Source organism: Curtobacterium sp. RIT-PI-V (assembly GCF_025642935.1).
In the GTDB taxonomy this organism is placed as follows: Bacteria; Actinomycetota; Actinomycetes; order Actinomycetales; family Microbacteriaceae; genus Curtobacterium.
This window is the reverse complement of record NZ_JANZKM010000003.1, coordinates 114,139-171,553: the sequence shown is the minus strand read 5'-3', so window position 1 is coordinate 171,553 and position 57,415 is coordinate 114,139. Positions and strand designations below refer to the sequence as shown.

Below are 57,415 nucleotides of genomic sequence, written 5' to 3'. Positions count from 1 at the left end.
GGCGAACGTCGCGACGTCGCGGGCGAGCGCGACGGGGTCGCAGGCGACGTAGACGACCTGCGACGGGTGCAGGGCCGCGATCTGCTCGACCACCTGACGACCGGCGCCGGCGCGCGGCGGGTCGAGGACGATCGTGCCGGCGCTGAACCGGTCCTTCTCGGCGCGCGAGGCGTTCGCCACGGTGTTCGCGAGCCAGCGGTCGACCCGTCCGGTCTCGGCGCGCGCACCGAGCCACTCGGAGAGGTTCTCCTGCGCGTGCTCGGTCGCGCGCGCGGCGCTCTCGACGCTCGTGAGGCGCGCCTTCGGGCCGACGAGGTCGCCGAGCGCGGCGGCGAGCAGGCCGACACCGCCGTACAGGTCCAGGTGGGTGCCCTCGGGGTCGAGTCGCTCGCGGTCGACCAGGTCCTGCACGGCCTCGGTGAGCACCGACGCCGCGGCACGGTGCACCTGCCAGAACCCGTTGTCGTCCACCTCGAAGGTGCGCTCCCCCACGACCTCGGTCACCACGGTGGGCTTCTGCTCGTCGATGACCAGGCGCGCGCCCTCGGAGCCACTGGGTGCCAGCACGTCGATGACCGACGACCCGGGCATCACGCCACGGCCCAGCGGCGCACTCTGCTGCACGGCGTCGTTCGCGAGCGGCAGGCTGGTGACGGGGATGACCGAGTGCGAGCGTGCGGCGAACGGACCGGCGGTACCGTGCTCGTCGACGTGCAGCCGGACTCGGGTGCGCCAGCCGAGGCCGTTCGCGGCGTCGTCGCCGGGTGCGGCCTCGACGACCACGTCCGAGCCGAGCACCGACGTCAGGTCCGTGTGCGCGAACCGCGAGAACGAGTCGACGAGCACGTCGTGCTTCAGCGTGCGCTGGTGGGCGAGGGCGATGTGGCCGAACTCGGCACCGCCCGGGCGCGTCTCGGGGTCGCGGTCGAGTGCGGCCTCGGCCCAGACGTGGTCGACGCGGTGCTCGCTCGGGGTGACGACGCTGACGGTGTCGGCACGCCAGAACGACTTCTTCCGGTCCTCGGTCACCCGGGCGACGACGCGCTCCCCAGGGATCGCGTCGGAGACGAAGACCACCCGGCCTTCGTGCCGTGCCACCGAGATGCCGCCGTGGGCGATCCCGGTGACGTCGAGTTCGAGCAGCGTTCCGACGGATTCACCCATGGTTCGATGGTCCCATGCGTCTGTACCTCGCGAGTACATCCCCCGCCCGCCGAGCGCTCCTCGCCCAGTCCGGGATCGAGCCCGTGCTCGTGTCACCGGGGGTCGACGAGGACGCCGCGGCGTCCGCGGCCGCCACCGCGCTCGGCCGCGACCTGACCGGCCCGGAGCTCGTGTCGCTGCTCGCCGTCGCGAAGGCGTCGGCCGTCGCGGACGCCGACGTCGCCGGGTCGCCGGTCGACGGCTTCGTGTTCGGAGGCGACTCCGCCTTCGAGGTCGACGGGCGCCTGTACGGCAAGCCGCACGACCCGTCGGTGGCCCGGGAACGCTGGCGGCAGATGCTCGCCGCCGGCGGCGGGACGCTGTGGAGTGGGCACTGCGTCATCGACCGGCGCCGCGACCTGGACCCGGCCACGGGACGGACGGGAGGCCCGGATGCGGCCCGCCCCGTGCCTCCCGTCCGCAGCCTGGTGACGTCTCCTGCCGTCGTGCCGGAGCTGGGTGACGTCGCTCCAGGCGGGTCGGCCCTGGCCGCCGGTGGCGACCGCATGGTCGCCGTGGACAGCGCCGTGCTGACGTTCGCCGACGACCTGTCCGCCGAGGAGATCGACGCGTACGTGGCGACTGGCGAGCCGCTCGAGGTCGCGGGGGCGTTCACCATCGACGGGCGGGCGGGGGCGTACATCTCGCGCATCGACGGGGCTCCTTCGGCGGTGGTCGGACTCTCGTTGCCGGTACTGCGGTCGATGCTGCTCCGCGGCTTCGGCGTCCCCTGGCACGAGTTCTGGTCACTGTAGACATCCGCACTTGTTCGGCACGGTTCTTTGTGGGTGCCAGTCAAAACGCGCTCCCCGTGCACGAATACGCTGATGTCTCATGCCCCGTATCAGCAAGGTCCTCATCGCGAACCGCGGCGAGATCGCCGTCCGCATCATCCGCGCGGCCCGCGACGCAGGCAAGGCATCGGTCGCCGTCTACGCCGACCAGGACCGTGACGCCCTGCACGCCCGCCTCGCCGACGAGGCCTACGCGCTGAACGGCACCACGAGCGCCGACACCTACCTCGTCATCGACAAGATCATCTCGGTCGCCCGACGCTCCGGCGCGGACGCCGTGCACCCGGGCTACGGGTTCCTGGCTGAGAACGCCGACTTCGCCCGTGCCGTCATCGACGCCGGACTGACCTGGATCGGCCCGTCGCCCGACTCGATCGAGCGCCTCGGTGACAAGGTCTCCGCGCGACACGTCGCCGAGAAGGTCGGCGCGCCGCTCGCCCCCGGCACCATCGAGCCCGTCAAGGACGCCTCCGAGGTCATCGCGTTCGCCGACGAGGTCGGCCTGCCGGTCGCCATCAAGGCGGCCTTCGGCGGCGGTGGCCGTGGTCTGAAGGTCGCACGGACGCGCGACGAGGTCGCCTCGCAGTTCGAGTCGGCGACGCGTGAAGCCATCGCCGCGTTCGGCCGGGGCGAGTGCTTCGTCGAGAAGTACCTCGACAAGCCGCGCCACGTCGAGACCCAGTGCCTCGCCGACCAGCACGGCAACGTCGTCGTCGTGTCGACGCGTGACTGCTCGCTGCAGCGCCGGCACCAGAAGCTCGTCGAGGAAGCGCCCGCGCCGTACCTGACGGACGCGCAGCAGGAGCGACTGTACGAGTCGTCGAAGGCGATCCTGCGCGAGGTCGGCTACGTCGGCGCCGGCACCTGCGAGTTCCTCATCGGGGCCGACGGCACCGTGTCGTTCCTCGAGGTCAACACCCGTCTGCAGGTCGAGCACTGCGTGTCCGAAGAGGTCACCGGCATCGACCTGGTGCGCGAGCAGTTCCGCATCGCCGAGGGCGGCGTGCTCGACTACTCCGACCCTGTGGCGCGCGGTCACTCGTTCGAGTTCCGCATCAACGGCGAGGACCCGGGGCGCAACTTCTTCCCCGCGCCCGGCCCCGTGCACGCCTTCAACGCGCCGTCCGGCCCCGGTGTCCGCGTCGACTCGGGCGTCGTGAGCGGCGACGTCGTGTCCGGTTCGTTCGACTCGATGCTCGCGAAGCTCATCGTCACCGGCGCCACCCGTGCCGAGGCGCTGGAGCGCTCGCGTCGTGCACTGGCCGAGTTCGAGGTCACCGGTCTGCCGACCGTGCTCCCCTTCCACCGTGCGGTCGTGTCGGACCCGGCGTTCGCGACGGACGACTCCTCGCCGTTCTCCGTGTACACGCAGTGGATCGAGACCGACTTCGTCAACGAGATTCCGGCGTGGAGCGGCTCCCCCGAAGAGCTCCCGGTACCGGCTCCGCGCGACTCCGTCGTCGTCGAGGTACAGGGCAAGCGCATCGAGGTCACCATGCCGTCGATCGTCGGTGGCGGTGCCGCTGCCGGTGTCGCCGGTCGTCGTCCGGCCGGTCCCTCCGCTCCCCCGAAGCGCCGCTCGTCGGCGGTCAAGGGCGGCATCGCGAAGTCCGGCGGGTCCGTCGCCTCGCCGATGCAGGCGACCGTCGTGAAGCTCGCGGTCGCCGAGGGTGACACCGTGGTGAAGGGCGATCTGCTCGTCGTGCTCGAGGCCATGAAGATGGAGCAGCCCGTGCAGGCCCACAAGGACGGCGTCGTCACCGGGCTGAACGCCCCGGTCGGCCAGACGGTCTCGTCCGGTCACGTGCTGCTCGAGCTGGCGTAGGCCGCGCGGCGGGGTTTCTCCTTCCCCGGTCCGTCGCGGGCCGTCAGCTCGGGTTGCGCCCCGCTGTGGTCATCGCGCCCCGACTCTTCGGGGCGCGATGACCTTCAGAGGGCGCGGTTCGCAGCATGACGCCAGGCAGTACTCCAGTTCGGACCGAGCGGCACCCCGGCATCGTGCAGGATCCGCGGGAGCTGCCCCGCGGGCATCGCGTCCGACCACATCACCCGTGCGAATCCGTTGACCCCCCGACGACGGCGGAGACGGTCTTCCCGACGCTTCTCGTCGACCAGGGCGTCTGCCGCGGTGTGCCCTCGCCGCGGGTCGTCGTACTTCACCCGGCCGTCGAACTCGACGATCACCCCGGCTTCCGCGAACCACAGGTCCACCCGGTCGCGGAGCAGGCCGTCGTGCCGGAACTCCTGCTGCAGGACCGGGTCCGGAGCGCCGAGCACGTGCGCACCCCACCGTGTGATGCTCTCCCCCGGCGACTCGGCGAGCGGATCCGCGCACTCGACCAGTTCCCGCGCGCGTCGATGCCCGCGAGCACGGCGACTCCCGAGCGCTTCGAGGATCGTCGCCCGCTCGACGCCGCGCCGCAGCACCGCGTCGAGCACGACGATGGCACGCCACGGGTGTTCGCGAAGGGCGACGTCGACCGCGGTCTCGGTCAACGTCGTGACGGGCACACCGTCGACCTCGACGGAAGACGGTCGCCGGCCGGCGCTGCCGATGCGCTGGACGCTCCGCTTGACCTGGCCCCGGTCCCGGGACGGGTCGGTCACCGTGACACGCTCGCCGAACGCCCCGATCCACGGCAGTCCGAGCATGGCCACCGCTGACCGGTGCGACACCACGACGGAGCCCCTCCCGCCGGCGAGCACACTCCGCACGAGCATGCGATGTCGTTCACGTCCTGTCATCGACGCCCACTCGTCCGACCCGACGTACGTGCCACGGTGCACCCGGACGAGGGCGCCGGCATCCGCTGCGCGACGGATCGCCGACGCACGACCGGGGTCCTGCGCGAGGCCGATGGTCGAGATGGGTTCGTGTTCCATGGTCCGATGATCGCGACGCACGGTCCATCGCGAGCGGGGTCCGCGCGATCTGTGGACAGGCCACGGGGCTTCGCACCCCGTTGCGTGCATCGCGCCCTGAAGAGTCGGGGCGCGATGCACGCAGCGGGGCGCAACACGAACGAGCCGGGCGCGAACGAGCCGGGCGCGAACGAGCCGAGCGCGAACGGGCCGAGCGGCGCCGCTACGAGACCAAGGGGCGCACGGCGGCGGCCAGGGTGTCGACGAGGCGCTGGGCCTCGGCGGGGGTCTCGGCGACGGTGTCGATGTAGACCTTGACCTTGGGCTCGGTGCCGCTCGGTCGGACGATCACCCGCGCGTCACCGGTCAGGTCGTAGCGCAGGATGTCCGACGGCGGGAAGCCCTCCACCCCCTCGACGTAGTCCGTCACGGTGCGGACGTCCAGCCCGCCGAGCGACGACGGCGGAGCGGACCGGAGCGACGCCATGATCTGCCCGATACGGGACAGGTCGTCGACGCGGGTCGCGACCTGCCCCGACGCGAACGCCCCGAACTCGGCGGCGAAGGCGTCGAGCTGCCCGGCGATCGACGATCCGGCTGCGGCGAGGTCCGACGCCAACGACAGCAGCGACAGTGCCGCCGAGATGCCGTCCTTGTCGCGGACGACCGACGGGTCCACCAGGTAGCCGAGTGCCTCTTCGTACCCGAAGAGCAGCCCGGGGACCCGCGAGACCCACTTGAAGCCGGTCAGGGTGTCGCGGTACTCCAGACCGTGGCGGGCGGCGACACGGGCCAGCGCCGGCGACGAGACGATCGACGCCGCGAGGGTACCCGTGGCGCCGGTCTCCGACGCTCGGACGGCAGCCTGCCACCCGAGCAGCCACCCGACCTCGTTGCCGGACAGGCGACGGTAGGTCGGGTCCCCGGAGTCGGAGACCGCCGGGATCGCGAGCGCCAGCCGGTCGGCGTCGGGGTCGTTCGCGATGACGAGGTCTGCGCCGACCGCGAGCCCGCGGGCGATCGCCAGGTCCATCGCGCCGGGTTCCTCGGGGTTCGGGAACGACACGGTCGGGAACGCTCCGTCCGGCTCGATCTGCTCCGGCACGACCGCGGGCGACGCGAACCCGGCTGCGGCGAACACCGCGCGTGCGGTCTCCCACCCGACACCGTGCATCGCCGTGTACACGACCGTGGGCTGCTCCTGCGGCGCCAGGGTCGGCGTCGCCACGGTGGCGGCCGTCGCGGCCACGTAGGCGTCGAGCAGCGCGGACGACGCGACGGTGTAGTCGGTGCCCCGAGGAAGGTCCGTGATCGACCCCGCCGCGATGGCGTCGATGGCGTCCGCGATGCGACCGTCGACCGGCGGCACGATCTGCGACCCGTCGTCGTCCTGGCCGAGGTACACCTTGTACCCGTTGTCGCGGGGCGGGTTGTGGCTCGCGGTGACCATCACCCCGGCGCCGACGTCGAGGTGCCGCACGGCGAACGCGAGCACCGGCGTGGGCAGGGCGACCGGCAGCAGCGTGACCTCGAGCCCGAGGCCGCGCATGACCTCGGCGGAGTCGCGCGCGAAGACGTCGGAGTTCACCCGGCCGTCGTACCCGATGACGACGCTGCGCGACCGGCCCGTGTCGATCAGGAAGCGTGCGAGACCGGCAGCGGCCTGCGACACGACGACCCGGTTCATCCGGAGCGGCCCGTAGCCGAGCTCGGCGCGGAGGCCGGCGGTGCCGAACTGCAGCCGGCCACCGAACCGTGCGGCGAGTGCCCGGACGGCCGGACCGGAGCCGTCGGACGCGGCGTCGATCGCGGCGGTCAGCTCGTCGCGGGTCTGTGCGTCCGGGTCCTGCGCGAGCCAGGACCGAGCCGTGCCGAGCACGTGGTCCAGATCGATCTTCACGACGCCGGCTGCCCGAGGGCGGTCACCACGCGGGCGAGCAGGTCCGCGATCACGGGCTCGGCCTGCTTGCCGGCCTCGAGCACCTCGGTGTGCGACAGCGGCGTCTTCTGGATGCCGGCGGCGAGGTTCGTGATGAGGGAGAACCCGAGGACCTCCATGCCGGCCTGTCGCGCGGCGATGGCCTCGAGCGCGGTGGACATGCCGACGATGTGTCCGCCGATGGCCTTGGCCATCTGGACCTCAGCCGGGGTCTCGTAGTGCGGGCCGCGGAACTGCGTGTAGACGCCTTCGTCGAGGGACGGGTCGACCGAGCGCGCCACGTCTCGCAGCCGGGCCGAGTACAGGTCGGTGAGGTCGATGAACGTCGCGCCCTCGAGCGGGCTGTCGGCGGTCAGGTTGATGTGGTCGCTGATGAGCACGGGCGTACCGGGCGTCCAGTGCTCCTTGATGCCACCGGCACCGTTCGTCAGCACCATCACCGTGGCCCCCGTGGCCGCGGCGGTGCGGACGCTGTGCACGACCCGACGGACACCGTGGCCCTCGTAGTAGTGCGTGCGTGCGCCGATGACGAGCGCGTGGCGGCCGTCGGCGAGGCGGATCGACCGGATGGTGCCGGAGTGTCCGGGCACGGCCGAGGCACTGAACCCGGGCACCTGGTCCGCCGGGATCTCGGACACGGTCTCCCCGATGATGTCGGCGGCCTTGCCCCAGCCCGAGCCGAGGGTCAGGGCGATGTCGTGCCGCTCGATGCCGGACTTCGCGGCGATGACGGCGGCGGCGTCGCGCGCGACCTCGAACGGGTCGGCAGCGGGGTCGTTCAGCGGGTTCTCGGTGCTCATACCCCAACTCTAAAGGGCAGACACCCGCCGCAGCGGCCGCCGCCGCACCCGCCGCAGCGGCCGCCGCCGCACCCGCCGCAGCGGCCGCCACCGCACCCGCCTCAGTGCTCGCCGAGCGCCCGGTCCACCGCCGCCGTGATCTCGCCCTGGTCGAAGTGGTTCCGGATCACGATGACCTCGGCGTAGGTGTCGCCGATCGCCTCGACGAACTCCTGGCTGGTGAGGATCACGTTGGCGTCGTCGGACACGTCGCGCACCGAGGCGACGTCGGCCGCGACGACCGATGCCTGCAGGCCGAGGGCGGACAAGGCCTTCTCGGCGTTCACCTTGAGGATCCCGCTCGAACCGATGCCCGCACCGCAGATGGTCACGATCTTCACGCGGACACCCCCATGATCGTGCGGACCTCGTCCGCCGTCGTCGCGTCGGCGATCCGCCCCGTGACGGCCTGGTCGTTGAACAGGTTCGCGATCTCGCCGATGGACTCGAGGTGCGTGCCGACCCCGGCGACCGCGAGTCCCAGGACCACGCGGACCGGGTCGTTGTGCGGGTGGCCGAACGCGACCGGCGCGTCGAGGGTCACGACGGCGAGCCCGTCGCCGAGGACCGCGCCACCCGGTCGGGCGTGGGCGAACGCCAGGCCCGGGGAGATCACGATGTACGGCCCGTGTTCCTCGACCATGCCGATCATGGCGTCCGTGTACTCGTCGGTCGTGGCTCCGGACGCGACGAGCGCGCCGCCGGCCAGGCGCATCGCGTCACGCCAGGTGGGCGCGGTGGCCCCGAGGAGCACGGCGGCGTCCGGCAGCGGCGGCAGTCCCATGCGTCAGGCCTCCGAGTACCCGGAGGTGATGGTCGCGATGATCTCCTCGCGGTCCTCGAGCGGCAGGAACGAGCCGAGCGCCGCGTTGATCTGGAACGCCGCCAGGTCGTCGAGGTCGTAGCCGAACGTGCCGGCGAGCAGTGCGAGCTCCTTCGACAGCGACGTCCCGCTCATCAGGCGGTTGTCGGTGTTCACCGTCACCCGGAAGCCCAGCTGGTAGAGCACGTCGAAGGGGTGGTCGGCGAGGTCGTCGCCCCAGGCCGCGATCGCACCGGTCTGCAGGTTCGACGATGGCGAGACCTCGAGCGGGATCTCCCGGTCGCGGACCCACGACGCGACCTCGCCGAGGGAGGCGAGCGTCGAGCCGTCACCGGCGTCGGAGAGCGTGACGTCCTCGAAGATCCGGACGCCGTGCCCGAGCCGCAGCGCGCGGCCGTCGACGAGCGCGGACCGGATCGAGGCGAGCCCGTCGGCTTCGCCCGCGTGGACGGTGACGGGGAACAGCTCGGACGCCAGGTAGTCGAACGCGGCACGGTGGTTCGAGGCGGGGAACCCGGCTTCGGCACCGGCGATGTCGAAGCCGACGACCCCGTTGTCGCGGTGCCGGACGGCGAGCTCGGCGATCTCGAGCGAGCGGTCGGCGTGGCGCATCGCGGTGACGAGCTGGCCGACCCGGATGCTGCCGCCGGCGGCGTCGACCGCTTCCTCGATGCCGGCCTGCACGGCCTCGACCGTCTCGTCGAGCGTCAGCCCGCCCTGCAGGTGCTGTTCCGGCGCCCACCGGACCTCGCCGTACACGACGCCGTCGGCGACCAGGTCCTCGACGAACTCACGGGCGATGCGCGTCAGCTGCGGTGCCGTCTGCATGACCGAGGTGGTGACGTCGAACGTCTTCAGGTACTCGACGAGCGAGCCCGAGTTCGACTGGTCGGCGAACCACTGCCCGAGCTCGGACGGGTCGGTGGTCGGCAGCGTCACACCCGAAGCAGCAGCCAGCTCGACGATCGTCGCGGGTCGCAGGCCGCCGTCGAGGTGGTCGTGCAGCGAGACCTTCGGCAGGTCGTTGATGACCGCTCCGGCGTCGGGCAGGCGGTAGGTCGGGGCGTCGGCGCTCATGCGACCAGGCTATCGGTGGTCACCACCGACGCGCAGGCACCTGTGCACAACAGACGCCGGAACGCACTGGAGGCTCTCCACAGCCGGGCAGGCGGCTGCAGCCCGGCCGATGGCCGGCCCGACGGCCCACGTTCAGCCCGCGATGCGCTCCCGCACGATCGGCCCGCGGGCCGCCACGGCAGCGTCGGACGAGCCGATCGACCACGCACCCTCGAGCGACTGGAGCGCCCGCGGGATCCGCGAGGCGTCGTCGGTGTGCAGCGTCCAGAGCGGCTGCCCCTCGGTCACGGTGTCACCGGGCTTGACGTGCAGCTCGATGCCCGCCCCGGCCTGCACCGGGTCCTGCGCGCGGGCACGACCGGCACCGAGGCGCCAGGCCGAGACGCCGAACGGCAGGGCGTCCTGCTGCGCCAGCACACCGGACGACGGCGCCGTGACGACGTGCCGCTCGCGGGCGACCGGCAGCGCGGCGGAGGGATCCCCACCCTGCGCGGAGATCATCCGCCGCCAGGTGTCCATCGCGCGACCATCGGCCAGCGCCGCGGCGGGATCGGCGTCCGGCATCCCGGCGAGCGTCAGCATCTCCGAGGCCAGTGCCACGGTCAGCTCCACGACGTCGGCCGGCCCGCCGCCCTCCAGCACCTCGACCGATTCCCGCACCTCGAGCGCGTTGCCGATCGTCAGGCCGAGCGGGACCTCCATGTCGGTGAGCAGCGCCGAGGTCTTCACCCCGGCGTCGTTCCCGAGGTCGACCATCGTCTGCGCGAGCTCGCGCGACGCCTCGTAGGTCGGCATGAACGCACCGGAACCGAACTTCACGTCGAGCACGAGCGCACCGGTGCCCTCGGCGATCTTCTTCGACATGATGCTCGACGCGATGAGCGGGATGCACTCGACGGTGCCGGTGATGTCGCGCAGGGCGTACAGCTTCTTGTCGGCGGGTGCGAGGCCGGAGCCGGCGGCGCAGATGACCGCACCGACGTCGGACAGGATCTCCATCATCCGGTCGTTCGACAGCGCCGCCTGCCACCCGGGGATCGACTCGAGCTTGTCGAGCGTCCCGCCGGTGTGACCGAGGCCACGGCCGGACAGCTGCGGCACCGCGACGCCGAACGACGCCACCAGCGGTGCGAGCGGCAGCGTGATCTTGTCGCCGACCCCTCCGGTGGAGTGCTTGTCGACGGTCGTCTTGCCGAGCGACCCGAACGACATCCGCTCCCCCGACGCGATCATCGCGAGCGTGAGGTCCTTGACCTCGCGCCGCTCCATCCCGTTCAGGAAGATCGCCATCGCCATCGCGGCCATCTGCGGGTCCTCGACGTAGCCGCGCGTGTACGCGTCGACGAGCCAGTCGACCTCGGCGGTGCTCAGGGCGCTGCCGGATCGCTTCGTGCGGATGAGGTCGACGGTGTCGAACGGCTCGACGGCCATGGGGATCAGTGCTCCTGCTGGTAGGTGGCGAGGGTGCGTGGCCCGAACGCGTCGGGCAGGACCTCGTCGATGGTGCGGATGCCGGAGACCGTCTCGAGGAGCATGCCCTCGGTCGAGTGCTCGAACAGCAGCTGGCGGCAGCGGCCGCACGGCATGAGGGTCGCCCCGTCGCCGTCGACGCAGGTGAACGCGACGAGCTTGCCGCCGCCGGTCATGTGCAGCTGCGACACGAGCGAGCACTCCGCGCAGAGCGTCACCCCGTAGCTCGCGTTCTCGACGTTGCAGCCGGAGACGATCCGGCCGTCGTCGGTGAGCGCCGCGGCGCCCACCGGGAACGACGAGTACGGCGCGTAGGCGCACCGCATCGCGGCCGTGGCGGCGTCGCGGAGGGCGCCCCAGTCCACGTCGTCGACCGGGAGGCCCGTGGCTGCGTCCGCCCCGTCGGCGGCGGTGGCGCCGCCTCCCGCGCGCAGGGCCGTGGCCGGGTCCGTCCAGGCGATCGCGTCGGTGGACGCGGCCGTGCCGTCGTCCGCAGCGTGCGTGTCGGTCATGTGCCGTGCCTCCTGGCCGTCAGCTCTTGATGTAGGGCTTGCCGGACGCGGCGGGACCACGCGACTGCCCGACCAGGCCGGCCACCGCGAAGATCGTCACCACGTACGGCAGCATCAGCAGGAACTCGCTCGGCACGGGCGAGTCGATCGCCCCGAGCGTGTTCTGCAGGTTCGACGCGAAGCCGAACAGCAGCGCCGCCAGCGTGGCCTTGATCGGGTCCCAGCGACCGAAGATGACAGCGGCCAGGGCGATGTAGCCGGCGCCCGCGGTCATGTCCTTCGTGAACGGTCCGACCGCGTCGAGCGTGAAGTACGCGCCGCCGAGGCCGGCGATCGCGCCGGCGAGCGACACGTTCCAGAACCGGGTGCTCGTGACGTTGATGCCCACCGTGTCGGCCGCCTGCGGGTGCTCGCCGACCGCGCGGAGGCGCAGGCCCCAGCGGGTCTTGAACAGGCCGAAGGTGACGACCGCGACGGCCACGTACGCCAGGTAGACGATGACGCTCTGCTCGAAGAACACCGGACCGATGACCGGGATCTGGTGGAGCAGCGGGATCTCGAACTTCGGGAACCGGACGCCGACGTTCAGCGTGGTCTCGTTCGGGGACAGCACCTGCGAGTACAGGAAGCCGGTCAGCCCCGAGATCAGGGCGTTGATGACGACACCGACGATGACCTGGTCGACGAGGTACTTGATGCTGAACGCAGCAAGGATGAACGAGACGAGCACACCCGCGATGAGGGCGCCGACGAGGCCGACCCACGCGGAGCCGGTGAGCGACGCGATGAGCGCCGAGGTGAACGCCCCCGCGAGGAACTGGCCCTCGATGGCGATGTTCACCACCCCGACGCGCTCGGAGATGACGCCGCCGAGGGCACCGAACACGAGGGGGACGCTCAGCCCGAGTGCTCCGACCAGCAGGCCGGGCAGCGGGATGGTGGCGCCGGCCGCTGCCCACGTCAGGAACCCGATGACGAAGACGATCGCGAAGACCGACGTGACCCAGAGCGGGACGCGGCGGTACGCGCGGACCTCGACGACGGCGTAGACCGTGGCGATCGCCAGGAGCACGACCACGACGTAGCCGGTCGGTGCCGCCGACAGCGGGACGTTCGGCAGCGCGACGAGGTCGCCGGCGTTCGCGAGCCGGAAGGTGGTCGTGCCGGCACGGCTGAGCAGGACGAAGAACACGACCGCGAGCAGCGTGAACACGGCGTACCCGATCGGGAGCTTCCAGCTGCGGGTCGTCTCGACCGGACGGTCGGACAGGGGCGACGCGGGCGCCGCGGTGGGGCTGAGGGTGCTCACGCGGCGACCGCCTTCTTGCTGTTCTTGCTCGTCTTCGTGCGCTGGCGGGCTCCCGGCTGCGGGATCCGGAAGATCGCGCGGACGAGCGGCGGCGCCGCGATGAACAGGACGATGAGGGCCTGGATGACACCGACGATGTCGATCGGGATGCCGTTGGCGGCCTGCATGGCGTAGCCACCGTTCTTCAGCACGCCGAACAGGATCGCGGCCCAGAACACGCCCCACGGCTTCGAGCGGCCGAGCAGCGCGACGGTGATCGCGTCGAAGCCGATGCCGGCGTCGATGCCCGAGGTGAAGCCCGTCGTGACCGCACCCTGCACCTGGTAGGCGCCGGCGATGCCGACGAGGGCACCGGAGATGACCATCACCCAGATCGTCAGCGACGGCACGCTCATGCCGGCGACGCGGGCGGCACGGGGGTTCTCACCGATGGTGCGGAACCGGAAGCCGAGCGACGACTTGTTGACGAGCCACCAGACGACGACGACCGCGATGATCGCGACGATGAACCCGAGGTCCACGCCGTACCGCTCGCCGAAGAGCTGCGGCAGGAGCGCGCTGTCCTTCGTGGCCGGGGAGATCGGGTTGCTGCTGCCCGGAGCCTGGAGCAGACCCGGGGTCCGGAGCAGGTAGCTGACCAGGTAGAGCGCGACGTAGTTGAGCATGATCGTGACGACCACCTCGTTCGCACCCGTGCGCGCCTTGAGGACACCGACGATCCCGCCCCAGACCGCACCGCCGACGATGCCGGCGACGATCGTGAGCGGGATGTGGATCGCGGCAGGGCCGTCGAACGAGAACCCGACCCAGCCGGCGGCCGCGGCCCCCATCAGGATCTGGCCCTGGCCACCGATGTTGAACAGCCCGGCGCGGAAGGACAGCGCGATCCCGAGACCGGCGACGACGAGCGGCACCGCGTAGTCGATCGACCGGGTGAGCGGGGCGATCGCCTGCTGGAAGCTCGCGGCGCCGAAGTTGACCACCGAGCCCTGGAACAGCGAGGCGTAGGCGCCGCCGACCGCGGTGCCGATGGCCTGGAGCATGTCGGCGGGACGGGCGAAGAAGTAGCCTGCCGTGGCGCGGACGTTCTCGTCGGTCAGGGCGATGAGGATGCCGCACGCGACGAGGGCGAGCACGACCGCGAGGACCGTCACGAGCACGGAGCCGTTCAGGATGCTCTGCAGCGCGGCGTGCCAGCGGTCGGTGCCGGGGGCTCCGTTCCGTCGCTCGGTGTCCTCGGCGGAGTCCGTCATCAGGTGCGGGGTCTCCGGCGCCTCCTGCAGACGGTCGTCGGTGAGCGGGGCGTCGGCCCCTGGCTGCTGCGTGTGGTCTGGCGTGGGGGTGCTCACGCTGCCAACTCCGTTCCTTCTGGGATCTCGCCGGCCATCATGAGGCCGAGGACGTCTCGCGGGGTGCTCGCCGGCACGATCCCGACGATGCCGCCGCGGTACATGACGGCGATGCGGTCGGCCAGTGCCACGACCTCGTCGAGCTCGGTGGAGACGACGATGACGGGCACTCCGGTGTCGCGGGTGGCGACGATGCGCTTGTGCACGAACTCGATCGAGCCGACGTCGATGCCGCGTGTGGGCTGCGCGGCGACGAACAGCCGGAGCTCGCGGCTGAGCTCGCGGGCGAGGACGATCTTCTGCTGGTTGCCGCCGGACAGCCGACCGGCAGCGGTCGCACGACCCGGCGTGCGGATGTCGAACTCGGCGATCTTCTCGTCGGCGAAGGCGTCGCGCTCGGCGGACCGGATGGTGCCGGCGCGGACGAAGGCGTCGTGGTCGGACCGGTCGAGCATGAGGTTCTCCGCGATGGTGAACTCGCCGACCAGGCCGTCCTCCTTGCGGTCCTCGGGGACGAAGCCGACGCCGGCGTCGAGCACCTGCTTGACGCTGCGGCCGGTCAGCTCCTTGCCGTCGAGCGTGATGCGGCCGGCGTGCACGGGCTCGAGCCCGAGGATCGCCTCGGTGAGCTCGGTCTGGCCGTTGCCCTGCACGCCGGCGATCGCCAGGACCTCGCCGCGACGGACCGAGAACGACACGTCGTCGACGAGCACGATCCCGGACGGGTCGGTGACGGTGAGGCCCTCGACGACCAGGGCGTCCTCGCCACCGGTCGACGGCGCCTTCTCGACGACGAGCGACACGGCGCGACCGACCATCAGGGCCGCGAGCTCGTTGTTCGTCGCGGTGGGCGATGCCTCGCCGACGACCTTGCCGAGCCGGATCACCGTGATGCGGTCGGCGACCTCGCGGACCTCGCGGAGCTTGTGGGTGATGAAGACGATCGCGGTGCCGGCTTCACGGAGCTGGCGCATGATGCCCATCAGCTCGTCGGTCTCCTGCGGGGTGAGGACGGCCGTCGGCTCGTCGAACACCAGCACGGAGGCGTCGCGGGAGAGCGCCTTGATGATCTCGACGCGCTGCTGGACGCCGACGGGCAGGTCCTCGATCTTGGCGTCGGGGTCGACGTCGAACCCGAAGCGGTCGGAGATCTCCTTGACCCGCTTGCGGGCACCGGCCAGGTCGAGCCGGCCGCCGAAGGTGGTCTGCTCCTGCCCGAGCATGACGTTCTCGGCCACGGTGAAGACGGGCACGAGCATGAAGTGCTGGTGCACCATGCCGATGCCGGCGCGCATGGCGTCACCGGGGCCGTCGAAGTCCTGGACCACGTCGTCGAGCAGGATCTCGCCCTCGTCGGCGTCGTACAGGCCGTAGAGGACGTTCATCAGGGTGGACTTGCCGGCGCCGTTCTCACCCAGGAGGCAGTGGACCTCACCCGGCTCGACGGTGAGCGAGATGTGGTCGTTGGCGACCAGGGCGCCGAACCGCTTGGTGATGCCGCGGAGTTCGAGCTTCATGTTCGGGAGTCTATTTCTGTCTCGCGCGCGCCACGCGGGCGCACGGTCTCGAGTGCGCCACGCGGGCGCACGGTCTCGCGTGCGCCACGCGGGCGCACGGTCTCGCGTGCACCGCTCGGGCGCACGAGAACGCGGGCGAGGGAAGCCCCTCGCCCGCGTTCGTCGGGTCAGGACTGGGTCTTGACCTTGATCGAGCCGTCGATGATGCCGGCCTTGATGTCGTCCAGTTCGCCCTGCAGGCCCTTGTCGACCTTGGACTCGTAGTCGTGGAACGGCGCGATGCCGACGCCCTCGTTCTCGAGCGTGCCCACGTACGGGGTCTTCGAGAACTTCTTGTCGGCCGCCTGCTCGACGACGTCCTTCACGGCCGGCCGCATGCCCTTCTCGACCGAGGTGAACGCGATGTCCTTGTAGCGCGGGTCGGCCTCGTAGAGGTCGCTGTCCGCACCGATGAGGACGGAGCCGTTGTCGGCGTCCTTGATCGCCTCGGCCGCCGACTGGTAGATCGGGCCACCGACGGGCAGGATCACGTCGGCGTCCTGGTCGAGGAGCGTCTGCGCGACCGACTTGGCCTGCGTGCCGGCCTCGAAGCCACCGGTGAAGGAGCCCTTGCCGGTGTCGACGTTCCAGCCGACGACCTTGACGTCCTTGTCCTTCTGCTCGTTGTAGTACTTCACGCCGTCCGCGAAGCCGTCCATGAAGATGGTGACGGTCGGGATCTGCATGCCACCGAAGGTGCCGACGACGCCGGTCTTCGAGTAGGACGCCGCTGCGTAGCCGGCGAGGAACGCGGCCTGCGAGGTGTCGAACGTGATCGGCTTGACGTTCTTCGCGTCGATCGAGCTGTCGTCGATGATCGCGAATTCGGTGTCGGGGTTCGCCGCGGCCTGCTTCTTCGTGGCGTCGGCGAGGTTGAAGCCGACGGTCACGACGAGGTTGCAGTTCTGGCCGATGAGCTGCTGGATGTTCGAGTCGTAGACGGTGGCGTCCTTCGACTCGGCTTCCTTGTAGGTGGCACCGAGGTCCTTGGCGGCGTCCTTCATGCCCTCGTAGCCGAGCTGGTTGAACGACTTGTCGTCGAAGCCACCGGCGTCGGAGACCATGCAGGGGCGGAAGTCGGTCTTCTTGGCGGTCGTCGTGTCGGACGGCGCCGAGGCGCAGCCTGCGAGGACGGCGGCGGTGCCGAGGAGCGCGAAGCCGCTGAGGACGACGCGTCGGGTACGAGATGTCACGGGTGGGTTCCTCCGGGGAGCGTGCCCGGACCACGTGCGTTCCGGGCGATCGTGGCGACAGTACACGACCGCCCGGCCGGTACAGGACCCGTTCTGAGCACCGGAAGGATCAGTTACGGGATCGCGACCGCGCCGAAACGCGCCCGTAACGCGGGGTCACGTTCGGACCCCCAGTTCGAGGGGTTTGTCGGTGGAGCGCTACAGGACGTCGCCGCGGCCGCTGATCTTGAGCGCATCCACGACACCCTTGACCCGCTGCGCGTTCGCGCTGGTGGTCACGAGGAGCGCGTCGGGGGTGTCCACGACGACGATGTCCTCGACCCCGATGAGCGAGATGAGCCGCTGGCTGTGCGAGATCACGATGCCGCTCGACGAGTCGGCCAGGATCCGGGCGCCGTCACCGAGCACGGCGAGGTTGTTCGGGCGACCGCCGGACTGCAGCTTGGCGAGCGAGGCGAAGTCGCCGACGTCGTCCCAGTCGAAGTCGCCGGGGACGACGGCCATGCGTCCGGCAGCAGCAGCGGGCTCGGCGACGGTGTAGTCGATCGCGATCTTCTCGAGCGTGGGCCACACCGCGTCGACGACCGCGCCGCGGGCCGAGGTGTCCCAGGCGTCCGCGAGTTCGTTGATGCCGGCGAGCAGCGTCGGGTTGTTCCGGCCGATCTCCTCGAGCAGGACGTCGGCGCGGGCGATGAACATGCCCGCGTTCCACAGGTACGTGCCCTGTTCGACGTACGAGCGTGCGGTGTCCAGATCGGGCTTCTCGACGAACGACCGGACGGCGTGCGCGGTCGGTGCGCCCTCGATGTCCAGGGTGTCGCCGTGCGCGTGGATGTACCCGAAGCCGATAGCGGGCTCGGTCGGCGTGATGCCGATGGTGGTGACGTACCCGGCACGGGCGACGGCGACAGCCTCGCGCACGGAACGGCGGAAGCCGCGGGCGTCGCCGATGACGTGGTCGGCGGCGAAGGAGCCGATGACGACGTCGGGTTCGCGGCGCACGAGGATCGCTGCGGCGAGGCCGATGGCCGCCGTGGAGTCCTTCGGCTCGCTCTCGAGCACCACGTTGTGGTCCTCGACCCCCGGCAGTTGCGACTCGACGGCGACGCGGTGCGCCCGTCCGGTCACGACCATGATCCGCTGCTCGCCCGCGAGCGGGGCGAGCCGGTCCCAGGTCTGCCGGAGCAGCGAGGCACCGGAGCCCGTCAGGTCGTGCAGGAACTTGGGTGCGTCCGCGCGCGACAGCGGCCACAGGCGCGATCCGATGCCCCCTGCGGGGATGATCGCGTAGAAGTCTTCGAGAGCGTCAGCCACGCGCTCACCGTACCGGTCCTGCCGCGCGGATCCTGGGTGGTCTCCGCACGATTTCCCGCATGCGGGCTCCCGCACGTCGTTGTTCACCCGTCGCCTCCGCCCCGTTCACGTCGTCAGCCCCGCGGGGTCACGTGGCGCCCGGAGCATGGGCAACACCATGAGCGCACGCAGCGTGGAGCGCGGCACGTCCCCCCGGACCGTCGCCGTCGTGACCGAGAGCTTCCTGCCCACCCTCAACGGCGTGACCACCAGCGTCCTGGCGGTCCTCGACCACCTGGAACGACGTGGTCACCGCGCGGTCGTGATCGCACCGGACACCCCGGGGCTCGCGCAGTTCCGGTCGCGCAGCAGTGTCGAGCGCTACCGCTCCTTCGACGTGCACCGGATCCCCGCCGTCGCGTACCGGCAGTTCCCGGTCGCGCTCCCCCACCCCGTCCTCGACACGATCCTCGCCGCCTCCGGCGCCGACGTGCTCCACGCCGCGAGTCCGTTCCTGTTGGGTGGGCGCGCGATCACGGCAGCCGGGAGGCTCGGCATCCCCTCCGCCGCCGTCTTCCAGACCGACGTGGCCGGTTTCGCCCGCCGCAACGGCTTGACGGCGACCGTCCCGTTGGTCCGCAGGATCCTCGGCCGCATCCACGCCGGCGCCTCGCTGACGCTCGCGCCGTCGAGCGCCACGGCCGCGATGCTCGCCGAGGACGGGGTCCCCCGCGTCGCACGCTGGGGACGCGGGGTCGACACCCAGCTCTTCCACCCGGCCCGGCGGGAGTCCGCCCACGTCCGGGCGCTCCGACGCCGGATCGCACCGCACGGCGAGACGATCGTCGGCTACGTCGGGCGGCTGGCCCCGGAGAAGGAGGTCGAACGGCTCGCCGAGCTCGGCGGGATCCCCGGCATCCGCGTCGTCGTCGCCGGCGGCGGGCCGTCCCGGGCGCTGCTCGAGCGACGACTGCGGCACCTCGACGTCACCTTCACCGGACCGCTCCGCGGCGACGCCCTCGCCGACGCGTACGCCTCGCTCGACCTCTTCGTGCACACCGGTCCGGCCGAGACCTTCGGGCAGACCCTCCAGGAAGCGCACGCCTCGGGGCTCCCGGTGATCGCACCGGCGTCGGGTGGTCCGCTCGACCTCGTCGCTCCCGGACTCGACGGCGAGCTCTACGACACCGACGCACCGCAGGCCCTGCGACAGGCGGTCCTGCGGCTCCACCACGACCGTGCACTCGCGGAACGGATGGGATCGGCGGGCCGTCTCCGGGTCGAGGGCACCACGTGGGAAGCCGTCGGCGACCAGCTCCTCGAGCACCACGACACGGCCAGGAACATCGGCGCGCCGCCCGTGAGTCGGGGCCTGCGGGCCGGTCGGGACGAGAAGGTCAGCGCCCGCGCATAGGATGGGTCGTGTTCCACACGAACACGAACGGCAAGGGCTCGCCGATCGGGCGAGCCCGTCCTATGGAAGGACGAGCTCATGGCTGAGCCCACCGGCGGCGGTACGGCGACCGCCGTCCCCGAAGTCACGATCGAGGCGCCCCGCGCCTCTCGGAAACTCGAGGGCACGCTGTACCGCGGATCGACCGGCATGTGGTCGTGGGTCCTGCACCGGATCACCGGTGTCGCGATCTACTTCTTCCTGCTCGTGCACATCCTCGACACGGCACTGGTGCGCCTCTCACCCGAGGCGTACAACGCGGTCATCGGCACGTACAAGACCCCGATCATGAACCTCGGCGAGATCGCCCTGGTGATGGCCATCGTGTTCCACGCGTTCAACGGGCTCCGGATCATCCTCGTCGACTTCTGGTCCAAGGGACCGAAGTACCAGCGGGCCATGTTCTGGGTCGTCATCGTCCTGTGGGCGATCGCGATCGCGGGCTTCCTGCCCCGCCAGCTCATGAACCTCTTCGCGGACTTCAACTAGAGGGGCACCTGATGACCACGCAGATCGTCGAACCTCCCCGTTCCGCCTCGGCCGCCCGCCGCTCCACCAACTGGGAGAAGTGGGGCTGGATCTACATGCGCGGCTCGGGCGTCCTGCTCGTCGTGCTGATCTTCGGCCACCTCTTCGTCAACATGGTGGCGGGCGAGGGCGTCAAGCAGATCGACTTCGCCTTCGTCGCCGGCAAGTGGGCCAACCCGTTCTGGCAGGTGTGGGACTCCCTCATGCTCGTCCTCGCGCTGATCCACGGCTCGAACGGCATGCGCACGATCGTCAACGACTACGTGTCGAAGCCGGGCATCCGGAAGACGCTCCTCGCCGCGATCCTCATCGCGTGCGTCGTGCTGATCGTCCTCGGCCTGCTCGTCTGCTGGACGTTCGACCCGTGCCCCGCCGGCGCAGCCGCCGCGGACCTGCCCTCTTTCTGCCCGGCGCAGTAGCACCATCCCCGCTGCCGACCGCCTTCCCACCGTCTACGGAAAGACCCCTGTGACCGAGACCACCGTGCACCACCACCAGTTCGACATCGTCATCATCGGCGCAGGAGGCGCGGGCATGCGTGCCGCGATCGAGGCCGGCCCGAAGGCGAAGACGGCCGTCATCTCGAAGCTCTACCCGACCCGCTCGCACACCGGTGCGGCGCAGGGCGGGATGGCCGCGGCCCTCGCGAACGTCGAAGAGGACTCGTGGGAGTGGCACACCTTCGACACGATCAAGGGCGGCGACTACCTGGTCGACCAGGACGCCGCCGAGATCCTGGCGAAGGAGGCCATCGACGCCGTCATCGACCTCGAGAACATGGGCCTGCCGTTCAACCGCACGCCCGAGGGCAAGATCGACCAGCGTCGCTTCGGCGGCCACACCCGCGATCACGGCAAGTCGCCGGTCCGCCGAGCCTGCTACGCGGCCGACCGCACCGGCCACATGATCCTGCAGACGCTGTTCCAGAACTGCGTCAAGCTCGGCGTCGAGTTCTACAACGAGTTCTACGCGCTCGACCTCATCATGGTCGACGTCATGGGCGAGGACGGCGTCACGCGCAAGCAGCCGGCCGGCGTCGTCGCGTTCGAGCTGGCCACGGGTGAGCTGCACGTCTTCCACGCCAAGGCGATGATCTTCGCGACCGGCGGCTTCGGCAAGATGTACAAGACCACGTCGAACGCGCACACCCTGACCGGCGACGGCGTCGGCATCGTGTGGCGCACGGGCCTGCCGCTCGAGGACATGGAGTTCTTCCAGTTCCACCCGACCGGGCTCGCCGGCCTCGGCATCCTGCTGACCGAGGGTGCTCGCGGCGAGGGTGCGATCCTGCGCAACGCGTCGGGTGAGCGCTTCATGGAGCGCTACGCCCCCACCATCAAGGACCTCGCCCCGCGCGACATCGTCGCCCGGTGCATGGTGCAAGAGGTGGCAGAGGGCCGCGGCGCCGGCCCGAACAAGGACTACGTCCTGCTCGACTGCACGCACCTCGGTGCCGAGGTCCTCGAGACCAAGCTCCCGGACATCACGGAGTTCGCCCGCACCTACCTCGGCGTCGACCCCGTCGTCGAGCCGGTGCCGGTGATGCCGACCGCGCACTACGCGATGGGTGGCATCCCGACGAACACCGACGCAGAGGTGCTCTACGACAACACCACCGTCGTGCCCGGCCTCTACGCCGCCGGCGAGTGCGCGTGCGTCTCGGTGCACGGCTCGAACCGTCTCGGCACGAACTCGCTCCTCGACATCAACGTCTTCGGCAAGCGCTCGGGCAACAACGCTGCCGAGTGGGTCAAGACCGCCGAGTTCCTCCCGCTGCCCGAAGACCCTGCCGCCGGCGTCCGGGCCATGCTCGACCAGCTGCGCGCCTCGACCGGCACCGAGCGCATCGCCGTCCTGCGCAAGGAGCTGCAGGACGAGATGGACAAGAACGCCCAGGTGTTCCGCACCGACGAGTCCCTCGCCCGCGTCACCGAGACCATCCACACGCTCCGGAACCGCTTCATGCAGGTCTCGGTGCAGGACAAGGGCAAGCGGTTCAACACCGACCTGCTCGAGGCCGTGGAGCTCGGGTTCCTGCTCGACCTGGCCGAGGTGGTCGTCTACTCGGCCCGCAACCGCAAGGAGAGCCGCGGCGGCCACATGCGCGACGACTACCCGAAGCGCGACGACGAGAACTACATGCAGCACACGATGGCGTACCTGACGGGCGACCCGCACTCGTCACTCGCCGACGACCACATCACGCTGGACTGGAAGCCGGTCGTCGTGACCCGGTACCAGCCGATGGAGAGGAAGTACTGAGATGACCGACACCCTGGTCTCCGACGCACCCCGCACCGACACCACCGACGCGCCTCCCGGGTCCTTCTCCGTCACGCTCATCATCCGGCGCTTCGACCCGGACCTCGACGACGAGCCGCGCTGGCAGGACTTCGACGTCATGATGCTGCCGACCGACCGCATCCTCGACGCCCTGCACAAGATCAAGTGGGACCAGGACGGCTCCCTGACGTTCCGACGCTCCTGCGCACACGGTGTCTGCGGCTCGGACGCGATGCGCATCAACGGCCGGAACCGCCTGGCGTGCAAGACCCTGATCAAGGACCTCGACGTCTCGAAGCCGATCTACGTCGAGGCGATCAAGGGCCTGCCGCTCGAGAAGGACCTCGTCGTCGACATGGAACCCTTCTTCAAGTCCTTCCGCGAGGTCCAGCCGTTCCTGCAGCCGAAGACGGCACCCACCCCGGGCAAGGAGCGCATCCAGTCCGTGGCCGACCGCGCACGCTTCGACGACACCACGAAGTGCATCCTCTGCGCCGCGTGCACCTCGTCGTGCCCGGTGTTCTGGACCGACGGGCAGTACTTCGGCCCGGCCGCGATCGTGAACGCGCACCGCTTCATCTTCGACTCGCGTGACGATGCCGCCGAGGTCCGCCTCGACATCCTCAACGACAAGGAAGGGGTCTGGCGCTGCCGCACCACCTTCAACTGCACCGACGCCTGCCCCCGTGGCATCCAGGTGACGAAGGCGATCTCCGAGGTCAAGCAGGCCGTCATGCGGGGCCGCGCCTGACACTCGGGGTCGTCCAAGACTCGACATCGACTCCACCGATAGGCTCCGCTCCATGACGTTCGCGGCCACCCGCCCCATCCTCGACCAGCTCGGCTACACGATCCGCTACGTGCAGCTCCCCGGTGAGACCCTGCACGAGCCGCCGGTCGAGGGCGCGCTCCGCGTGGTCCCGGCCGAGGCGTCCGACGAGTTCGCGCTCGAGGTCGTCGACTACGGCACGGCCCGTCGCCTCGCCACCGCGCGCGGCGAGGATGACGCGGTCGAGATGCTCCGTCGGTTCCTGAACCGACCGTTCCCGGCTCCGCGCGACATCGCCCGGCACGAGCTCGACGGCCTCCGTGACCGTGCGGCGTCGACGTACCCGCAGCTGGCGCAGCAGGTGTCACAGGCCGGCGAACAGGGGCTGACCATCCAGATCCCCGCGGGCGTCCCCGTCGACCGCATCGGTGGTCCGGACGGCTACCTGCTGCACCCGCTCGACACCCCGCTGCCGAGCCGGTCGCTGCCGCCGCACGTCGCCGGTGTCCCGGAGACCCACCGCTACCTGGTCGAGCGCCCGTTCATGGTGAACGTCCGCTTCGTGCAGCCGTGGTTCGAGCAGCCGGGCGGCGCGCTCCGCTTCCAGATCGCCGACCCCACGGTCACCGTGCGCGACCTCGTCGTCGACGGTGTACTGGCTCGACTCCGCGTGGTCTGACACCTCGCACGACGCAGATCGGCCCGCACCGCGCATTCGCGCAGTGCGGGCCGATCGCCGTTGTGCGGCGTTACGCCTGGTCGGGACGGTCGTACTGCGCACCGGCCGGGTTCGGCGGCAGGCAGCCGAACACGATCGCGGCGATGCCGACGAACATCCCGATGAGCCAGAGCGGACCGGCGAGGTTCGCGTCGTGCACGCGGCGCCACCCCAGTGCGATGTTCGGGATGAGGGTCGCGAGCCACCAGAGGCCGTACAGGACGAGCAGGATGAAGATCCAGGCCGGGGGCGAGCCCTCGCTGTGCGTGTAGCCGTACTCGTCGGTGGTGGACGTCGAGGCGCTCCACGAGATGATGCCGGCGATGAACCCGCCGTACAGAACGAGGGTCACGATAGCGTTCGCCAGGATCCAGTACCAGTACTCACTGCGGCTGGCGCGCCCGTCGAACCTGGCGTACTTCTTGAAGAAGCGCGTGAAGGCGTCGAGGAAGCCGGCACCGTAGAAGGGTGCCCACAGCGGCGGCGCTCCGTCCGGCCCGACCGGGATCGGCGGACCGGCCTGCGGGTACGGGTCGGCGTACTGCTGGCCGTACCCGGGCTGCTGGCCGTACCCGGGCTGCTGGCCGTACCCGGGCTGCTGCCCGTACCCGGGCTGCTGCCCGTACCCGGGCTGCTGCCCGTACGGACCAGGCTGCTGGCCGTACGGACCGGGCTGCTGGCCGTACCCGGGCTGCTGGCCGTACCCCGGCTGCTGCTGCCCAGCATCAGGTTGCCCCGACGGCTGGTCGCCGCCGGGCTGGCCCCACTGCGGTGTGTCGTTGCTCATCGAGCGCCGGTGGGTCGGTCGTAGCGCTCTCCCTGCGGGTTCGAGGGCAGCAGGCCGAACACGATGCCGACGATGCCGACGAAGATCGCGATGATCCACAGGGCACCGGGCAGGTTGGCGTCGTGCAGGCGTCGCCAGCCGAGGGCGAGCGTCGGGATGATGATCGCGAGACCCCAGAGCAGCGCGAGGATGCCGGCGACCACGAAGAGCGCAGACGGGCTGGTCACCGTCGACTGCACGCTCGCCGAGGTGTCCGTCGACATCGACACCGTCGAGCGCTCCGAGGTGGCGAAACCGATGGCGTACAGGATGCCGAGCACGATGCCGACGATCGCGTTCGCCAGGTACCACCACCAGAACTCGCTGCGGCTCGCACGGCCGCTGAAGGTCGCGTACTTCTTGAAGAAGCGTCCGACGGCCTTGCCGAAGGAGATCCCGTACCAGGGGGCCCAGATCGGCGGCTCGCCGTTCGGTCCGGTCGCCGGCTGCTGGCCGTACTGTGGCGTTCCGTTGTACGGGTTCGGCTGGCCGCCCGGCTGCTGGCCGGACGGGTTCTGCGGGTACTGGTCACTCACGGTGTCCCCCTCGATCGTTGGCTGGTAGTCGGGTCCGAGTCAACCAGAACCGTCGCGAGGCCGCCGCTCGTCACCCACGGTGGGGTTCGTCGTACCGCTGCCCCTGCGGGTTCGAGCCCATCAGACCGACGATCAGCGAGAACAGCACGCCGAGCGGCGGGATGATGAAGAGGAAGGCGAAGTACCCGCTCAGGTTCACGTCGTGCAGTCGTCGCACCGTCAGCGCGATGAAACCGAGGGCGCAGGCCAGGGCCCACAACCCACTCATACCGTTCGACGCGTCGTCGAAGAACGGCAGCACGTCGAAGAACCCGCCGACGATGCCGGTGGCCGCCGAGCCGATCATGTACCAGAGGGCCCAGAACCAGAACTCCGACTGGCTCGCGCGGCCGTCGAACCGGACGTACTTCTTCCAGAACCGCGGGAACGCCTGCACGAACGGGATCCCGTACCAGGGTGCCCACAGCGGGGGCTGGCGCTGACCGGTCGGCTGCTGGCCGTACGGTCCGGGCTGCTGGCCGTACGGTCCGGGCTGCTGGCCGTACGGTCCGGGCTGCTGGCCGTACGGGTTGTGCGGCGGGTACTGGTCACTCACTGGTTCGTTCCTTCCGGGGCCGACTGCGATCACCGTCGAGTCTGGCAGCGGCAGCGACCGGACGCGTCCCCCCAGCGGAGGACAGCACAGCAACAGCGCTCCGACAGCGCTCCGACCAGGTCAGGGCAGCAGTGCCAGCTTGCCGCCGGGGTGCCCGGACTCCAGCAACTCCGCGGCCGCCTTCGCCTCGGCGAGCGGGAACGTCCGCGCCACCGGGACCTCGAGCTGTCCGGCCCCGGCCAGGTCGATCAGTCGCTGCCGGACCGAGTCGCGGAACGCCTTGCTCGCGGGCTGCGCCCCACCGACGGCGGCGAACCCCGCCTCGGTGGCACGCGCCGGCGCGGCGATCGTGACGATCCGGTCGCGATCCGCGACCAGCGCGAGCGAGACGTCGACGGCCTCGTCGGTGCCCACGCAGTCCAGCGCCACGTCGATGCCGGAGGGTGCGAGCGACCGGACCCGTGCCTCCAGGCCGTCGCCGTACGCGACCCACTCGCCACCGAAGCGTCGCACGACGGCCGCACCGTGCTCGGAGGCGGTGCCGATGACGCGCGCGCCGAGCAGGCGGAGCTGCTGCAGCAGGCTGACGCCGACGGCTCCGGAGGCGCCGTGCACCAGCACGGTGTCGCGCCCCGCGGCACGGGTGACGCGCAGCATGTCCGCGGCGGTGGTACCCGCGAGCAACAGGTTCGCCGCCTCGGGGAAGCCGAGCCCGACGGGCTTCGCGAAGACGTCCGCTGCCGGGACGGCGAGGGACGACGTCCAACCGCCGGCGACCCGGAACGCCAGGACCTCGTCGCCGACCGCTCCCCCGCCGGACGCGATGGTGGTGTCCGGTCCGACCGCGGTGAGCACGCCGGCGACCTCGTAGCCGACGGGCACCGGCAGGTCGGCCGGATCGCCCTGCCGCGTGTGCTTCGTGTCGGCGGGGTTCACGCCGGCGGCGCGGACCGCGATGGTGACCTCGCCGGGTCCGGGTGCGGCGACCTCGGTGTCCACGAACTCGAGGACTTCGCTGCCACCGAACCGCGGTGCCACCCAGTGCTTCGTCATGCGGCCGACGCTACGCCCCGAGCCACCGACGCCGTCAGTACCCGAATGACTGACGGCGCCGGCTCTCTCACCCGTCAGCGATCCTCCAACGGGAGTCGACGTCGTGTACGGGAGGTTCGTGCACGGAGCACCATCACGGCGATGCCGCCGAGCAGCATCACGCCGGCCGCGGTGAGCGGGATCGTCGGATCGCTGCCGGTGAAGGCCAGTTCGGTCGTGCCGCCGCCGTTGTCGCCGCCGACCACCGGGACCGCGGGAGCCGTCGAGGCGGGACCGGTGGGCACCGGGGCCGAAGCGGTCGGCGTCGGCGTCGCGGTGGGCGCCGGCGCGCGGACGGTCACGACGTAGGTCTCGGTGTCCGGCGGTGCGGTGCCGTTGTCGACCGTGATCGTCACCGTCGTGGTGCCGGGCGTGGTCGGTGTGCCGGAGATGACGCCCGTGTCCGGGTTGATCGTGAGTCCGGGCGGCAGGGTTCCGCCGTCGGAGTACGTGGGTGCCGGGTTGCCGGTCGCGGTGACGGGGAACGAGTACGGCGTGCCGGCGGTGGCGTCGGTCGGGGTGCCCGAGGTGATCGTCGGCGCGACGCTCTCGGACGGCGTTCCGGCAGCCGGGCAGTTCGTCGGCCGGGTGATGGTGTTGTCGTCGAGCGTGACCGCTGCGTTCCGGGCGAGCAGTCGGCCGACGACCGTCGCACCCGTCGTGGCGGTCACGGACTGGTCGGCGAGGACGGTGCCCTGGAACTGTGCGGCACTGCCGATGGTCGCGGAGCTGCCGACCTGCCAGAACACGTTGCACGAACTGGCGCCACCGGTGATGACGATCCTGGTGCCGGACCCGATCGTCAGGGTCGACGCGGCCTGGAACACCCAGACCGAGTCCGCGCTGCCGGCCAGGGTCAGCTGGCCGGTGTTCGCGAGCTGCAGCGTGTCACCGTTGTAGACGCCCGGGCTGAGGCTGAGCCCGTTGAGCTCCTGGAGCCCGGTCTGCGTCGGCGTCAGCGAAGCCGCCACGTTGTACGCGGTCGTGGTGTCCGACTGGGCCTGCGCGGCCGCGGCGTCGGTCTGGTGGACGGTGCCGTTCACGGTCCCGTTGCCGGTGCCGCCGAAGCCGGTGATCGAGGTACCGGGCGAGACGCCGAGGTCACCGTTGACCACGGTCGGCCCGGTGTTCGTCACGGTCTGCGCGCCGAGGACGCCGTAGCTCGCCGCGGTCCCGAGACCGACAGGGCCGTCGATGATGGTGGCGGCGGACGCGGCCGAGGAGGCGCCGAGGGCAAGCGCCGCGGCGAGCCCGAGCCCGGTGCTGGCGACGATGAGCGGACGGAGGATGAGGGTTCTGGCCACGACGGCCCCTGCCTGTGATGGCGAAGTGCCGAAAGAGCGTCGGAGACACCCGGCGTTCACCGTTTCCCGAGTGTGTCCGCATCGCATGTGTTCCGGGATCCTGACTCCCAGGTTCACCCGGATCAGCCGATACCGGACAGAACCGGTCCGTCCTGGTCGACGACGGCCGTTCGGTATCGTCCTCTCATGCCGCGCGCCGCGATCGTCGTCAATCCCGTCAAGGTCGACCTGCGGGTCCTCCGCAACACCGTCACGGCAGAGGAGGCGCGGAACGGCTGGGGTCCCACGACGTGGTTCGAGACCGCGGCGTCCGACGACGGCCGCGCCGCCGCGCTCGATGCGCTCGCCACCGCGCCGGACGTCGTCCTCGTCGTGGGCGGCGACGGCACGCTGCGGGTCGCGGCCGAGGTGCTGCACGGCTCCGGCGTGCCACTGGCCGTGCTCCCCGTCGGCACCGGGAACCTGTACGCCCGGAACCTGCGCATCCCGCTGAACGACGTCGCCGGCTCGGTCCGAGCCGCCTTCAGCGGGACCGATCGGCCGGTCGACCTCGCGTTCGCCGAGCTCACCGACCCGCAGGGCACGACGACGCGCCACGCCTTCCTGGTGATGGCGGGCATCGGCCTCGACGCGAACATGGCGGCCAACACCAACGCACGGCTCAAGAAGCGGTTCGGCTGGCTCGCGTACTCCGACCCGATCATGCGGTCCGTGATCGGCAACCGGCAGATCGACCTGCGGTACCGACTCGACGACGGTGACACCCGGACGATGCGGGCGCACACCGTCATCGTCGGGAACTGCGGCACCCTGACCGCCGGCGTCCTGCTACTGCCCGCCGCGAAGCCGGACGACGGGGTGCTCGACGCGGTCGCGTTCCGCCCCGGTCGGACGGTCGGCTGGGCCGGCGTCGGCTACGGCCTGTCGCTGAACCGCTTCTTCCACCGGACCGGGTTCGGCCGGTTCCTGTCGTGGCTCATCCCGGCCACCCGGACGCTGCGGTACACGAGCGCACGGGTCCTCGACCTCGAGTTGGACCAGCCCGAGCAGGTCCAGCTCGACGGCGACCCGTTCGGAACCGTGGTGGCGGTGCGGCTGACGGTGGACCACGGCGGACTCACCATCAGGGTGGGGCCGTCGCGGTGACCACGTCATGACGGGAGGCCCGGTGCCAGCTGGCACCGGGCCTCCCGTCATCACTGGGCCGTGTCGAGAGCGTCAGCCGCGCGCGGTACGCACGCGATCTGCGAACGCCGCGTGCAGCGGGTGCTCCGCGGCGAGGCCGGTGATCTGCGTCACCACGTCGGCATCGGACGCGTCCGAGGCCAGGAGCGCCTGCAGCTCGACGCTCTGCTCGTCGTCGGCGACGTCGAAGCGGAGCGCCGCGCCCATCGCGTCGAGCAGCGCGGTCGGCTCGGTGCCGTCCTCGGCCAGCGCCGCGGCGGGCGAGACGAAGCGCTCGTCGCGCGACAGCTTGCGGAGCGGCTGCCGGCCGACGCGTGTCACCGTGTCGGGCAGGTGGGGGTTCTCGAACCGGGCGATGATCGCCTGGACGTATGCGCGGTGCACCTCGGGGTCCAGTTCGTGGCGGCGGACGAGCAGGTCGCTCGTCTCGGCGAGGACGGACTCGAGCTCGGAGCGCACGGCGGGGATCGCGATGGCGTCGGAGATCTTGTCGGCCCCGGCGACGAAGCCGTGGTACGCGACGGTGGCGTGCCCGGTGTTCACCGTGAAGAGCTTCCGCTCGATCGAGGCAGCGAGGCCGTCGACGTAGTGCGCGCCGGGGATCTCCGGCTCGTCGCCGCCGAACGGCGTGCGGTCGATGGCCCACTCGAAGTAGGTCTCGACGGTGACGTCGAGGCCGGCGCCCTCGGGCTGGGCCGGCACGATGCGGTCGACGGCGGTGTTCGCGAACACGGCCTTCGCGAGCGCCGCGTCACGGCCGTCGGCCGGGAGCGCGTCGACGATGAACTCGCGCAGACGGTCCGTGGCGTTCAGGGCGTTCTCGCACGCCATCACGGCGATGGGCGCCGCGTCCGCGTCGCGCTGCTGGAGCGCTCGCGCGATCACCGGGGCGATGAACTTCAGGACGTTCGGGCCCACCGCGCAGGTGACGATCGCGGCAGCGGCGATCTCGGCGACGACGCCGTCCTCGTCCTGCGCGCTGTTCAGGGCGCGGAAGTTCGTGACCTCGTGGTCCTCGGCGCCGGTGCCGACCTCGTGCACGGTGTACGAGTCGGCGGCGGCGAGGGCGTCGATGAGCGGCGCGGCGACGTCGGCGAAGACGACCTCGTAGCCCGCTTCGTGCAGGAGCAGGCCGACGAAGCCGCGGCCGATGTTGCCGGCACCGAAGTGGACGGCGGTGCCCCGGTCGGTGGTGCTCACTCGTTGACCTCGCCGAGGATCGACAGGATCGCGCTGGTGTCGGCCGCGTCGGTGAGCTTCTGGACCTCGTCCTCGTCGGAGAACACGATCGCGATCTTGGACAGGATGTCGAGGTGCTCGTTGTTCACGCCGGCGATGCCGACGACGAAACGCACGGGGTTGCCGTCCCAGTCGATCGGGCTGGCGTAGCGGATGAACGACAGCGCAGAGGACTTGATGGCGTCCTTCGCGTCGTTCGTGCCGTGCGGGATGGCGAGGAAGTTGCCCATGTAGGTGGACACGCTCTTCTCACGCTCGAGCATCGCCGGGTAGTAGTCCGAGGTGACCGCGCCCGCAGCCTCGAGGATCTCGGCCGCTTCCTTCATCGCCTCCGACTTGGTCGGCGCGGTGTCCTCGGTGTGGATCCGGATCTGGCTCTCCTGCAGGACGGGCATCGTGGTTCTCCTTGGTGTTCGAGGTCGTGTCGGAGGGGACGGGGGTGTCCCCGTCCCCTCCGATACTGCACTTCGTTACTGGTGGTGGCGTTACTGGTTCTTGAGCTGCTCGACGACCTGGTCGTACTGCGGCGCGTTCATGAAGTTGCCGACCGACACGTGCTGCGCGTTCGGGTTCTTCTGCTTGGCGCGGTCCGTCAGCTCTTCCTGCGTGATGATCAGGTCCTCGTCACCGGAGAGGTTCGCGATCGCCTTGTTGGAGACCGTGACCCCCTCGATGCCCGCCTTCTTGATCTTGTTGCGCAGGACGCTGGCGCCCATCGCACTCGAGCCCATACCGGCGTCGCAGGCGAAGACCAGGTTCTGGACCCTCGTTGCAGTGGCGGTGGTGCCCGACGCGGCGGCCTCTTCGGTGCTGGCCGGGGCGTTGCCGCCGAGCAGGCCGGCGGTCGCCGAGTTGACGTCGCGGCCCTTGTTCGCCTGGAGCTTCGCCATCGCGGCGCTCATGTCCCCGTCGTTGCCCATCTCGCGGTCACGCTTGCGGGTGGCGAGGAGGAAGAACGACGCGACCGCGAACGTGACTGCCGCGGACAGGACGACCGACAGGGTGACGCCGAGGAAACTGTCCCGCGGCGTGTTCAGGAACACCGCGAAGATCGATCCGGGGGACGCAGGTGCCGTCAGGCCGGAGTTGAAGATGACGTTCGTCAGCACGCCCGTGCCGCCACCGAGGATGACCGCGATGAACATGACCGGCTTCTGCAGCACGTACGGGAAGTAGATCTCGTGGATGCCGCCGAAGAACTGGATGATGATCGCGCCGGGGGCGGTCGAACGGGCGATGCCGACACCGAAGATGGTGAACGCCAGCAGCAGGCCGAGGCCGGGGCCGGGGTTCGCCTCGAGCAGGAACAGGATCGACTTGCCCGACTCCTTGACCTGGTCCACGCCGAGCTGGTCGAGCACGCCGTGGTTGATCGCGTTGTTGAGGAAGAACACCTTCGCCGGCTCGATGAACACGCTCGCGAGCGGGAGCAGGGAGTGGTTGATCAGGAACTCGACAGCTGCACCGAGTGCGGTCGCGATCCCGGTGAAGACCTTCGACAGCCAGAAGAACCCGGCCAGGAACAACCCGAACCCGAGGATGCCAGCGGCGTAGTTGTTGACGAGCATCTCGAAGCCCGGCTTGATCTTGCCGTCCCACAGACGGTCCAGCTGCTTGATGATGTACGCACCGAGCGGCCCGCAGATCATCGCACCGAGGATCATCGTCGAGTCGGACCCGAGGATGACGCCCATCGAGAAGATCGACCCGACGACGGCACCGCGGGTCTCGTAGACCATCCGGCCACCCTGGATCGCGATCGCGAGCGGGATGAGGTAGGTCAGGATCGGGCCGACGACACCGACGACGCTGCCGTCGCGGGATCCACCGAGCGCGGCGACCGGCGTCCAGCCGTCCGGGATGAAGAAGGCCGTGATGATGCCCCACGCGATGAAGATCGCGATGTTGGGCATGACCATGCCGGAGAGGAACGTGCCGAACTTCTGAACGGCGACGCGTGCGCCGCCCCGCGACTTCGCGGGTGCGTCGGGCGCTGCAACGGACGACGTTGTCATGTGCGGTGACTTTCTGTGTGGTGGGACTGCTGCGGTGTGAAGGGGTGGTGGTGCTGGGTGGATCAGACGGCGTGCGCGGCCGCTGCGGCGGACTTCGCGGCCGCCGCCGTGGACGCGGCGAGTGCCGCCTGGGCCATCTCGCGGGCCTGTTCGAGCGTGTGCTGACCGAGTTCGGCGCGCACGTCGGCCAGGGCCGCGGGGGTCATGGAGAGGGTGGTGGCGCCGAGGCCGACGAGCACGACGGCGAGCAGCGGGTCGGCGGCGGCCTCACCGCAGATGCCGACGGGCTTGCCCGCGTCGGCACCGGCCGCACCGAGCTGCGCGACGAGGCGCAGGACGGCGGGGTGCCACGGGTCCTGGTACGACGCGACGGTGCCGAGCATGCGGTCGGCGGCCATCGTGTACTGGGTCAGGTCGTTCGTGCCGATCGACACGAAGTCCGCGTTCTGGAACACCTGTTCGGCCATCAGTGCGAGCGACGGCACCTCGGCCATGACGCCGGCGGTGCGGATGCCGAGCTCGCGGGCCAGGGTGACGAAGTACTCGGTCTCCTCGGCGTCGGCGACCATCGGGGCCATCACCCAGAGGTCGGCCTCGGTCGCGGCGTCCGCCTGGGCCAGTGCGACGAGCTGGTCGCGCAGCACCTCGGGGTGGTTGCGCAGCGCACGGAGTCCGCGACGACCGAGCGCCGGGTTCTCCTCGTCCTTGTCGGTGAGGAACGGCAGCGGCTTGTCGGCGCCGGCGTCGAGCGCACGGACGACGACCTTCTTGCCCGGGAACGCGGCGAGGAGCTGACGGTAGGACTCGGCCTGCTCGTCGACGGTCGGCGCCTTCGGCGAGTCGAGGAAGAGGAACTCGGTGCGGAAGAGCCCCACGCCCTCCGCACCGAGAGCAACGGCACCCGCGGCGTCGGCGGGGCTGCCGAGGTTCGCGAGCAGGGGCACGACGTGACCGTCGGCCAGGGCACCGGCGGTGAGCGGTGCTGCGGCCGCGGCGAGCCGGTCGGCGATGCGCTGCTCGACCTCGGCCACGAGCGACTCGGACGGCTCGGTGACGACCGTGCCGGCGACGGCGTCGACGACGATCGACTGACCGTCGACCAGGTCGTCGGCTCCGGTGACGCCGACGATCGCGGTGATGCCCTTGGCGCGAGCGAGGATCGCGGTGTGCGAGGTCGGTCCGCCGTCGCGGGTGACCAGCGCGAGGACCTTGTCGAGGTCCAGCAGAGCGGTGTCGGCCGGAGCGAGGTCACGGGCGACGAGGACGAACGGGGTGTCCGACTCGGGGACACCGGGGGCGTGCACGCCGCGGAGCTTCGCGATGATGCGCTGGGCGACGTCGTCGAGGTCGGCTGCGCGCTCCCCCATGTAGCCGCCCATGCCGACGAGCAGGTCGCGGAACTGGGCGAACGCCTCGTACACGGCGCGCTCGGCGTTGGTGCCGCCGTCGATGCGCGTGTGCACGTCGTCGAGCAGGGTCGGGTCCTGCGCCATGAGCGCCTGCGCCTCGAGCACGGCCTGGGCGTCGCCGCCGGCGAGCTGTCCGCGCTTGTTGAGGTCCTCGGCCACCGCGGCCAGTGCGTCGTGCACGGCCTGCTTCGCGTCGTCCGCCGAACCGGTCAGGGCGTCCTTCGACGGTTCGCCGAGCGGGTCCGCCATGCGGAGCACGGGGCCGTGGGCGACGCCACGACCGACGCCGGTGCCGAGCAGTTCGGACATTCGAGACTCCTTCATCTCACACGCGCTTGCGGTGGGGTGTTCGTTCGGTGCGCGCACGGCTGAGACGGGACCTCGCCGGTGCGGCTGAGCAGCACACTACCCCGATCCGCGTTGACAAACAAACACATCCGGGGATAAAAATGCAGAAACAGATGCCCGTTTGCGTCTGGCGGCCAGCCGCTTCGGCTCGGTTCCGTCAGGTTCGTGCCCGGTCATGTCCGTTCCGTTCCGACCAGGAGACGACGAGGTCCGATGTACGCACCAGAACGCCACCAGCGCATCGTCGAGCAGGCGCGCGCGCAGGGGCGGGTCGACGTCAAGGACCTCGCCGAGCTGCTCGAGGTCACTCCAGAGACCATCCGCCGCGACCTGACGAGCCTGGAGCGCCGCGGGTTGGTCCGACGCGCCCACGGCGGCGCGATCCCGGTCGAGCGCATCACGATCCACCCCGGCGTCGGCGACCGCGGCGGCATCAACCAGGCCGAGAAGATGGTCATCGCCGAGGCCGCGCTCGAGGAGCTGCCGGAGAACGGCTCGATCATGATCGACGCCGGCACCTCCACCATCTGCCTCGCCGAGATGCTGCCGACCGACCGCGGACTCACCGTCGTCACGCACTCGCTCCCCGTCGCGATGGCCGTCGCGAACCGCCCGGGCATCGACCTGCACCTGCTCGGCGGCAACATCCGCAGCGACTCCCTGGCCGGCGTCGGAACGTGGACACACCAGCTCATCGGCATGGTGAGCGTCGACGTCGCCTTCGTGAGCATCAACGGGATCACGCCGGAGCGCGGCCTGACGACCCACAACATGGCCGAGGCCGCCGTGAAGTCGGCGATGATCAAGTCCGCCCGCCGGAGCATCCTGCTCGCCGACCACACCAAGTTCGGCCGCGAGGAGTTCGGCCGCGTCGCACCCCTCGCCGCCATCGACACGATCATCACCGACCCCGCCGTCAACCTCGACCTGGTCCGCGAGGTCGAGGCCGCCGGCACCGAGGTGTTCTGGCCCGGTCGACCCTGACCGCTCGCCCGACCCGCCCATCCGGCGCTCGCTAGCATGAGCGCACCACCCATCGACAGGAGTACATCGATGTCCGAAGCCACCCGCACCGTGACCGTCGCCAGCGCGTCCGGCCTGCACGCGCGCCCCGCGTCCCTCTTCGTCCAGACCGTGACGGCCTCCGGCCACCAGGTCACGATCGCCAAGGGCGACAAGTCCGGCAACGCCGGCAGCATCCTCGCCCTGCTCGGCCTGGGCATCGAGAACGGCGACGAGGTCAGCCTCACCGTGACCGGCGACGACGCCGAGACCACCGCCGACAGCCTGGTCGAGTTCCTGCAGACGGACCACGACGCGGCCTGATCGCGCGGATCCGACGGACGGGAGGCACGGTGCCAGCTGGCACCGTGCCTCCCGTCCGTCGTGCGGCGGCCCGTACTGCTGCTGCCGGGCCCGCTCCGTCCGTCCCGCCGTCCGGCTCCCGCCGGGGTTCCGAAATCTCGTCATCTCGGCGTCGCGCGCGTCGGTCTGTCGAACCTCGGCGAACGGCACGCGGCGCGTCGTGGAACCTCGACCCGGTGCGGTCCGCAGGCTGTCGGCGCCCGCCGATAAGGTGGTCGGCATGACACGCCTGCGCCTCGCATCCGTCAACGTGAACGGCGTCCGCGCCGCCTTCCGCAAGGGCATGGGCGACTGGCTCGCCACCCGCGACGTCGACGTGCTCGCCCTGCAGGAAGTCCGTGCGTCGAGCGAGGACCTGGCCGGTCTGCTCGGCGACGAGTGGGACATCGTGCACGACCCGGCGACCGCCAAGGGCCGGGCCGGCGTCGCGATCGCCTCGCGACACTCCGCCCAGATCCACCGCGTCGCCCTCGGACCGGACGAGTTCGACTCCGCCGGCCGCTGGCTCGAGGCCGACTACGAGATCGGCGGCACCACGGTCACGGTCGTGTCCACCTACGTCCACTCGGGCGAGGTCGACACCCCCAAGCAGGACGAGAAGTGGAAGTTCCTCGACGCCATGACCGAGCGGCTGCCCGCCCTCCGCGCGCACAACCCGCTCGCCGTCGTCGTCGGTGACCTCAACGTCGGGCACGACCAGCGCGACATCAAGAACTGGAAGGGCAACGTCAAGCGAGCGGGCTTCCTGCCGCGCGAGCGTGCCTACTTCTCGCGCTTCTTCGGTGCCGACGGCGAACCGGTCGAGGGCGCCGACGGCTCGACGGGCCCGGGGCTCGGCTGGGTGGACGTCGGTCGTGCGCAGGCCGGCGACGTCGAGGGGCCGTACACGTGGTGGTCCTGGCGCGGCCAGGCGTTCGACAACGACACCGGCTGGCGCATCGACTACCAGATGGCCACGCCGGACCTCGCGGCGAAGGTCACGGAGTACACGGTCGACCGCGCCGCGGCGTACGACCAGCGATGGTCCGACCACGCTCCCGTGGTCGTCGACTACGAACTCTGATCCCCACTCCTTGCGCTCCACCTGACCCACAGGAACACCACCATGACCAAGACCCGCATCTTCTCGGGCATCCAGCCGTCCGCCGGCTCGCTGCACCTCGGCAACTACGTCGGGGCGCTCATGCAGTGGCGCGACCTGCAGGACGACTTCGACGCCATCTACTGCGTCGTCGACATGCACGCGATCACCTCGCCGCAGGACCCGGCCGAGCTCCGCGCGAGCACCCGGGCGACGGCCGCGCAGTACATCGCGTCGGGCATCGATCCGACGAAGTCGACGCTGTTCGTGCAGTCGCACGTGCCAGCCCACGCCGAGCTCGCCTGGGTGCTCAACACCCTCACCGGGTTCGGTGAGGCGAGCCGGATGACCCAGTTCAAGGACAAGTCGGCGCGGCAGGGGTCCGAGGCCGCGTCGGTCGGGCTCTTCACGTACCCGGTCCTGATGGCCGCCGACATCCTGCTGTACGACACCAAGGTCGTACCGGTCGGAGACGACCAGCGCCAGCACGTCGAGCTCACCCGCGACCTCGCCGGACGCTTCAACTCGCGGTTCGGCGACACGTTCGTCGTGCCCGAGGCCCGCATCGGCACCGAGACGGCGCGCATCTACGACCTGCAGGACCCGACGAGCAAGATGAGCAAGTCGGCGGCGTCCGACAGCGGCCTGATCCGGCTGCTCGACGACCCGAAGCGCACCGCGAAGAAGATCAAGTCGGCCGTCACCGACGACGAGCGCGAGATCCGCTCCGACCGGCAGGCGAAGCCGGGTGTGACGAACCTGCTCGCGATCCTGTCCGCCTTCAGCCGGACCCCCGTCGCCGAACTCGAGGCATCGTTCGCGGGCAAGGGCTACGGGGACCTCAAGGGCGCGGTCGCCGACGCCGTCGTCGCCGAGCTCGAGCCGGTCCGCACCCGCACGCTCGAGCTGCTCGACGACCCAGCGGAACTCGACCGGCTGCTCGCCGTCGGCGCGGACCGTGCCGAGTCCATCGCGCGGGAGACCCTGGCGCGCGTGTACGACCGGATCGGGTTCGTCCCGCGCTCGCGCGGCTGATCGTGCTGCCGGTCACGCTGGAGTCCGCCCGGGTCCGACTCGACGTCCCGACCCGGGCGGACACCGCGGCGATCACCGACGCCTGCCAGGACCCGGACATCGTCCGCTGGACGACGATCCCCACGCCGTACCGCGAACAGGACGCACGGACCTTCGTCGACGCCCTGGTCGGTCCTGGCTGGGCGTCGGACCGCGAGTACACCTGGGCGATCCGTCGCAGTGGGTCCTCCTGGCTCGAGGGGATCATCGGGTACCGCACGGCCGGCCGCGACCTGGGGTTCTGGCTGGCGCCCTCGGCCCGCGGCGCCGGCTTGATGCACGATGCGGTCGAGCTCGTCGTCGACTGGGCCGTCGCCGACGGGGCTCCGGACGTCTACTGGGAGTGCTACGAGGGGAACACAGCGTCGGCCGCGGTCGCCCGCAACGCCGGGTTCTCGTTCACCGGCGTCGGGCCCGCCCGGATCCCCGGACGCGACGGCGGCCCGACGACCGCCTGGACCGCCCTGCGCCGTGCCGACGGCACGCCCGCATCGGACCTCTCGTGGCCCGACGCTCCGTGACGCAACGCCCCGTGACCCGGTCCCGCATGACGCCGCGTTCCCGACGATGACGCGTCACCGATCCACCGCCGGTAGGCTCGATCCGTGAGCGACACGGCACTACCCACCGAGGTCCGGGCGATGCGCCGCGGGCTCGAGCTCGCGGCCCTCGGGCCCGTCGTGGGCGACCACGCACGGGTCGGCGCGGTGATCCTCTCCCCCGCTGGCGACGTCCTCGCCGAGGGGTGGCACAAGGGTGCAGGAACCCCGCACGCCGAGGTCGACGCGATGGCGAAGGTCGATCCGGCACAGCTGCGCGGCGCGACGGCCGTCGTCACCCTCGAACCCTGCAACCACACCGGCCGCACCGGCCCCTGCGCCGTCGCCCTGATCGAGGCCGGGGTCGCCCGTGTCGTGTACGCGATCGACGATCCGGGCGCGGACGTGCACGGCGGTGCCGACCGCCTCCGCGCCGCCGGGGTCGACGTCGTGTCCGGTGTGCTCGCCGACGAGGCCGAGGCGTTCCTCGAACGGTGGCTCCTGTCGGTCCGCCTCGGACGCCCGTGGGTGACCGTGAAGTGGGCCTCGAGCCTGGACGGCCGCGCCGCGGCTGCCGACGGGACGAGCAAGTGGATCACCGGCGCCGCAGCCCGGCAGCACGTCCACGAGCAGCGTGCCGCGCACGACGCGATCCTGGTCGGCACCGGCACCGTGCTCGCCGACGACCCGAGCCTGACCGCTCGAGGTGACGCGGGCGAACTCCTCGCCGACCAGCCGCTCGCGGTCGTGCTCGGTGACCGCGCCGTCCCCGACGACGCCGCGGTCCGGCGACACCCCCGCGGGCTCGTGACGCTGCCGGGGCACGACCTCGCCGCCTCGCTCGCCGCCCTGCGTGGGCACGGCGTGCACTCGGTGTTCGTCGAGGGCGGCCCCACCGTCGCGTCCGCGCTCATCGCCGCCGGGCTCGTCGACGAGTACCTCGTGTACGTCGCCCCGGTCCTGCTCGGCGGGCCCCGGTTCGCCCTCGACGACCTCGGGGTGGGAAGCATGTCCGGGCGTCGGCGGTTGGACGTACTATCGACCACCAGCCTGGGCCCTGACCTGCTGGTCCGAGCCCGACCGCAGCGCAGCGCGACAGCGCAGCCGCAGACAGCGCCACTACAAACAGCGCCACAACAGACAGCGCAGCCGCAGACACCGCAGCAGCACGACGCAGCACCCGGGTTCGGAGACGACGGGCCCACGAACGACCGGAGCACCCCATGACCGACGCGCTGACCTCCTCCACCCCGGGCAGCCCCGTCCAGTTCGAGGTGTCGACGAACGTCCCCACCACACACGGGACGTTCCAGATGCGCGCCTACCGCGACCTCGTGACCGGCGCCGAGCACGTCGCGATCATCGGCGCGCTGCCCGACGGGTCCGCCCCGTCCGACAGCGCCCTGGTCCGCGTGCACTCCGAGTGCCTGACCGGCGAGGCGTTCGGCTCGCTGAAGTGCGAGTGCGGGCCCCAGCTCGACGCCGCACTCGACACCATCGCTGCCGAGGGCGGGGTGGTGGTCTACCTGCGCGGGCAGGAAGGACGCGGCATCGGGCTCATCAACAAGCTCAAGGCCTACCGATTGCAGGAAGACGGCCTCGACACGCTCGACGCCAACCTGGCGCTCGGGCTGCCGGCCGACTCCCGTGCCTACGGCGGCGCCGCGGGCATCCTCGCCGACCTCGGGATCACCCGCGTGCGACTGCTGTCGAACAACCCCGAGAAGCGTCGCCAGCTCGAGGAACACGGCATCACCGTCGAGTCGCTCGTGCCGCTGGTCGTCGGAGTCTCGGCGCAGAACGCCGGCTACCTCGACACCAAGCGCGACCGGATGGGGCACCAGCTGCCCGCGCACCTCGAAGCCGGGGCGGGCGCAGGCGCCAACAGCTGACTCAGGGCTGATTCGCAGGTGGGCGACATCTGTCGTACCATGTTGTCTTCCGTCACAAGCGGTCCCCCACCAACCGAACGCACCCGATCGGTGCCCGCGCCACCCTGCGCGAACCGATCGGTGTCCGCCGTTTCGGGTATCCGTGCTCCCTGCCAGGAGCGCGCACCACGGAAGACCACACGACACCCATGACCGCCGCACCGGCACCAGCAACCCCGACCTCAGCTCCGGCACCAGCAGGCAACCCGCGCTCGCGCGTGGTCATCGCCAGCCTCGTCGGCACCTCGATCGAGTTCTACGACTTCTACGTCTACGCGACGGCCGCGGTCCTCGTCTTCCCGACGCTGTTCTTCCCGAACGAGGACCCCACGGCATCGCAGCTGTCGTCGTTCGTGACGTTCGCCCTCGCCTTCTTCGCGCGACCGATCGGGTCGATCATCTTCGGGCACTTCGGTGACCGGGTCGGCCGCAAGACCACACTCGTCGCGTCGCTGCTCGTCATGGGCACCGCGACGTTCCTGATCGGCTGCCTGCCGACGTTCAGCACCATCGGCGTGTGGGCGCCGGTCCTGCTCGCCGTGATGCGCTTCGCCCAGGGCGTCGGCCTCGGCGGCGAGTGGTCCGGTGCGGCACTGCTCGCCACCGAGAACGCCCCCAAGGGCAAGCGCGGCGTCTTCGGTTCGATGCCGCAGCTCGGCGCTCCGATCGGCTTCCTGCTCGCGAACGGCCTGTTCATCGCGATCAACGCCGCGATGCCCGCCGGCGCCGACGGCACCCCGAACGCCGACTTCCAGGCGTGGGGCTGGCGCATCCCGTTCCTCCTCTCCGCGGTGCTCGTCATCGTCGGGCTGTACGTGCGCTTCAAGCTCGTCGAGTCGCCGGTGTTCCGCGGCGTGCAGGAGTCCGGCACGGTCGCGAAGATCCCGCTGGGCCGGGTGTTCCGCACCTCGTGGAAGGCGCTCATCGTCGGCACGTTCGGCATGGTCGCGACGTACGTCCTCTTCTACTTCATGACCACGTTCACGCTGTCGTACGGCACCACCGGTGCCGAGGCCGGTCCGCTCGTCCCGAAGGTCGGCCTCGGCTACAGCCGCGGCGAGTTCCTGACACTGCTCATGATCGGCGTCGTGTTCTTCGGCATCTTCACCCCGATCGCCGGCATCCTGGCCGACAAGTTCGGGCGCCGGAAGACCCTCATCCCGACCACGATCGGCATCGCACTGTTCGGCCTCACGTTCCAGTTCTGGTTCGCGGCGTCCCAGGGTCCGATCACGGTGGTGACGTTCCTGATCGTCGGGCTGTCCCTGATGGGGCTGACCTTCGGGCCGATGGGGGCCCTGCTGCCGGAGCTGTTCCCGACGAACGTCCGGTACACCGGCTCGGCGATCGCGTACAACGTCGCGTCGATCCTCGGTGCCTCGCTCGCACCGACGATCGCCCTGGCGCTGTGGCAGGCCGACGGCAACATCTTCCTGGTCGGGCTGTACCTGACGATCGCCGCCGTCGTGACGCTCGTCGCGCTGCTCTTCGTCCGCGAGACGAAGAGCAAGGAGTTCGCGGACGCCTGAGACGCGACCACCTGACGGACGGGCGCGCCCTGCGCAACGCTTCGCGTTGCCGCTGAGCAGGGCGCGCCCGTCCGTCGTGCGCGCACGCCCACTTCCCGGCGCAAGACGCCGTCGCACCAGCCTGTCCGTCAACTCAGGTTGACAGTTGTCGGCACGTCAATGTAGGTTGACACCCATGGACCGCCCGACCATCACGAGCCTCGCGGCCGGAGCCTCCGGGGACGACCCGTTCTCCGCCCTCGCCAACGTGCGCGAGCTCCGCCGTGAACTCGACCGGACCGAAGAGCTCGCTGCCCGCGCCGCCCGCAACGCCGGGGCGTCGTGGCAGGAGATCGCGACCCTGCTCGGTGTCAGCCGACAGGCAGTGCACAAGAAGTACGGCAGAAACTAGGAACACGATGAGTCTCCCCTTCGCGCGCCCCAAGAAGACCGACGGCCCCCGCGCCACCTTCGGCCGCCTGTTGTCCTACCTGTTCGAGAACAAGCCGGCGATGGTCGTCATCATCGTGCTGAGCATCCTCGGCGCCGGGGCGTCGCTCGCGCAGCCGCTGCTCGTCAACCAGGTCGTCACGGCAGTGCAGCAGGGCAACACGCTCAGCACGCTCGTCTGGCTGCTCGTCGGGCTCGTCCTGGTCGCCGGCGTCCTGAACGGTGTGCAGCACTTCCTGCTGCAGCGTGCGGGCGAGGGCGTCGTGCTCTCCACGCGCCGCAAGCTCATCGCCCGCATCCTCAACCTGCCGATCTCGGAGTTCGACACCCGTCGCACCGGCGACCTGGTGTCCCGGGTCGGCAGCGACACCACGCTCTTGCGCGCCGTCCTGACCCAGGGCCTGATCGAGTCGATCGGCGGGGCCCTGACCTTCATCGGCGCGATCATCGCGATGGCGATCATCGACCCGCTGCTGCTCGTGATCGTGGTCGTCATCGTCCTGGTCGCGATCGTGGTCGTCGGCGGACTGAGCCGGCGCATCCGGGTCGCGTCGAAGCGTGCGCAGGAGAAGGTCGGCGACCTGACCGCGGCCGTCGAGCGCGGCATCGGCGCCGTCCGCACCATCCGGGCGGCCGGTGCCACCGAGCGCGAGGTGCACGAGGTCGACGGACACGCGACCGAGGCCTACCGGCGCGGCCTCGACATCGCGAAGATGTCCGCGTTCGTCGTGCCCGTCGCGAGCATCGTCATGCAGGTGGCGTTCATCGCCGTGCTCGGCGTCGGCGGCGCGCAGGTCGCTGCGGGCACCATCACCATCGCCACGCTCATCACGTTCATCCTGCTGCTGTTCATGATGATCATGCCGCTCGGCCAGGCGATGGGTGCCGCCGTCGCGGTCGCCCAGGCGCTCGGCGCGCTCGGCCGGATCGAGGAGATCCTGCACCTGCCGACCGAGGCGCAGGACGACGCCGCCGCGCGGCCCGCCGTCGCGGTCGCCTCCGACGACGCCATCACGTTCGAGCACGTCACGTTCCGGTACGCGGCTGCGGCGGATGCGTCCGGTCCGGACGGCGCCGTCGCGTCCGGCGCGGTGGATCGACCGGGAGGCCCGGATCGCCTCGCCGACGAGCGTCCGGCCGACGACGTGGTGCTCCACGACGTGTCGTTCCGCGTTCCCCGCGGCTCGCGGGTGGCACTAGTCGGTCCGTCGGGTGCTGGCAAGTCGACGACCCTCGCCCTGATCGAGCGGTTCTACGACCCCTCCGAGGGCGTCATCCGGCTCGGTGGCATCGACGTCCGGGGCATGGACCGCCAGGAGCTCCGCGCCCAGATCGGCTACGTCGAGCAGGACGCCCCGGTGCTCGCCGGCACCATCCGAGCAAACCTGCTGCTCGGTTCGCCGGACGCGACCGAGGACGACTGCGTCCGCGTGCTCGAGGCGGTCAACCTCGGCGAGGTGCTGCACCGCGACCCCCGCGGTCTCGACGCCCAGGTCGGCGAGGACGGCGTGATGCTCTCCGGCGGCGAGCGTCAGCGGCTGGCCATCGCCCGCGCCCTGCTCGCCGCTCCCCCGATCCTGCTGCTCGACGAGTCGACGTCGTCGCTCGACGGCGTGAACGAGCAGAAGATGCGACTGGCGATCGACGCCGTCGCCGAGGACCGCACCCTGCTCGTCATCGCGCACCGGCTCTCCACGGTGGTGGACTCCGACGTCATCGTGGTGCTCGAGCACGGCCGGGTCGTCGGCGCCGGCACGCACTCCGAGCTCGTCGAGTCGACGCCGCTCTACCGCGACCTGGCGAAGCACCAGCTGCTGGTCTGAGACCGGGTGCTGCCACACCTCCGGCGGCGGGGTGGCGGGTGCGTCAGAGCTGTGCGCCTCCGGGGTTCGCGAGCCCCTCGTCCATGTCGCTGCGGTCGACGTGCCCGCCGGCCGCTCGGACGTCGTCGAGCGCGCGGGCGCTGCGGTCGTCGTCGACGCCGGCGACCAGGTCCTCGTAGACCGCGACGTCGATGTCGGCAGCACGGGCGTCGAGTGCCGAGGCCCGGACGCAGTGGTCGGTGGCGATGCCGACGATGTCGACGGAGTGCACCCGGTGCTCGGTCAGGATCTCCGGCAACGGCACACCCGCCTCGGTCCGTGCCTGGAACGCCGAGTAGTCCGGCGTGCCCTGGCCCTTGAAGACGTCGACGTCGATCGGCTCGGTGTCGAGCTCCGGGTGGTACTCGGCGCCCGGTGTGCCGGCCACGCAGTGCACCGGCCACGTGTCGACGAAGTCGGGCCCCTCGGGTCCGGCGAAGTGTCCGCCGTTGTCGTCGTCGCCGTGGTGCCAGTCGCGGGAGCCGACGATCAGGTCGTACTCCTCGGCGTGCCGGCCGAGGAACGCGCTGATCCGTTCCGCGAGGGCCGCGCCCCCGGTCACCCCGAGTGCACCGCCCTCGGTGAAGTCGTTCTGGACGTCGACGATGAGGAGAGCCCGTGCCATGGGCCCATCCAACACCCGGTGACTCAGGAGTCGGTGAGCTTGCTCCCACACGAGTAGGCGGCCGCGGTCACCGCGTCGAGCGCCGGCAGGGCGGCCGCGCGCGACGACCCGATGGCGTAGAACGCGAAGGTCAGGCGTGATCCGTCCGCGGCGTCGATGTACCCACCGAGGGTGTTGGCGCTGTCGATCCACCCGGTCTTCGCGTGCACCTTGCCGCGGGCGACGGCGTTCGCGCCGGTGAAGCGGCTGGCGAGGGTGCCGGACTGGCCAGACACGGGCAGGGCGTTCGCGAGGGTGCCGAGGCCCTTCGCACCGGCGGCGACCTGCACCATGAGGTGGGCGACGAAGTTCGGCGACACCGCGTTCGCGGCGCTCTCGCCCGAACCGTCCTTGATGACGATGCCGGCCGGGTCGACGCCGTAGGAGCCGAGCGCCGACCGGTACACCGAGGTCAGCGAGGCCGCCGAACCGTTCGAGCCGGACTCCTTCGACGACACCCGAGCAAGCATCTCGGCGAGGGTGTTGTCCGAGTTCGGGATCATCTGCCCGATCAGCGTCGACACCGGCTGCGACGACACCGTCGCGATGGTGTTCGTGCTGGTCGTGGCGCGCTTGACGATCTGTGCCGACCCCGCCCCGGCGACCCCGGCGTTCGCCAGTGCCGTCCGGAACGCGGTACCCGCACGGCCGACCGGGTCCTCGGACCGGGGCGAGGTCGCCGCAGCCGGGTTCGCCCGGTCACCGTCGACCATGAGCGCCGTGACCTTCGGCTGGTACCCGATGGTGCGTTCGGACACCGGCCACGTGGGGTCCCACGCGTCGGCGTCGCTCCAGTACGTGTCGTCGGTCACGATCGTGCTGACCGGGGTGTTGCCGACCTTCGCCTTGACCTGCTGGGCGAGCTGCGCGAGCGTCGGCGCCCCCGGGTAGACGGTGCCGTTGCCGGCCGACAGGGTGGCGTCGCCGTGCCCGACCAGCGCGATGGTCCCGGCGGACTCCTGCGTGACCGTGGTCGGGATGCGGTGGGTGCCCCCGAGCACGGCGAGCGCCGTCGCCGTCGTCAGGGTCTTCATGACGCTGCCGGTCTGGGCGGCCTTGTCACCGTCCTTCGAGAACAGGACCTCGCCGGTCTTCGCGTCCATGACGTAGCCCTCGAACGCGCCGAGACCGCTCGCCGACGCCGCGCCAGCGATCGAGCAGGTGCGCAGGGCGGAGGGACCGGCCGGGTCCTCCGGCACGGTGCGGGCGGCCGGGGTGGGTGTCGGCGTGCTCGTCGGACGCTTCGTGGTGGCGGCCGACCGGCTCGGCGTCGCGGCCGCGCTCGATGTGGCCGCTGGCGCGGCGGTCGTGCGCGTGTCCGGTGTCATGGCCGCCGCGACCGCGACGGCACCGCCGGAGCCGACCACCAGCAGCGCCGCGAGACCACCGGCGATCCACGGGACCGGACGACGTGCAGCAGAGGCACGCACGGCGGCGACGGCGGCGCGGACACGCTCCGGGACGGAAGGCGGGGTGGACTGCTGATCGGACATCGCGACCGATCCTACGGAACTGCGGCAGGAGCCTCCAGGCCGGATCGTCGCCCGGTGGACGACGGGACCCGGATCAGGGTGCTGTGGAGGGGTCGTCCGCCGGGTACCGGACCCCGACCTGGCGGCGGGCCTCGTCCACCACGGCCATGATCGCGACGGACTGTTCGGCGTCCATCGGGCCGCCTTCGTGCGCGCCCGAGGTGACCATCGCCTCGAACGCGCGGGCCTCGTGGCCGTAGCCGGCGAGCTCCTCGCGTGCGTCGAACTCCTCGACCACGACACCGTCGCGGTCCCGGATCCGCCACGTCGTCGGGGTGTACCAGGTCGAGTCGATGTCGATGCGCCCCGATTCCCCGATGACCGAGGCGGTGTTCGGGCTGCGCACGTCCATCCCGAAGTGCACCATCGACTGCGCACCGCCGTCGTGCGTCAGGACGAGGCCCATCTGCGTGTCGACCCCCTGCTCGCTCAGTGTGCCGGCCGCGACGAGTGAGGTGGGCACCCCCAGCACGTCGACGGCGAAGGACACCGGGTACACGCCCAGGTCGAGCAGGGCTCCACCGCCGAGGGCGGGATCGCGCAGCCGGTGCGACGGGTCGGTGGGCAGGGCCTGGTGGTGCGTCGCCTCGACGAGCACCGGACGGCCGATGCGCCCCTCGGCCAGGACCTCGCGGATCATCGCCATCTGCGGCAGGAACCGGGTCCACATCGCCTCGGTCACCGCGACGCCCGCTCGACGGGCAGCATCGACCACGGTCCGCGCCTCGGCCGCCGTCATCGTGAAGGCCTTCTCGACGAGGACGTGCTTGCCGGCGTGGATCGCGAGCAGGGCGTCCTCGGCGTGCCGGACGTGCGGGGTCGCGACGTACACGGCGTCGACCGTGTCGTCGGCGACGAGGTCTCCGTAGGAGCCGTGCGCCCGTGGGATGCCGAACTCCGCCGCGAACGCCTCGGCACCGGCGCGGGTGCGGCTGCCGACCGCCGTGAACTCGATGCCCGCGGCGACGCAGTCGCCCACGAAGGACCGAGCGATGCCGCCCGTGCCGATGACTCCCCAGCGAACCGTCATGCGGCCATGTCTACCAGGACGGGCCGCAGCATTTTGGTATGGACTCCACTGGTGATTGCCAGCTAACGTGCTCCACGATCCCCCATCCGGGGGTCACTCCTCCCCGAGTCGAAGGTGTGCAGGTCCTCCATGCGCCGTTCCGTCCTCTCCGTCGTCGCCACCAGCGCGGCGATCGTCCTCACGTCCACCCTCGTCGGCGGTCCGGCCAACGCACACGGGTGGGGCGACCCAGGACACGGACCGGGACACTCGCCGGGATACTCCGCCGACGCCGGCCTGACGCCGCGGACCCACTTCACGATGGCTGCCGACGGCACGTCCGGGGCGACGCAGGGCGGCGAGGGCATCCCGAACATCGACTCCGTCAAGAAGACCATCGCCACGTACTACGGCGACCCCGGCACGGGCCTGGCCAACCGGATCGACTCCCCCTACATCCGCGAGATGCGATCGATCGTCACCCGCCAGGGAGCGTCGCTGCAGCGCATCCACGACCGTGCCGTCCGGCACGGCGAGAAGCCCGCGATCGTCCTCGACGCCGACGACACCACCCTGTGGACGTACGACATGGAGGTCGCGGACATGCACTTCGTCTTCGACCCCGCACGGCAGGACGAGTGGGTGCAGGACGAGCGCTTCGCCGCCACCCCGTCCATGGTCGGCTTCGTCAACCGCGCCGCCGCGATGGGCTTCACCGTGTTCGGACTGACCGGCCGGAACGACGACCAGAAGACCGCGACCGTGCAGAACCTGTCGAAGGTCGGCTACACCGCCTTCACCGAGGACCGCTTCTTCACGAAGTGGACCGGCAAGGGCGCCTCACAGCAGCCGTCGTACGTGACCTGCGCCGCCGCGAGCTGCACGACCGTCGAGTACAAGGCCCTGACCCGAAAGCACATCGAGCAGGACCTCGGCTACGACATCACGCTGAACATCGGCGACCAGTGGAGCGACCTGCAGGGCGGGTACGCCGACCGGTCGCTCAAGCTGCCGAACCCCACGTACTACCTCCCCTCCGCCGATCTGCCCGGCGTCTCCGAGCCCCGGCTGTCCCCACGGACGCAGTTCACGATGGCGGCCGACGGCTCCTCCGGTGCGACCCAGTCCGGTGAGGGCATCCCGAACATCGACTCCGTCAAGAAGACCATCGCCACGTACTACGGCGACCCCGGCACCGGACTCGCGAACCGCACCGACTCTCCGTACATCCGCGAGATGCGATCCGTCGTCCGCCGGCAGGCCCCCGTCGTCGCCGCCCAGTGCGCCGTCGGCCGCAAGCTGCACCGCAACCCCGCGATTGTGCTCGACGCCGACGACACCACGCTCTGGACGTACGACATGGAGGTCGCGGACATGCACTTCGTCTTCGACCCCGCACGGCAGGACGAGTGGGTGCAGGACGAACGGTTCCCCGCGACCCCGTCGATGACCTCGCTCGTGTCGATCGCACAGCGTTCCGGGTGCACGGTCATCGGGCTGACCGGCCGGAACGCCGACCAGGAGACCGCCACCATCGACAACCTGCAGCGCGTCGGCTACCCGCAGTTCTCGGCGACGAAGCGCGGCACCGAGACGTACTACACGAAGTGGACCGGGGTGGGGGCGTCGCAGCAGCCGTCGTACATCACCTGCGCCACGGCGAAGTGCACCACCGTCGAGTACAAGTCGCAGACTCGGGCGCACATCGAGTCACGATCGGGCGGCCGGTACGACGTGGTCGCGAACTTCGGCGACCAGTACAGCGACCTGCTCGGGGGCTCGGCGGACCGCAGCGTCAAGCTGCCGAACCCGACGTACTACCTGCCCTGAGGCCGGCGCTCGCCCTCAGCGGCGGTGCTTGCCGAGCGCCGCGTCCGGCGCCGCCAGCGGGTGGTTGCGGAACCACCGCAGCAGGGCGCGGGCCTTGCTCGTGTCCGCACTGCTGTCGCCGTCGACCAGGAACGCGTCGAACCCGTCCGGCAGCGGCGTCTCCGCGTCGCGGTCGAACGCCATCGTCCACTCGCCGAAGCGCGGCGTGTGGATGCGCTCCTCGACGAGCAGGCCGACGTCGGTGTGGCGAGGGTCGTCGATGATGCGCTGGTAGGTCTCGAGCACGGCGTCCTCCGGGCCCTCCAACAGCTGCATGAAGCGGCCGTCCTTGTAGACGAGCAGACCGGACAGGCCGGACGCGGCGTTGCGTGACCTGGCGTGCTCGAGCAGCGCGTCCAGCCGTTCCTGGTCGAAGGGCTCGTCAGCGGCACTCATGTAGAGGAGGGACAACAGCATGACGACCTGACGACCTTTCGACGCGCGGAGTGGGCTCAGTCTCGATCGTGGCCGATGGACGTCGCTTCCGGGAATCCCCAGAACGGGGAAGAACGTGCGGTGATCCGCACCCGTCACAGAGGATCGTACGTGCGGACCCAGTCGATCTCGAGGTGGCCCGGGTCACCCCAGTTGCCGACCTGGAACATGTAGCGGTGCGGGGACGACGGGACGTTCCGGGCGACCGTGTACACCAGCTCGCCGTCGAGGTAGTAGTTGACCGCTCGGCCCGGGATCCACTCCGTCGTGTACGTGTGCCACGAGCTCCACGACACGCGCGTGTTGTAGTGGTCGAACCGCTTCTCGTGACCGGGGACCATCGAGTGGTGGAACACGCGGGGTGTGCTGTCGAAGTTGCCCTCGGGGAAGTTGACCTCGCCGTCGCCCCAGTCGTCCGACGTCGGCCACAGCATGACCGCGACACCGTTGTCGGCGCCGCCGGTCGCGCGCGCTCGGATGCTGAACGTCCCGCCCACGTGGGACCAGGCATCCTCCGGGGTGCCGAAGGTGCCAGCCGCACCGTGTTCGCCGTCCAGGGCGACGTCCATGTACCCGTCGTGCGCGCTGATCTGCGAACCCGACCAGTACCGTCCACCGGTGCCGTCCGGGTACGGCTGCCACGACTGCGCGTAGGTCGCAGCGAACGGTCCGTTCGCCGCTGCCGGTGTGTCGAAGTCGACCGAGAAGGTCGGCACCCGGCCGATCGTCGGGTCGGAGCGCACGGCCGGGCCGTCCGCGCGCAGTGGCGTCGCGTTCGCGCCCTGCCCCTGCGACGCGGCGGCTGCCGCCGAGCGGCTGGATTCGGGAACTGCGGCGGCGCTCACGGCGAGTGCCGCTGCCGCCGCACCCACGAGGACGATCATCGTCACACGGGTGAGCACGGTGCCTCCATCGGTCGTCCGCCGGAGGTGGCTGGGCGATGTGGTTCTTGCGCCGCAGGGAGCCCCGCGACGTCGTCACGCTATCCCGGGCCCCGTGCCCCTGTCTGTCCCGCAGCCGAAGCGTGCGGCTTCCCGCCAACAGAAAAATCCCCGGTCAGGACCTGATGCAGATCCGTGACCGGGGATGTGTTCCGAGCCGCCTGTCGGAATCGAACCGACGACCTATTCATTACGAGTGAATCGCTCTACCGACTGAGCTAAGGCGGCGCGCTCGCTCCGAACCCGGAGCGGCACGATCAATGACTATACAGGCTCAGACGAGTGAACGCGAAACGAGCACGCCGAGCTCGGCGAAGGACCTGCGGAGCTCGTCGACCAGGTGCGAGCCGGTCTCGGACCCGGACCACTCCCACCACGCGTGCCGGAGCGCACCGAGCGCCACGATCGACGCCAGGCGCGCCCGACGACGGAGTGCATCGGGGTCCGCGGCGAGCTCGGGGTCCTCGCGTTCGAGCCGCCGGGCGACCGCGGCCTGGATCTCGGCCTGGAACTCCTTCATCGACTCCATGCGACGACTGAAGAGCTCGGGGTTCGCCCGGAGCACCTGCTGCCGTTCCTCGATGAGTCCACGTTCCTCGATGAGCTCCTGCGTCGAGTGCACGAGCAGTGCGCCGAGGTCCGACAGCAGGTCACCGTCGGGTCCCCCGTCGACGAACTCCTGCAGCGCAGCGTCGTCGGGCAGCTCGGGGTCGTCCCCGAGGATCGCCTGTTCCTTGCTCGGGAAGTAGTTGAAGAACGTGCGGGGGGAGACGTCGGCTCGACGCGAGATCTCGTCCACGGTGACCGCGCCGAGGCCGTCCTCGATCGCGATGCGGAGCGCGGCCGCCTGGATGGCGCGGCGGGTGGCGCGGCGTTTCCGTTCGCGCAGGCCGGGTTCAGCGTCGGGCATGCCGTGATTGTCCCATGCCCCACTCGTCGCGGGGACTGTGCGTCGCGGGGAGTGTGCGTCGCGGTCAGTGCCGGACGCGGGCGATCGTGACGAGCAGTGCCTCGAGCGCGAGCAACGCCGCCACGTTCGCGGCGATCCGCTGCCGGGCGAGGGCGATCGCGTCGAGCACTTCGAGCGCCGCGGCCGGCGTGACCGACTGCAGGGCCTGGTCGAGGTGGTCGCGCATCGCCAGGTTGACGGGTTCCGCCGGGGCGCCGAGACCGAGCAGGAGCAGGTCGCGGTACAGCGAGGACACGTCGACCAGGATGCGGTCGAGACCGTCGCGCAGGCTGCGGGTCGCACGGCGCTTCTGGTCGTCTTCGAGCAGACGGAGTTGCGAGCGGAGGGCCGGCGGGATCGTGCCGCCGGGTTCGACGCCGAGCGATCGCAGTGCGGCGTCGCGTTCCTCGGAGTCGCGCTGCTGCGTGATGGCCTTCGCGTCTTCGTCGGCGACGGCGAGCAGGTCGGCGGCGGCCATCACGGCATCACCGACACTGCGGACGCCGAGCACGGTCGTCAGGGTGCGACGCCGACGATCGCGGGCGTCCTCGCTCGTGGCCAGGCGCTGCGCCATCCCGATGTGACTCTGCGCCTGCCGTGCTGCGTCCATCGCGAGGGCGCGGTCGATGCCGGTGCGCGCGACGAGCAGGTCGGCGACGGACTCGATGCCGGGGACCCGGAGGCGTACGGAGCGGACGCGCGACCGGATGGTGGGCAGCAGGTCGGCTTCACTCGGGGCGCAGAGGATCCAGACCGTGCGCTCCGGGGGCTCCTCGAGCGCCTTGAGCAGCAGGTTCGAAGTGCGTTCCGTCATGCGGTCGGCGTCCTCGATGATGACGATGCGGTACCGCCCGACCGACGGAGAGTAGTACGACGAGGTCACGAGCTGCCGGATCTCGTCGATCGTGATGATCACGCGCTGCGTCGTGAGCACCGACACGTCGGGGTGGGTCTTCGCGGTGATCTGCTGCAGGGTGTGGTCGTCGTCGGGACCGTTGCCCACGAGGGCCGCGGCGAACGCCGTCGCCACGTTCGACCGACCGGACCCGGGTGGCCCCGTGATCAACCACGAGTGCGTCATGCCGCCGGTGCCGTCGGTCGACTCCGCGGCGTTCCGGAGGGAGGCGACTGCTTCTTCCTGACCGGTCAGGCCGTCCCACACGCTCACGGAGCCATCCTGTCAGTGACCACCGTCATGCGGGCGACGACCACCTTGCGGGCGACCACGGTCATGTCGGGTCGATCGTGACGAGCGGGGCGACCGCGGCACGGATGGCACGCTGCACGTCCTCGGTGGATCCGCCGGCGTCGACCACCAGGAAGCGGTCGGGCTCAGCCGCCGCCATGTCCAGGAAGGCCCGTCGCACCGACTCGTGGAACGCCTCGGCCTCGGACTCCAGGCGGTCGAACGTGTCGCCACGGGCCGCGGCGACCCGCGCGCGTCCGACCGTCACGTCGAGGTCGAGCAGGATCGTCAGGTCCGGCGCCAGGCCGTCCGCCGCCCACTCCGACACCGAGCGGATGTGTTCGGCGCCGAGGCCGCGCGCGACGCCCTGGTAGGCGACCGACGAGTCGATGTACCGGTCCTGCAGCACGACCTCGTCGCGGGCCATCGCGGGACGCACGACCGTCTCGACGTGGTGCGCGCGGTCTGCCGCGTACAACAGCGCCTCGGCCCGGGGCGACACGTGCCCGCGCTCGTGCAGCACGATCTCGCGGATCCGGAGGCCCAGGTCGGTGCCTCCGGGCTCACGGGTGCGCAGGACGGTGCGGCCGTGCTCGACGAGCCACGCCGAGAGCAGCTCGGCCTGGGTCGTCTTGCCCGCGCCGTCGCCGCCCTCGAGCGTGATGAACCGTCCGGTCACTTCTTCTTCGCCGGCGCCCGTCGGGCCGGCGTCTTCTTCTTGACCGGGCCCTTGGCGCGCTTGTCCGCGATGAGCTGGACCGCACGGGCGTGGTCGACGGCCTCGACGTCCTCGCCCTTCGGGATCGTCGCGTTCGTCTCGCCGTCGGTGACGTAGGGGCCGAAGCGCCCGTCCTTCATCTTGATCGGCTTGCCGGACACGGGGTCCGCCTCGAACTCCTTCAGCGCGGAGCTCGCGGCACGGTTGCCGCCGTACTTCGGCTGCGAGAAGATCTCGAGCGCACCGGGGAGGTCGATGTCGAAGATCGCGTCTTCGCCCGGGAGCGTCCGGGTGTCCGTCCCCTTCTTCAGGTACGGGCCGTAGCGACCGTTCTGCGCGGTGATGTCGTTGCCGGTCTCCGGGTCCTGTCCAACGACGCGGGGCAGGTCGAGGAGCTTCAGCGCGGTCTCGAGGTCGACGGTCGCCGGGTCCATCGACTTGAAGAGCGAGGCGGTCCGTTCCTTGGGCGCCGCGGCCTTCTTCGTCGTCTTCTTCGCCGGGGCCTTCTTCGCCGGGGCCTTCTTGCCGGTCGTGGTCTCGGCGGGGGCCTCGGCCGCTGCGGGCTCCGGGGCGGCGGCTGCGGCGTCGACGACCTCGCCGGTCTTCGGGTCGACGGTGGGCTCGGGCTCCGGGGTGCGCTCCGTGACGTAGGGGCCGAAACGGCCGTCCTTCGCCAGGACCTCCTTGCCCGTTTCCGGGTTGATGCCCACGACGCGGTCGCCGATGACGGGGGCGTCGACGAGTTCCTTGGCCTTCTCGACGGTCAGCTCGTCGGGTGCCAGGTCCTCGGGGACGTTGACGCGACGCGGCTTCTCCGGGTCATCGCTCGGCACCTCGATGTAGGGGCCGTAGCGACCGATCCGCAGGGTGAGGCCCGGTGCGAGCTCGACCGAGTTGATCTCACGTGCGTCGATCTCGCCGAGGTTGTCGATGACGGTCCGCAGGCCGCGCTGGTCGTCGTCGCCACCACCGAAGTAGAAGCCCTTGAGCCAGTCGACCCGGTCGGCGTCGCCGCGGGCGATCCGGTCGAGGTCCTCTTCCATCTCGGCGGTGAAGTCGTACTCCACCAGTTCGCCGAAGTACTCCTCGAGCAGCCGGACCACGCTGAACGCGATCCAGTTCGGCACGAGCTGGGTGCCGCGCAGGGACACGTAGCCGCGGTCGATGATCGTCGGGCTGATCGTCGGGTAGGTCGACGGACGCCCGATCCCGAGCTCTTCCAGCGTCTTGATGAGGCTGGCCTCGGTGAAGCGCGGCGGCGGCGTGGTGTCGTGCCCCTTCGCCAGCACGTCGTGCACCTCGAGGTGCTCGCCCTGCTTGACGTCGGGCAGTGCGACGTCCTGACCGGCACGTTCGCTCGACTCGTGGCGGTCCTCGTCGCGGCCTTCCTCGTAGGCGCTGAGGAACCCGCGGAAGGTGATGACGGTGCCGGACGCGGTGAACTCGGCGTCCGTGCCGTTCGCGGTCGACGAGATGCCCTCGACCGACTCGGTCGACGCGATGCCGAGCACGATCGATGCGGTCGAACCCTTGGCGTCCGCCATCTGGGACGCGACGGTGCGCTTCCAGATGAGGTCGTAGAGCCGCCACTCGACACCGGTGAGCGTGCCCTGGAGTTCCTGCGGGGTGCGGAAGGTGTCGCCCGAGGGACGGATCGCCTCGTGCGCCTCTTGCGCGTTCTTGCTCTTGCTCGCGTACAGACGGGGCTTGTCCGGCACGGTCGCGGCGCCGTACAGGTCGCCCGCCTGCTTGCGGGCCGCGTCGATCGCCTGCTTCGAGAGCGAGACCGAGTCGGTACGGATGTAGGTGATGTACCCGTTCTCGTACAGCGTCTGCGCCGCACGCGCCGTCTGCCGCGGCGACAGGCGCAGCTTGCGAGCTGCCTCCTGCTGCAGGGTCGACGTGGTGAACGGTGCCGCCGGCCGGCGGGTGTACGGCTTCGAGTCGACGCTGCGGACGGTGGCGTCGCCGGCGCGCTCGAGCACGGTGGTCAGCGAGGCGGCTGCGGCCTCGTCCAGACGCACGACGTCACCGCTGAGCGCACCGCGGTCGTCGAAGTCGCGCCCGGAGGCGACGCGGGTGCCCTGGATCCGGGCGAGTCGCGCCGAGAAGGAGGACTCCCCCGTCTTCTCGAACCGAGCGGAGAGGTCCCAGTAGTTGGCCGAGACGAACGCGAGACGCTCGCGCTCGCGGTCGACCACGAGCCGGGTCGCGGCGGACTGCACACGACCGGCCGAGAGGCCGGGAGCGACCTTGCGCCACAGGACCGGCGAGACCTCGTACCCGTAGAGACGGTCGAGGATGCGGCGGGTCTCCTGCGCGTCGACGAGGGCGGTGTCGAGCTCACGGGTGGCCTCCTGCGCACGCTGGATCGCCTCCTTCGTGATCTCGTGGAAGACCATCCGCTTGACGGGGACCTTCGGCTTGAGGACCTGGAGCAGGTGCCAGGCGATCGCTTCACCCTCGCGGTCTTCATCTGTTGCGAGGTAGAGCTCGTCGGCGTCCTTGAGCGCACGCTTGAGCTCGGCGACCGTCTTCTTCTTGGCGTCGGACACGACGTAGTACGGCTCGAAGCCGTTGTCGACGTCCACCGAGAACTTGCCGAGGGAGCCCTTCTTGAGCTCGGCCGGCAGGTTCTTGGGCTCGACGAGGTCGCGGATGTGTCCGACCGAGGCCTGGACTTCGTATCCGTCACCGAGGTATTGCGCGATCGTCTTCGCCTTCGCAGGGCTCTCGACGATCACGAGCTTCTTCGTGCCTGGCACGTGTCTCCTTGATCCGTGGTGCTGGTCGGCCCTGGACACGAACGTGTCCGGGTCGCCCGGGACATCGGTGACCGGTGGCCGACAGGCACACCATACACACCGTGGTCGGGGTGGTCGTCCGCCGGACCGGCGACCGCGGATGCGCCGACGGCGAACGGTCCGGAGCCGACGACCACCCGCACCTGGGCCGTCGCGGCGGCGAGGTCGCAGGCCACGAGGGCCGAGCCGTTCGCCCGTGCGACCCGCTCGGCGACGTCGCACGGCGACCCCGTCAGGAGTCCGATGGACGTCGCAGCGGCCGAGGTCGCGGCGGCGTCGGCGGCGTCCCCGGCCCGGACTGCCTGCGTGCGGTGTCCGGCGGCGGCGAGCGCCGACGACGCGACGAGCACCCCGACGCCGAGGACGGCGGCGACGAGCACGGTCACCGAACCGCGCTCGGGGTCAGCGTCCCCCGGTCGCAGCACACGCCGTCGCCCGGAGCGGCAGCGCCGAGAACGGACCGGTGCCACCGCGCGTCGCGTCGACGCACACCAGGTCGTCGGTGCGCCGGACGGTGACGGAGGATCCGGGTGCGATCCGCTCGGCGGCGGCGAGTCCGACGGCGTCGTCGCCGCGCCCGACGCCCCGCGCGGCCGCCGCAGCGGCCGACTGCAGGCGTCCCTGTCCGTCGACGACCAGCACGGCCGCGACGAGCAGGGTGAGGACGAGGGCGACGGCAGGCAGCACGACCGCGAACTCGACCGTGACCGAGCCCCGGTCGGAGCGCCGCCCGTGGTCACAGCGAGAGGGCACCGCGGACGAGTTCGGTGAGGATGGCCTGCACCTCGCCCGAGCGCATGACGGCGACGAGCACGCCGGCGAACGCCACGGCGGCGAGGATGACGACCGCGTACTCGGCGGTCGCGGACCCCTGGTCGTCCTGGGCGACGGCGCGGAGCCGGTCGAGGACGCGGCTGGTGCGACGGATTCGGTTCGGGGTGGTGCTCATGGGTTCGTCCCTTCTGTTGCGGTGATCCCA

The 57,415-nt window shown here is 70.7% G+C and carries 54 protein-coding genes, 1 tRNA gene and 1 pseudogene (1 of these 56 cut by a window edge); 20 read left to right on the top strand and 36 right to left on the bottom strand.

Annotated features, from left to right (window positions below):
- Positions 1-1,164 carry the 5' portion of a class I SAM-dependent RNA methyltransferase gene (locus tag OGL88_RS04210; RefSeq protein ID WP_263089936.1) on the bottom strand. Its footprint begins 96 nt before the window's first position, so 1,164 of the gene's 1,260 nt are visible here — the first part of the coding sequence; its start codon is at positions 1,162-1,164; its stop codon lies off the left edge, out of view.
- Positions 1,165-1,178: 14 nt separating this feature from the next.
- Here OGL88_RS04210 and OGL88_RS04205 point away from each other — a divergent pair, with 14 nt between their 5' ends.
- Both OGL88_RS04205 and OGL88_RS04200 read left to right on the top strand, forming a co-directional pair.
- Positions 1,179-1,958 (top strand): Maf family protein, encoded by a 780-nt coding sequence (locus OGL88_RS04205; RefSeq protein WP_263089934.1) that lies wholly within the window; start codon positions 1,179-1,181, stop codon positions 1,956-1,958.
- Positions 1,959-2,037: 79 nt separating this feature from the next.
- Entirely contained in the window at positions 2,038-3,822 is a 1,785-nt protein-coding gene (locus OGL88_RS04200) for an ATP-binding protein (RefSeq protein ID WP_263089932.1), read from the top strand.
- A gap of 104 nt (positions 3,823-3,926) precedes the next feature.
- On the opposite strand, the gene OGL88_RS04195 is transcribed toward OGL88_RS04200, so the two are convergent.
- The 13 genes from OGL88_RS04195 to OGL88_RS04135 all read right to left on the bottom strand — a co-directional run bounded on the left by OGL88_RS04195 (position 3,927) and on the right by OGL88_RS04135 (position 18,240).
- On the bottom strand, positions 3,927-4,880 hold the full coding sequence (locus OGL88_RS04195) for a hypothetical protein (protein ID WP_263089930.1): 954 nt from the start codon (positions 4,878-4,880) through the stop codon (positions 3,927-3,929).
- 202 nt (positions 4,881-5,082) lie between these two features.
- Positions 5,083-6,759: a phospho-sugar mutase gene (locus OGL88_RS04190; protein WP_263089928.1), complete on the bottom strand. Its 1,677-nt coding sequence runs from the start codon at positions 6,757-6,759 to the stop codon at positions 5,083-5,085.
- Entirely contained in the window at positions 6,756-7,598 is an 843-nt protein-coding gene (locus tag OGL88_RS04185) for a purine-nucleoside phosphorylase (RefSeq protein WP_111086614.1), read from the bottom strand. The genes OGL88_RS04190 and OGL88_RS04185 overlap by 4 nt, the downstream gene beginning before the upstream one ends.
- A gap of 101 nt (positions 7,599-7,699) precedes the next feature.
- A complete protein-coding gene (locus OGL88_RS04180; protein ID WP_123292189.1) occupies positions 7,700-7,978 on the bottom strand; it encodes a PTS sugar transporter subunit IIB in 279 nt (92 codons plus the stop codon).
- Positions 7,975-8,421 (bottom strand): PTS sugar transporter subunit IIA, encoded by a 447-nt coding sequence (locus OGL88_RS04175; RefSeq protein ID WP_263089923.1) that lies wholly within the window; start codon positions 8,419-8,421, stop codon positions 7,975-7,977. The genes OGL88_RS04180 and OGL88_RS04175 overlap by 4 nt, the downstream gene beginning before the upstream one ends.
- Positions 8,422-8,424: 3 nt before the next feature.
- Positions 8,425-9,537 (bottom strand): adenosine deaminase, encoded by a 1,113-nt coding sequence (locus OGL88_RS04170; RefSeq protein ID WP_131922382.1) that lies wholly within the window; start codon positions 9,535-9,537, stop codon positions 8,425-8,427.
- 132 nt (positions 9,538-9,669) lie between these two features.
- The gene (locus OGL88_RS04165; protein ID WP_263089919.1) at positions 9,670-10,968 is read right to left on the bottom strand and encodes a thymidine phosphorylase; all 1,299 of its coding nucleotides are present in this window, start codon (positions 10,966-10,968) and stop codon (positions 9,670-9,672) included.
- A 5-nt stretch (positions 10,969-10,973) separates the two neighbouring features.
- Positions 10,974-11,372 (bottom strand): cytidine deaminase, encoded by a 399-nt coding sequence (locus OGL88_RS04160; protein WP_263089958.1) that lies wholly within the window; start codon positions 11,370-11,372, stop codon positions 10,974-10,976.
- Between the two features lie 166 nt (positions 11,373-11,538).
- On the bottom strand, positions 11,539-12,828 hold the full coding sequence (locus tag OGL88_RS04155) for an ABC transporter permease (RefSeq protein WP_205462719.1): 1,290 nt from the start codon (positions 12,826-12,828) through the stop codon (positions 11,539-11,541).
- Positions 12,825-14,177, bottom strand: a complete 1,353-nt coding sequence (locus OGL88_RS04150; RefSeq protein ID WP_205462720.1) for an ABC transporter permease — start codon at positions 14,175-14,177, stop codon at positions 12,825-12,827. The genes OGL88_RS04155 and OGL88_RS04150 overlap by 4 nt, the downstream gene beginning before the upstream one ends.
- Positions 14,174-15,694, bottom strand: a complete 1,521-nt coding sequence (locus OGL88_RS04145) for an ABC transporter ATP-binding protein (protein ID WP_263089915.1) — start codon at positions 15,692-15,694, stop codon at positions 14,174-14,176. The genes OGL88_RS04150 and OGL88_RS04145 overlap by 4 nt, the downstream gene beginning before the upstream one ends.
- Positions 15,695-15,861: 167 nt before the next feature.
- On the bottom strand, positions 15,862-16,926 hold the full coding sequence (locus tag OGL88_RS04140; protein ID WP_205462722.1) for a BMP family lipoprotein: 1,065 nt from the start codon (positions 16,924-16,926) through the stop codon (positions 15,862-15,864).
- Between the two features lie 198 nt (positions 16,927-17,124).
- A complete protein-coding gene (locus tag OGL88_RS04135) occupies positions 17,125-18,240 on the bottom strand; it encodes a mannose-1-phosphate guanylyltransferase (RefSeq protein WP_263089911.1) in 1,116 nt (371 codons plus the stop codon).
- Between the two features lie 157 nt (positions 18,241-18,397).
- Between OGL88_RS04135 and OGL88_RS04130 the strand changes: the two genes are divergently transcribed.
- The 6 genes from OGL88_RS04130 (at position 18,398) to OGL88_RS04105 (ending at position 23,931) form a co-directional block, all read left to right on the top strand.
- Positions 18,398-19,633: a glycosyltransferase family 4 protein gene (locus tag OGL88_RS04130; protein ID WP_263089909.1), complete on the top strand. Its 1,236-nt coding sequence runs from the start codon at positions 18,398-18,400 to the stop codon at positions 19,631-19,633.
- Positions 19,634-19,711: 78 nt separating this feature from the next.
- Complete coding sequence (gene sdhC / locus OGL88_RS04125) at positions 19,712-20,161, top strand: succinate dehydrogenase, cytochrome b556 subunit (RefSeq protein ID WP_123292180.1); 450 nt, start codon at positions 19,712-19,714, stop codon at positions 20,159-20,161.
- An 11-nt stretch (positions 20,162-20,172) separates the two neighbouring features.
- Positions 20,173-20,619, top strand: coding sequence for a succinate dehydrogenase, hydrophobic membrane anchor protein (gene sdhD / locus OGL88_RS04120; RefSeq protein WP_111086628.1), 447 nt, complete (start codon positions 20,173-20,175; stop codon positions 20,617-20,619).
- A gap of 49 nt (positions 20,620-20,668) precedes the next feature.
- Positions 20,669-22,462, top strand: coding sequence for a succinate dehydrogenase flavoprotein subunit (gene sdhA, locus OGL88_RS04115; protein ID WP_263089905.1), 1,794 nt, complete (start codon positions 20,669-20,671; stop codon positions 22,460-22,462).
- 1 nt (position 22,463) lies between these two features.
- Positions 22,464-23,234 carry a succinate dehydrogenase iron-sulfur subunit gene (locus OGL88_RS04110; protein WP_263089903.1) on the top strand — a complete coding sequence of 257 codons (771 nt, stop codon included), beginning with the start codon at positions 22,464-22,466 and terminating at the stop codon, positions 23,232-23,234.
- 52 nt (positions 23,235-23,286) lie between these two features.
- The gene (locus OGL88_RS04105; RefSeq protein ID WP_263089901.1) at positions 23,287-23,931 is read left to right on the top strand and encodes a TNT domain-containing protein; all 645 of its coding nucleotides are present in this window, start codon (positions 23,287-23,289) and stop codon (positions 23,929-23,931) included.
- A 70-nt stretch (positions 23,932-24,001) separates the two neighbouring features.
- Here OGL88_RS04105 and OGL88_RS04100 read toward each other — a convergent pair whose 3' ends face one another.
- The 5 genes from OGL88_RS04100 to OGL88_RS04080 all read right to left on the bottom strand — a co-directional run bounded on the left by OGL88_RS04100 (position 24,002) and on the right by OGL88_RS04080 (position 28,323).
- Positions 24,002-24,757, bottom strand: coding sequence for a DUF805 domain-containing protein (locus tag OGL88_RS04100; RefSeq protein WP_263089899.1), 756 nt, complete (start codon positions 24,755-24,757; stop codon positions 24,002-24,004).
- A complete protein-coding gene (locus tag OGL88_RS04095) occupies positions 24,754-25,332 on the bottom strand; it encodes a DUF805 domain-containing protein (RefSeq protein ID WP_263089897.1) in 579 nt (192 codons plus the stop codon). The genes OGL88_RS04100 and OGL88_RS04095 overlap by 4 nt, the downstream gene beginning before the upstream one ends.
- A 70-nt stretch (positions 25,333-25,402) precedes the next feature.
- Entirely contained in the window at positions 25,403-25,927 is a 525-nt protein-coding gene (locus OGL88_RS04090) for a DUF805 domain-containing protein (RefSeq protein WP_263089895.1), read from the bottom strand.
- Between the two features lie 120 nt (positions 25,928-26,047).
- Complete coding sequence (locus OGL88_RS04085; protein ID WP_263089893.1) at positions 26,048-26,980, bottom strand: NADP-dependent oxidoreductase; 933 nt, start codon at positions 26,978-26,980, stop codon at positions 26,048-26,050.
- A gap of 74 nt (positions 26,981-27,054) precedes the next feature.
- The gene (locus OGL88_RS04080) at positions 27,055-28,323 is read right to left on the bottom strand and encodes an ice-binding family protein (RefSeq protein ID WP_263089891.1); all 1,269 of its coding nucleotides are present in this window, start codon (positions 28,321-28,323) and stop codon (positions 27,055-27,057) included.
- Between the two features lie 186 nt (positions 28,324-28,509).
- On the opposite strand from OGL88_RS04080, the gene OGL88_RS04075 reads away from it, so the two are divergent.
- The gene (locus tag OGL88_RS04075) at positions 28,510-29,469 is read left to right on the top strand and encodes a diacylglycerol/lipid kinase family protein (protein ID WP_263089889.1); all 960 of its coding nucleotides are present in this window, start codon (positions 28,510-28,512) and stop codon (positions 29,467-29,469) included.
- A gap of 72 nt (positions 29,470-29,541) precedes the next feature.
- On the opposite strand, the gene OGL88_RS04070 is transcribed toward OGL88_RS04075, so the two are convergent.
- From OGL88_RS04070 to ptsP, 4 genes are all read right to left on the bottom strand, one after another.
- Positions 29,542-30,708: a mannitol-1-phosphate 5-dehydrogenase gene (locus OGL88_RS04070; protein WP_263089886.1), complete on the bottom strand. Its 1,167-nt coding sequence runs from the start codon at positions 30,706-30,708 to the stop codon at positions 29,542-29,544.
- Positions 30,705-31,142, bottom strand: a complete 438-nt coding sequence (locus OGL88_RS04065) for a PTS sugar transporter subunit IIA (protein ID WP_123313772.1) — start codon at positions 31,140-31,142, stop codon at positions 30,705-30,707. The genes OGL88_RS04070 and OGL88_RS04065 overlap by 4 nt, the downstream gene beginning before the upstream one ends.
- A 90-nt stretch (positions 31,143-31,232) precedes the next feature.
- Positions 31,233-32,762 carry a PTS mannitol transporter subunit IICB gene (locus tag OGL88_RS04060; RefSeq protein ID WP_240347356.1) on the bottom strand — a complete coding sequence of 510 codons (1,530 nt, stop codon included), beginning with the start codon at positions 32,760-32,762 and terminating at the stop codon, positions 31,233-31,235.
- Positions 32,763-32,824: 62 nt separating this feature from the next.
- Positions 32,825-34,480, bottom strand: coding sequence for a phosphoenolpyruvate--protein phosphotransferase (ptsP, locus tag OGL88_RS04055; RefSeq protein WP_263089883.1), 1,656 nt, complete (start codon positions 34,478-34,480; stop codon positions 32,825-32,827).
- A 252-nt stretch (positions 34,481-34,732) separates the two neighbouring features.
- Here ptsP and OGL88_RS04050 point away from each other — a divergent pair, with 252 nt between their 5' ends.
- From OGL88_RS04050 to OGL88_RS04005, 10 genes and pseudogenes are all read left to right on the top strand, one after another.
- Positions 34,733-35,503 (top strand): DeoR/GlpR family DNA-binding transcription regulator, encoded by a 771-nt coding sequence (locus OGL88_RS04050; protein ID WP_111086639.1) that lies wholly within the window; start codon positions 34,733-34,735, stop codon positions 35,501-35,503.
- A gap of 69 nt (positions 35,504-35,572) precedes the next feature.
- A complete protein-coding gene (locus tag OGL88_RS04045; RefSeq protein ID WP_111086640.1) occupies positions 35,573-35,845 on the top strand; it encodes an HPr family phosphocarrier protein in 273 nt (90 codons plus the stop codon).
- A gap of 259 nt (positions 35,846-36,104) precedes the next feature.
- Positions 36,105-36,947, top strand: a complete 843-nt coding sequence (locus OGL88_RS04040) for an exodeoxyribonuclease III (protein ID WP_123292347.1) — start codon at positions 36,105-36,107, stop codon at positions 36,945-36,947.
- Between the two features lie 42 nt (positions 36,948-36,989).
- On the top strand, positions 36,990-38,000 hold the full coding sequence (gene trpS, locus OGL88_RS04035) for a tryptophan--tRNA ligase (RefSeq protein WP_263089880.1): 1,011 nt from the start codon (positions 36,990-36,992) through the stop codon (positions 37,998-38,000).
- Between the two features lie 2 nt (positions 38,001-38,002).
- Positions 38,003-38,560 carry a GNAT family N-acetyltransferase gene (locus tag OGL88_RS04030; RefSeq protein ID WP_263089878.1) on the top strand — a complete coding sequence of 186 codons (558 nt, stop codon included), beginning with the start codon at positions 38,003-38,005 and terminating at the stop codon, positions 38,558-38,560.
- Positions 38,561-38,680: 120 nt separating this feature from the next.
- Positions 38,681-39,805, top strand: coding sequence for a bifunctional diaminohydroxyphosphoribosylaminopyrimidine deaminase/5-amino-6-(5-phosphoribosylamino)uracil reductase RibD (ribD, locus tag OGL88_RS04025; protein WP_263089957.1), 1,125 nt, complete (start codon positions 38,681-38,683; stop codon positions 39,803-39,805).
- Positions 39,806-39,834: 29 nt separating this feature from the next.
- Positions 39,835-40,470: pseudogene (gene ribA / locus OGL88_RS04020) on the top strand (GTP cyclohydrolase II); the annotation flags it as partial.
- Between the two features lie 188 nt (positions 40,471-40,658).
- On the top strand, positions 40,659-42,038 hold the full coding sequence (locus OGL88_RS04015; protein WP_263089876.1) for an MFS transporter: 1,380 nt from the start codon (positions 40,659-40,661) through the stop codon (positions 42,036-42,038).
- A 175-nt stretch (positions 42,039-42,213) separates the two neighbouring features.
- Positions 42,214-42,429: a helix-turn-helix domain-containing protein gene (locus OGL88_RS04010; RefSeq protein ID WP_123292166.1), complete on the top strand. Its 216-nt coding sequence runs from the start codon at positions 42,214-42,216 to the stop codon at positions 42,427-42,429.
- Positions 42,430-42,436: 7 nt separating this feature from the next.
- Positions 42,437-44,290 (top strand): ABC transporter ATP-binding protein, encoded by a 1,854-nt coding sequence (locus tag OGL88_RS04005; RefSeq protein ID WP_263089873.1) that lies wholly within the window; start codon positions 42,437-42,439, stop codon positions 44,288-44,290.
- Positions 44,291-44,333: 43 nt separating this feature from the next.
- Here OGL88_RS04005 and OGL88_RS04000 read toward each other — a convergent pair whose 3' ends face one another.
- The 3 genes from OGL88_RS04000 to OGL88_RS03990 form a co-directional block, all read right to left on the bottom strand.
- Positions 44,334-44,954, bottom strand: coding sequence for an isochorismatase family protein (locus OGL88_RS04000; RefSeq protein WP_263089871.1), 621 nt, complete (start codon positions 44,952-44,954; stop codon positions 44,334-44,336).
- Between the two features lie 23 nt (positions 44,955-44,977).
- Positions 44,978-46,486: a D-alanyl-D-alanine carboxypeptidase/D-alanyl-D-alanine endopeptidase gene (dacB, locus tag OGL88_RS03995; protein ID WP_263089869.1), complete on the bottom strand. Its 1,509-nt coding sequence runs from the start codon at positions 46,484-46,486 to the stop codon at positions 44,978-44,980.
- 73 nt (positions 46,487-46,559) lie between these two features.
- Complete coding sequence (locus OGL88_RS03990; protein WP_263089868.1) at positions 46,560-47,555, bottom strand: Gfo/Idh/MocA family protein; 996 nt, start codon at positions 47,553-47,555, stop codon at positions 46,560-46,562.
- Between the two features lie 129 nt (positions 47,556-47,684).
- On the opposite strand from OGL88_RS03990, the gene OGL88_RS03985 reads away from it, so the two are divergent.
- Positions 47,685-49,364, top strand: coding sequence for an HAD family acid phosphatase (locus tag OGL88_RS03985; protein ID WP_263089867.1), 1,680 nt, complete (start codon positions 47,685-47,687; stop codon positions 49,362-49,364).
- Between the two features lie 15 nt (positions 49,365-49,379).
- Here OGL88_RS03985 and OGL88_RS03980 read toward each other — a convergent pair whose 3' ends face one another.
- The 10 genes from OGL88_RS03980 to OGL88_RS03935 all read right to left on the bottom strand — a co-directional run bounded on the left by OGL88_RS03980 (position 49,380) and on the right by OGL88_RS03935 (position 57,385).
- A complete protein-coding gene (locus tag OGL88_RS03980) occupies positions 49,380-49,820 on the bottom strand; it encodes a BLUF domain-containing protein (protein ID WP_123338900.1) in 441 nt (146 codons plus the stop codon).
- A 113-nt stretch (positions 49,821-49,933) separates the two neighbouring features.
- Positions 49,934-50,740: a glycoside hydrolase family 16 protein gene (locus OGL88_RS03975; protein WP_263089865.1), complete on the bottom strand. Its 807-nt coding sequence runs from the start codon at positions 50,738-50,740 to the stop codon at positions 49,934-49,936.
- Between the two features lie 194 nt (positions 50,741-50,934).
- A tRNA-Thr gene (locus tag OGL88_RS03970) sits at positions 50,935-51,007 on the bottom strand.
- 46 nt (positions 51,008-51,053) lie between these two features.
- Complete coding sequence (locus OGL88_RS03965) at positions 51,054-51,689, bottom strand: TetR/AcrR family transcriptional regulator (protein ID WP_263089863.1); 636 nt, start codon at positions 51,687-51,689, stop codon at positions 51,054-51,056.
- 64 nt (positions 51,690-51,753) lie between these two features.
- Positions 51,754-52,896 carry a DNA polymerase III subunit delta' gene (locus OGL88_RS03960; RefSeq protein WP_263089861.1) on the bottom strand — a complete coding sequence of 381 codons (1,143 nt, stop codon included), beginning with the start codon at positions 52,894-52,896 and terminating at the stop codon, positions 51,754-51,756.
- A 61-nt stretch (positions 52,897-52,957) separates the two neighbouring features.
- A complete protein-coding gene (tmk, locus tag OGL88_RS03955) occupies positions 52,958-53,593 on the bottom strand; it encodes a dTMP kinase (protein ID WP_263089860.1) in 636 nt (211 codons plus the stop codon).
- Positions 53,590-56,397 carry a type I DNA topoisomerase gene (topA, locus tag OGL88_RS03950; protein WP_263089859.1) on the bottom strand — a complete coding sequence of 936 codons (2,808 nt, stop codon included), beginning with the start codon at positions 56,395-56,397 and terminating at the stop codon, positions 53,590-53,592. The genes tmk and topA overlap by 4 nt, the downstream gene beginning before the upstream one ends.
- A complete protein-coding gene (locus OGL88_RS03945) occupies positions 56,373-56,822 on the bottom strand; it encodes a hypothetical protein (RefSeq protein WP_263089858.1) in 450 nt (149 codons plus the stop codon). Before OGL88_RS03945 ends, topA begins: the two co-directional genes overlap by 25 nt.
- Before the next feature lie 16 nt (positions 56,823-56,838).
- Positions 56,839-57,189 carry a TadE family protein gene (locus OGL88_RS03940; protein ID WP_263089857.1) on the bottom strand — a complete coding sequence of 117 codons (351 nt, stop codon included), beginning with the start codon at positions 57,187-57,189 and terminating at the stop codon, positions 56,839-56,841.
- Positions 57,173-57,385: a DUF4244 domain-containing protein gene (locus OGL88_RS03935; RefSeq protein WP_263089856.1), complete on the bottom strand. Its 213-nt coding sequence runs from the start codon at positions 57,383-57,385 to the stop codon at positions 57,173-57,175. The genes OGL88_RS03940 and OGL88_RS03935 overlap by 17 nt, the downstream gene beginning before the upstream one ends.
- Between the last annotated feature and the right edge of the window lie 30 nt (positions 57,386-57,415).

Coding starts and splice junctions, on each gene's coding strand:
- ptsP (WP_263089883.1), bottom strand. CDS start 34,480: ATGTCCGAACTGCTCGGCACCGGCGTCGGTCGTGGCGTCGCCCACGGC.
- OGL88_RS03985 (WP_263089867.1), top strand. CDS start 47,685: ATGCGCCGTTCCGTCCTCTCCGTCGTCGCCACCAGCGCGGCGATCGTC.
- OGL88_RS04175 (WP_263089923.1), bottom strand. CDS start 8,421: ATGGGACTGCCGCCGCTGCCGGACGCCGCCGTGCTCCTCGGGGCCACC.
- OGL88_RS04185 (WP_111086614.1), bottom strand. CDS start 7,598: ATGAGCACCGAGAACCCGCTGAACGACCCCGCTGCCGACCCGTTCGAG.
- OGL88_RS04075 (WP_263089889.1), top strand. CDS start 28,510: ATGCCGCGCGCCGCGATCGTCGTCAATCCCGTCAAGGTCGACCTGCGG.
- OGL88_RS04050 (WP_111086639.1), top strand. CDS start 34,733: ATGTACGCACCAGAACGCCACCAGCGCATCGTCGAGCAGGCGCGCGCG.
- OGL88_RS04110 (WP_263089903.1), top strand. CDS start 22,464: ATGACCGACACCCTGGTCTCCGACGCACCCCGCACCGACACCACCGAC.
- OGL88_RS04065 (WP_123313772.1), bottom strand. CDS start 31,142: ATGCCCGTCCTGCAGGAGAGCCAGATCCGGATCCACACCGAGGACACC.
- OGL88_RS04170 (WP_131922382.1), bottom strand. CDS start 9,537: ATGAGCGCCGACGCCCCGACCTACCGCCTGCCCGACGCCGGAGCGGTC.
- OGL88_RS04195 (WP_263089930.1), bottom strand. CDS start 4,880: ATGGAACACGAACCCATCTCGACCATCGGCCTCGCGCAGGACCCCGGT.
- OGL88_RS04145 (WP_263089915.1), bottom strand. CDS start 15,694: ATGAAGCTCGAACTCCGCGGCATCACCAAGCGGTTCGGCGCCCTGGTC.
- sdhC (WP_123292180.1), top strand. CDS start 19,712: ATGGCTGAGCCCACCGGCGGCGGTACGGCGACCGCCGTCCCCGAAGTC.
- OGL88_RS03980 (WP_123338900.1), bottom strand. CDS start 49,820: ATGCTGTTGTCCCTCCTCTACATGAGTGCCGCTGACGAGCCCTTCGAC.
- OGL88_RS03965 (WP_263089863.1), bottom strand. CDS start 51,689: ATGCCCGACGCTGAACCCGGCCTGCGCGAACGGAAACGCCGCGCCACC.
- OGL88_RS04205 (WP_263089934.1), top strand. CDS start 1,179: ATGCGTCTGTACCTCGCGAGTACATCCCCCGCCCGCCGAGCGCTCCTC.
- OGL88_RS03990 (WP_263089868.1), bottom strand. CDS start 47,555: ATGACGGTTCGCTGGGGAGTCATCGGCACGGGCGGCATCGCTCGGTCC.
- trpS (WP_263089880.1), top strand. CDS start 36,990: ATGACCAAGACCCGCATCTTCTCGGGCATCCAGCCGTCCGCCGGCTCG.
- OGL88_RS04105 (WP_263089901.1), top strand. CDS start 23,287: ATGACGTTCGCGGCCACCCGCCCCATCCTCGACCAGCTCGGCTACACG.
- OGL88_RS04005 (WP_263089873.1), top strand. CDS start 42,437: ATGAGTCTCCCCTTCGCGCGCCCCAAGAAGACCGACGGCCCCCGCGCC.
- OGL88_RS04165 (WP_263089919.1), bottom strand. CDS start 10,968: ATGGCCGTCGAGCCGTTCGACACCGTCGACCTCATCCGCACGAAGCGA.
- OGL88_RS03935 (WP_263089856.1), bottom strand. CDS start 57,385: ATGAGCACCACCCCGAACCGAATCCGTCGCACCAGCCGCGTCCTCGAC.
- OGL88_RS04010 (WP_123292166.1), top strand. CDS start 42,214: ATGGACCGCCCGACCATCACGAGCCTCGCGGCCGGAGCCTCCGGGGAC.
- dacB (WP_263089869.1), bottom strand. CDS start 46,486: ATGTCCGATCAGCAGTCCACCCCGCCTTCCGTCCCGGAGCGTGTCCGC.
- ribD (WP_263089957.1), top strand. CDS start 38,681: ATGCGCCGCGGGCTCGAGCTCGCGGCCCTCGGGCCCGTCGTGGGCGAC.
- OGL88_RS04200 (WP_263089932.1), top strand. CDS start 2,038: ATGCCCCGTATCAGCAAGGTCCTCATCGCGAACCGCGGCGAGATCGCC.
- OGL88_RS04130 (WP_263089909.1), top strand. CDS start 18,398: ATGAGCGCACGCAGCGTGGAGCGCGGCACGTCCCCCCGGACCGTCGCC.
- OGL88_RS04040 (WP_123292347.1), top strand. CDS start 36,105: ATGACACGCCTGCGCCTCGCATCCGTCAACGTGAACGGCGTCCGCGCC.
- OGL88_RS04085 (WP_263089893.1), bottom strand. CDS start 26,980: ATGACGAAGCACTGGGTGGCACCGCGGTTCGGTGGCAGCGAAGTCCTC.
- sdhD (WP_111086628.1), top strand. CDS start 20,173: ATGACCACGCAGATCGTCGAACCTCCCCGTTCCGCCTCGGCCGCCCGC.
- OGL88_RS04060 (WP_240347356.1), bottom strand. CDS start 32,762: ATGACAACGTCGTCCGTTGCAGCGCCCGACGCACCCGCGAAGTCGCGG.
- OGL88_RS04000 (WP_263089871.1), bottom strand. CDS start 44,954: ATGGCACGGGCTCTCCTCATCGTCGACGTCCAGAACGACTTCACCGAG.
- OGL88_RS04045 (WP_111086640.1), top strand. CDS start 35,573: ATGTCCGAAGCCACCCGCACCGTGACCGTCGCCAGCGCGTCCGGCCTG.
- OGL88_RS04100 (WP_263089899.1), bottom strand. CDS start 24,757: ATGAGCAACGACACACCGCAGTGGGGCCAGCCCGGCGGCGACCAGCCG.
- OGL88_RS04015 (WP_263089876.1), top strand. CDS start 40,659: ATGACCGCCGCACCGGCACCAGCAACCCCGACCTCAGCTCCGGCACCA.